Annotated in this window: 29 protein-coding genes and 1 pseudogene (1 of these 30 running past the window's edge); 17 read left to right on the plus strand and 13 right to left on the minus strand. The window is 44.6% G+C overall.

Annotation, left to right across the window (positions count from 1 at the left end):
* Window positions 1–262: 262 nt before the first annotated feature.
* The 6 genes from NBH01_RS18765 to NBH01_RS18790 form a co-directional block, all read right to left on the minus strand.
* Window positions 263–943 carry a hypothetical protein gene (locus NBH01_RS18765; RefSeq protein WP_011107993.1) on the minus strand — a complete coding sequence of 227 codons (681 nt, stop codon included), beginning with the start codon at window positions 941–943 and terminating at the stop codon, window positions 263–265.
* A 92-nt stretch (window positions 944–1,035) separates the two neighbouring features.
* Window positions 1,036–3,093, minus strand: a complete 2,058-nt coding sequence (locus NBH01_RS18770) for a sensor histidine kinase (RefSeq protein ID WP_250700217.1) — start codon at window positions 3,091–3,093, stop codon at window positions 1,036–1,038.
* A gap of 4 nt (window positions 3,094–3,097) precedes the next feature.
* Window positions 3,098–5,059, minus strand: a complete 1,962-nt coding sequence (locus tag NBH01_RS18775) for a tetratricopeptide repeat-containing sensor histidine kinase (RefSeq protein ID WP_225679025.1) — start codon at window positions 5,057–5,059, stop codon at window positions 3,098–3,100.
* On the minus strand, window positions 5,056–6,906 hold the full coding sequence (locus NBH01_RS18780) for a tetratricopeptide repeat-containing sensor histidine kinase (protein ID WP_151209129.1): 1,851 nt from the start codon (window positions 6,904–6,906) through the stop codon (window positions 5,056–5,058). The genes NBH01_RS18775 and NBH01_RS18780 overlap by 4 nt, the downstream gene beginning before the upstream one ends.
* A 243-nt stretch (window positions 6,907–7,149) precedes the next feature.
* Window positions 7,150–9,999 carry a TonB-dependent receptor gene (locus NBH01_RS18785; protein ID WP_055229529.1) on the minus strand — a complete coding sequence of 950 codons (2,850 nt, stop codon included), beginning with the start codon at window positions 9,997–9,999 and terminating at the stop codon, window positions 7,150–7,152.
* A gap of 37 nt (window positions 10,000–10,036) precedes the next feature.
* On the minus strand, window positions 10,037–11,383 hold the full coding sequence (locus tag NBH01_RS18790) for a DUF4925 domain-containing protein (protein WP_195591812.1): 1,347 nt from the start codon (window positions 11,381–11,383) through the stop codon (window positions 10,037–10,039).
* A 250-nt stretch (window positions 11,384–11,633) separates the two neighbouring features.
* On the opposite strand from NBH01_RS18790, the gene NBH01_RS18795 reads away from it, so the two are divergent.
* The 3 genes from NBH01_RS18795 to NBH01_RS18805 all read left to right on the plus strand — a co-directional run bounded on the left by NBH01_RS18795 (window position 11,634) and on the right by NBH01_RS18805 (window position 14,571).
* Complete coding sequence (locus NBH01_RS18795; protein ID WP_061473498.1) at window positions 11,634–12,485, plus strand: helix-turn-helix domain-containing protein; 852 nt, start codon at window positions 11,634–11,636, stop codon at window positions 12,483–12,485.
* 152 nt (window positions 12,486–12,637) lie between these two features.
* Window positions 12,638–13,843 (plus strand): sensor histidine kinase, encoded by a 1,206-nt coding sequence (locus NBH01_RS18800; protein WP_250700218.1) that lies wholly within the window; start codon window positions 12,638–12,640, stop codon window positions 13,841–13,843.
* Window positions 13,843–14,571 carry a LytR/AlgR family response regulator transcription factor gene (locus tag NBH01_RS18805; protein ID WP_225679023.1) on the plus strand — a complete coding sequence of 243 codons (729 nt, stop codon included), beginning with the start codon at window positions 13,843–13,845 and terminating at the stop codon, window positions 14,569–14,571. Before NBH01_RS18800 ends, NBH01_RS18805 begins: the two co-directional genes overlap by 1 nt.
* 102 nt (window positions 14,572–14,673) lie before the next feature.
* On the opposite strand, the gene NBH01_RS18810 is transcribed toward NBH01_RS18805, so the two are convergent.
* From NBH01_RS18810 to NBH01_RS18820, 3 genes are all read right to left on the minus strand, one after another.
* Window positions 14,674–15,858, minus strand: coding sequence for a C1 family peptidase (locus tag NBH01_RS18810; RefSeq protein WP_008767754.1), 1,185 nt, complete (start codon window positions 15,856–15,858; stop codon window positions 14,674–14,676).
* A gap of 179 nt (window positions 15,859–16,037) precedes the next feature.
* Window positions 16,038–16,379, minus strand: a complete 342-nt coding sequence (locus NBH01_RS18815) for a DUF4907 domain-containing protein (protein ID WP_195381121.1) — start codon at window positions 16,377–16,379, stop codon at window positions 16,038–16,040.
* Window positions 16,372–17,460: a Kelch repeat-containing protein gene (locus NBH01_RS18820; RefSeq protein ID WP_225679021.1), complete on the minus strand. Its 1,089-nt coding sequence runs from the start codon at window positions 17,458–17,460 to the stop codon at window positions 16,372–16,374. The genes NBH01_RS18815 and NBH01_RS18820 overlap by 8 nt, the downstream gene beginning before the upstream one ends.
* 197 nt (window positions 17,461–17,657) lie before the next feature.
* Here NBH01_RS18820 and btbamH2 point away from each other — a divergent pair, with 197 nt between their 5' ends.
* Both btbamH2 and btbamG2 read left to right on the plus strand, forming a co-directional pair.
* A complete protein-coding gene (btbamH2, locus tag NBH01_RS18825; protein ID WP_250700219.1) occupies window positions 17,658–18,995 on the plus strand; it encodes a protein BamH2 in 1,338 nt (445 codons plus the stop codon).
* Window positions 18,992–20,198 (plus strand): annotated as a pseudogene (btbamG2, locus tag NBH01_RS18830) (protein BamG2). Before btbamH2 ends, btbamG2 begins: the two are co-directional and overlap by 4 nt.
* A gap of 133 nt (window positions 20,199–20,331) precedes the next feature.
* Here btbamG2 and NBH01_RS18835 read toward each other — a convergent pair.
* Window positions 20,332–20,853, minus strand: coding sequence for a hypothetical protein (locus NBH01_RS18835; protein ID WP_008763266.1), 522 nt, complete (start codon window positions 20,851–20,853; stop codon window positions 20,332–20,334).
* A gap of 186 nt (window positions 20,854–21,039) precedes the next feature.
* On the opposite strand from NBH01_RS18835, the gene NBH01_RS18840 reads away from it, so the two are divergent.
* The 7 genes from NBH01_RS18840 to NBH01_RS18870 all read left to right on the plus strand — a co-directional run bounded on the left by NBH01_RS18840 (window position 21,040) and on the right by NBH01_RS18870 (window position 36,986).
* Window positions 21,040–23,265: a cation:proton antiporter gene (locus NBH01_RS18840; RefSeq protein ID WP_225679018.1), complete on the plus strand. Its 2,226-nt coding sequence runs from the start codon at window positions 21,040–21,042 to the stop codon at window positions 23,263–23,265.
* Window positions 23,243–24,088, plus strand: a complete 846-nt coding sequence (locus NBH01_RS18845; protein ID WP_055221436.1) for a patatin-like phospholipase family protein — start codon at window positions 23,243–23,245, stop codon at window positions 24,086–24,088. The genes NBH01_RS18840 and NBH01_RS18845 overlap by 23 nt, the downstream gene beginning before the upstream one ends.
* Before the next feature lie 1,423 nt (window positions 24,089–25,511).
* Window positions 25,512–26,420, plus strand: coding sequence for a family 43 glycosylhydrolase (locus NBH01_RS26720; protein WP_309569042.1), 909 nt, complete (start codon window positions 25,512–25,514; stop codon window positions 26,418–26,420).
* Window positions 26,421–26,486: 66 nt separating this feature from the next.
* A complete protein-coding gene (locus NBH01_RS18855) occupies window positions 26,487–29,351 on the plus strand; it encodes a glycoside hydrolase family 3 N-terminal domain-containing protein (RefSeq protein WP_250700220.1) in 2,865 nt (954 codons plus the stop codon).
* 30 nt (window positions 29,352–29,381) lie between these two features.
* Window positions 29,382–31,100, plus strand: coding sequence for a sialate O-acetylesterase (locus NBH01_RS18860; protein ID WP_225658461.1), 1,719 nt, complete (start codon window positions 29,382–29,384; stop codon window positions 31,098–31,100).
* A gap of 50 nt (window positions 31,101–31,150) precedes the next feature.
* Window positions 31,151–33,712: a glycoside hydrolase family 3 C-terminal domain-containing protein gene (locus NBH01_RS18865; RefSeq protein ID WP_225658462.1), complete on the plus strand. Its 2,562-nt coding sequence runs from the start codon at window positions 31,151–31,153 to the stop codon at window positions 33,710–33,712.
* 214 nt (window positions 33,713–33,926) lie between these two features.
* The gene (locus NBH01_RS18870) at window positions 33,927–36,986 is read left to right on the plus strand and encodes a glycoside hydrolase family 95 protein (protein ID WP_250700221.1); all 3,060 of its coding nucleotides are present in this window, start codon (window positions 33,927–33,929) and stop codon (window positions 36,984–36,986) included.
* A gap of 632 nt (window positions 36,987–37,618) precedes the next feature.
* Here the strand turns inward: NBH01_RS18870 and NBH01_RS18875 are convergent.
* A complete protein-coding gene (locus NBH01_RS18875) occupies window positions 37,619–41,314 on the minus strand; it encodes a glycoside hydrolase family 2 TIM barrel-domain containing protein (RefSeq protein ID WP_225679017.1) in 3,696 nt (1,231 codons plus the stop codon).
* A 797-nt stretch (window positions 41,315–42,111) separates the two neighbouring features.
* Between NBH01_RS18875 and NBH01_RS18880 the strand changes: the two genes are divergently transcribed.
* From NBH01_RS18880 to NBH01_RS18900, 5 genes are read left to right on the plus strand one after another with little or no spacing between them, the layout of a single operon-like run.
* A complete protein-coding gene (locus tag NBH01_RS18880) occupies window positions 42,112–43,848 on the plus strand; it encodes a DUF5010 domain-containing protein (protein WP_225680744.1) in 1,737 nt (578 codons plus the stop codon).
* A 36-nt stretch (window positions 43,849–43,884) separates the two neighbouring features.
* On the plus strand, window positions 43,885–47,190 hold the full coding sequence (locus NBH01_RS18885; RefSeq protein WP_225680742.1) for a SusC/RagA family TonB-linked outer membrane protein: 3,306 nt from the start codon (window positions 43,885–43,887) through the stop codon (window positions 47,188–47,190).
* Window positions 47,191–47,201: 11 nt separating this feature from the next.
* Entirely contained in the window at window positions 47,202–49,208 is a 2,007-nt protein-coding gene (locus tag NBH01_RS18890) for a SusD/RagB family nutrient-binding outer membrane lipoprotein (protein ID WP_118307528.1), read from the plus strand.
* Window positions 49,209–49,229: 21 nt separating this feature from the next.
* The gene (locus tag NBH01_RS18895; RefSeq protein ID WP_195381102.1) at window positions 49,230–50,510 is read left to right on the plus strand and encodes a glycoside hydrolase family 71/99 protein; all 1,281 of its coding nucleotides are present in this window, start codon (window positions 49,230–49,232) and stop codon (window positions 50,508–50,510) included.
* A 2-nt stretch (window positions 50,511–50,512) separates the two neighbouring features.
* Window positions 50,513–52,660: a BACON domain-containing protein gene (locus tag NBH01_RS18900; protein ID WP_250700222.1), complete on the plus strand. Its 2,148-nt coding sequence runs from the start codon at window positions 50,513–50,515 to the stop codon at window positions 52,658–52,660.
* A 901-nt stretch (window positions 52,661–53,561) separates the two neighbouring features.
* On the opposite strand, the gene NBH01_RS18905 is transcribed toward NBH01_RS18900, so the two are convergent.
* Window positions 53,562–56,129 (minus strand): hypothetical protein, encoded by a 2,568-nt coding sequence (locus tag NBH01_RS18905; protein ID WP_055300302.1) that lies wholly within the window; start codon window positions 56,127–56,129, stop codon window positions 53,562–53,564.
* Window positions 56,130–56,345: 216 nt separating this feature from the next.
* Window positions 56,346–57,671 carry the 3' portion of a GH92 family glycosyl hydrolase gene (locus NBH01_RS18910; protein WP_055300347.1) on the minus strand. It continues 930 nt past the right edge of the window, so 1,326 of the gene's 2,256 nt are visible here — the last part of the coding sequence; its start codon lies off the right edge, out of view; it ends in the stop codon at window positions 56,346–56,348.

The following is a 57,671-nucleotide window of genomic DNA, read 5'->3' on the forward strand; positions in this document are numbered from 1 at the left end:
AAGTAAACCGGAGGCAGGAATAATAAATAATAAAGTAAACAGCTGCCAGGGTTAGTAATATTTCTAGTCAACACATAGCAGCTATTAGAGATAAACAAGTCAACCATTATTAGGGAAGTACAAAACCAATGGTTCCAAAGCCTTGAAACTAATGGTTCCAAGCTGCAGAAACTTTAGTTCCAAGCTGTAGAAACTCTGGTTTCAAGGTGATGAAACTGTAGTTTCAAGCGGTGGAAACTACTGAAAGCTATATATGCTTGGGTTATAAGGTAAGGCCGACTACAAAGTAGACTTGTTCTTCATAAGGATTGGCGATCACTTTTCCGAAGATCGGCAAAGAGAAAGTAGAGGTAATCTTTAGTTCTTTGGTGGCCGAAAGTCCGATGTTGACAACGTTGAATTTATCGGAATACATGCCGTCCCAAGGGGTAAAGCCTGCTTCAAGGGCAAGGTCCACCTTCTTTATACTGAACGGATAACTGAGTTCGCAGTAACTGGACCACGCACGTTTCCCGTTTTCGCGGTAATCATTCCCCGCAAATGTGGTGTACCAGCTGACTGAAAGCGGGAACTTTTCACTAATCATATATCCGGCACCGACTTCAAAAGTATGTCCGGTGGAGTGTGAACTGTAATTGAAGTACTTGAAAGGTTCTTCTTCCGTTTGCGTGAAGTAGTTGTTGGCGTATAAGGTCAGATTCCTGTATTCGTATTCCAATGACAAATCTATTTCATTATTCTTATGGCGAAATTCGGTCGAACCCCAGACGTAGGCGGTCAGTCCTTTCCAGTTGACGCCCAATGACGGTTGTACGCTGGCGTTACCGCTGTCCATACCTCTCCAAATGTAGCTGCTGACAAAATCCGCTGTTACAAAAACATCCTGTGCCTGTGCTAAAACGGAACAAAATAAGAGTGCAATCAGTAAAATTCGTTTTTTCATTTTGATGACTTTGTTGTATTCGGGCGGCAAAGATACGAATTGTTGACGAATCTGAAAGGGCCCGGAAACAGAAAAAGCATTCGGACAGGTGGTTAAACGGGAAGAGTAACCACCATTTTGCAGCCGGAAGTATAGCCGGTATCTATTCTGATCTGCCCTCCGAGCCGTTGTATGATGATGCGGCAGATGTACAGGCCAAGTCCGGTGCCCGGTTTGAAGTCATCTACTTTGGTGAAACGTTCGAACACCCATTCCTGCTTGTCGGCAGGGATGCCGATGCCCGTATCGGTGACGGAGATCACCAGTTGTCCTTTTTCTTTGTCGATGTTGCAGGTCAGTGTGATTGTTCCGCTTTCTGTAAACTTGGCGGAGTTACTTAGTAAATTGCCAATCACACGGGAGAGATAAAAGGCGTTTGTCTGTGCCGTCATTCCGTCTTTATCGCCTGTGATGATACATTCGATATTCGGCTTGGACAGAGTTTCCTTAAGTTTGGCCATTTCTTCAACACATAGTCCGTATACGTCGGTAGACTCCACAGGAAGAGGCAGTTCGGAGCTGACAAGCTGAGACAGCTCCAGCATATTGTCCATCAAAGAAGCTAACGCGGTAGAATTGCTTTGTATCAACTGCCGGAATTCTTGTCTGGTGGCCGTGTCTAAAGATTCATCGAAGATCAGTTCGGAGAATCCGGCGATTGAATTGAGCGGAGTACGTATTTCATGACAGATAGAGTTGAGGAAAGCCGTTTTCATCTTCTCGCTTTCGGTGGCTTTCATGCTTTGTTTTCTGACTTCTTCGTGCGCAGTCATTAGTGCGCAGTGCATTTTCTTCAGCCGTTTTACCATCGTTCGCTGATAGATGCTCCATCCGATTGCTGCCAGTAATAAGATAAAAGTACCGGTCAGTGCGATTTGTTTGTTTTTGTTGGCGAGTTTGCTCTTTTCCAGTTCCAGTTTGTTGACGTCGAAGCGGGTTTGCATTTCGATCATTTGTTGCTCTCTTTTTTGTGATTTATCCGACATCCGGTTCTTATTGCTTTCTTTTAAAGTCAGATATGCGTTTTTATAATCATTCAGTTTATAGTACAGACCGGCTTTCGCAATGAGTATAGGAACGAGGTTGACTGGTTGGAAATGGTCTGTTTGAGTGGCGGAATCAATGTAGGCTATCGCCTTTTTGTATTCGCCTATTGTCTGATAATATCTTGCTGTCGTCTCATAAGTGCTTTTTACAATCTTCTTTTTATTTGCTATCTGGATATATTTCTGATAATAGTCCTTTATCTCTTCTTTCGAAATAAGATCTGCCATGAAAATAATCTGCGAATATTTAGCCATGTAGTAATGTGATTCGTCCAGAAATTTCCGGTCGAAAGTCGTATTCAGATGATTCCATTGCTTGTGTAGCTCGATCATTTTGTTCACTTCGTCTACTGCCTTCTTGTTTTCAACAGTTGTATACAAGTCTGCCAGTTCGTAGTGGCACAATATTTCGAAGTGCACCCTGTCTTGCAAAGGATAAGGGGCTAGTATCTCCAGTGCGCGCTCTACGTAAGGAATGGCTTTGGAAACTTCATTGTATGAATGTGTCAGTACCGCTGAATAATCGAGTGATACTCCGGTCAGATATTCCCATTGAATTTGTTCTTCAGGTGTCATTTGTCCGTGATTTTCCTTTTTCAGCTTGTCCAGTTCCTGTTCGATTGTTTCCAGCGAATTGTTCTTTCGCATTTCCGCCCAGATGTTGTAACAATACAAGTAATACCGGAAAAGGGTGTTGTGTTCTTCCGGCAGATATTGTCGGGCGAAGGTTATATACTTTTCTACCTTCTCTTTGTTTTTGGAAGCATATCGTTGTATCAGATTATCGAGTGCGAGCTTCATCATATATTCGTCTTTGGCTTTTGCGGCCTCGGTGAGGGCTTTGTCCCAATATTGGGAGGAAATGTTGAGGCTGTCTACGTGGATATCCGCCAGATGAATATAGATAATGGCCCGTTGCCTGGCATCCGTGTCGTTTTGCAAGAGATTCTGCAGACTGTCGACGGAAGCCGTAACGGCGGAAGCACGTGCGATAGAGGGCGCTAGCAGGATAGCTCCGATGAGAAATAAGAATTGTATTTTTCGTGTGATCAGATTCTTGGACATATGATTAGATATTATTTGTTTTGGAATAAGGATATGTGAAAGTCAGTACGGGACCTTCCGGAGTATTCGGTTCAATCGTATATGTACCTTTGAAATATTCGATTGTCAGACGGTTGATGCTATGGCGTACTTCTGCTTTTTGTGTTTGCAGGGTCGGATCGGCTAACGGACTGTTGACTACCCGAAAGACAAATAGTTCCCGTTGCGTGTCACGTTCCAGATAGAGAGACACTTTCCTTTTCTCTTCACACGGGTCTGTGTAGATCAGTGTACTGAGAATCAATTGTGTGAATCGGGCGGTGTCTACTTGAAACGGCTGGCTTTCTATTTCCGTATGAAAGTCTGCCTGTATCTTATCTCCGCATCTCATGCGTACCATACCGAGAACGTCCGAGCACAAGGAGATGATTTCGTGCTCCTGTATCTGCCATTTCGTTCTGCCGGCCTCCAGTCTGGAGAGGTCGAGCACGTCGTTCACCAGTTGTATCAGTTCGGCGGAGTTGGTCTGGATAATCTCTGAATATTCTTTCCATTGGTCGGCATCCATGCTTTCCGGATCTGTAGTCATGAGTTGAGAAAACCCTAAGACGTTATTCAACGGGATGCGTATGTTATAGCTCATGTTAACAAGGAAGCGGCTTTTTACTTCGTTCGCTTCTTCCGCAATCTGGCTCATCTTGCGGATTTCCTCTTCTTCTTTCCTCAACTTCTTGCGTACATAATAGATACGTATGGTAGACGGAATCAGGATAAGCAGTGCGATGGCTATCAGAGTCAGTCCGGCATAATGAACCATTGCTTTGTACTGTTCTTTTTCAAGAAGCAGGTTGTCCATGTTGCGCATCTGATAGATTTCATTCGTCTGCGAGATGGATAGTGCCCGATAGAATGAGTCTTTTTTCGCCAGCAAACTTTGGAATAACGGGATTGCTTCATCCGCCTGTCCCGCCTCTGTAAGAATGCTTGCATGTTCTATTTTGTAGTTCAGCCCTTCGTTGTCCGATACTTCGGACAGGAGTTCGATAGCATTTTGAGAGTATGACAGGGCCTTTTCGTATTCTTTGGTAATCCGGTAATAATGGGAATACACATTATAATATAATCCCCGGCAAGGAATGTAAGTGGTAGGAGAGAAGTATTCATCCATCTTTTTCAGATGGGGGCGGGCTTCGTCCAGTGTGCCTTCATTCAGATAATAGTCGGCATAGAGAGACTCCAATAACAGGTAGCTGTATGCTTTGGGCGTCTGCTTTGCTTCTGATAGTGCGTCCAGCACTTTCTTGTATTCCTGCAGGTACTTCAGGAAGTTTTTGTTTCTAGTGGCGGAACAAGATAAGGCTATTTCTTGGAGCACGCTTTTGCGCGATTCCAGGGAGGCGGTGGGTGGCAGAAGGCGGTAGGCTTCGAATCCGGCCTCTTCGCCTTCTTTAAAGCGGGCGGTCATCATATAAGCAGTCATCAGGCATAGTTTGGCCGATGACATTCCTTGGGGATTGTTTAACTTTTGTGCCAGTTTAAACATCTCTTCGGCTTGGGTGATGCTATATTCTATTTTATGCTTTATGATATGTATGGTTATTTCTGCTCTTTTTCCTTCGAAGTATAAGCTGTAGGAGTTGTTTTTTAAAGCAACCGGAGAGAGCTTGTCCATCCAGATGACTGTGTTTTCTTCGTCTTGGTGGTTGAAGTAATAAACGACATGGGCATACAGAGCAAGACACTGATAATACTTGTTGTCCTGTGTGGTAGCTTCCTCCAATAATTTTCCCAGATAGTAGACGCAGGAAGGTGACATCGGGTCCAGATAAGCGAGTGAATAAAGCATCTCCAGCCGGGAAGAATCGGCCGGCAAAGTGTCCAGTATCTGAAGCAGACTGTCTTTGGCAGCTTCGTTATTGCTGGAGAGAGCCTTGCCGGTTCCTCCTGCCAGTACGATCAGTATGAAGAATATCCATAACCGTTTCATGACTGTGCCTCCTTTCCTTCTTTTGTGGGGTTGATGGGATGGGTGAAATAAAATCTGCATCCGGTGGTGTAGGCAGGGTCTATCCATATGCTGCCGCCGATCCGTTCAATGATCAGTTGGCAGATAGAGAGGCCGAGTCCGGTTCCCTGTGCTCCTTCGTTCAGTTTTTCAAAGCGGTTGAAAATGGAACTTTGCTTTTCCAGTGGGATTCCGCAACCGGTGTCGGTGACGGAGAAGAGCGCAAATTCTTCCGATTCCTGACGGACTTCCAGCGTGATACTTCCCTGCGGGGTGAACTTCGTGGCATTGATCAATAGGTTGATCAGTAACTGTTGCAGGCGTGAATCGTCAGTGTATAACTTTAGGGAAGTCAGCGATGTGTTGAAACGGAGCTCGGCTTGTGTCTGCTTTACTTTGTTGACGGTATCGATTACGTTATTGCAGATAGCGATAGCGTCACAATAGGTGAAGTTGAACTTCATGTTTCCGATCTCCAGATTGGAAAGGTCGATTACGTCATTTATTAGTTTTAGCAACAAGTCGGAGTTTTGCTGGATGATGTCGCCGCATTGGCGGCGTGTTTCGGCGTCGAGTGCCTGCTCGGTCAGCAGACTGGAGAAGCCGGAGAGGGCACTCAGCGGAGTCCGTATCTCATGGCTCATGTTGGAGAGGAAAAGACTTTTGGTCTGCATGGCATTCTCGGCGTTGAGTCGTGATTGCTCCATGCGGATTTTAGATTCCGCTATCTTCTTGTTTTGTTTTAATATGTGTATCACGAGGTAAATCATGATGCCCAGCACTATGACTCCTATTAAAATGCCGCCCATGAAAATACGGTTGAACTCGGCTTTATTCTCTACTTTCATCCGGTTTTCCTCATAAGATGCCCGAAGGCTGTTGATGCGGTGTGCATAGCTGGGAGCGACTACCGAATCGGTGACGATACTGATTTCTTCATACAGATGCGCCGCTTCTACTTTACTGCCCATTTCTATCAGTAAATTCGCTTTGGCATAAGCTACTTGCAGGTAGATGATGGAGCGCGTCTTTTGCCGGATGCCGGTCAGAATCTCATTGTAATACTGTAATGCAAGATTGTAGTTCCCTGTTGCTTCGTTATATCGTCCTTGCATATAATTGTAGGTGGTGCGATAATAAGGTTGCCTGTCCGAAAGGTAGATTTGCTCTGCTTGCAGCAGGCAGTTGTTCGCATTGCGCAGATCGTTCTTCTGGATATAGTAAGAAACATCTGTAGCAAGTGTCAGAAATTGCAGTGTCTGATGGGTCTGTATGGATTTTGATTCGGAAAGTATCTTTCTGTATTTCTCTGCTTCCTCTGTCCTTTGAGTCAGAATAAGCACCTGTATAAGTTTCAGGATAGTCATTTCTTTATAATGGTTGTTCTCCGAAGGCGAGGCGGGATAACGGATGGCTTCCTTATAAGAATCGATGGCTTCTTCGGGCATATTGGAGCAGAAATAGGCATCTCCGATAGCTGCGCTCGAAAGGGCTATTCCTAAATCATATCTCATTGTTTCTGCTTTTTCGTACATTTGCCGCGCTTCGTCGATTGCTTTCCCGATGTCTCCGCGCAGGGAGTAGATGTATACCACCAGTTGCCAGATGCTGAAAGACAGTTCCATCTTGTTTTCCTTTTCCAGTATAGGGCTCAGTTGCTGTCCCCAGGCGATAACGCTGTCTACCGGCGCGATGGAATCGTACGCAATGTTGTTTTCTATCAGGCGTTTCAAATTGGACAGTCGTTCGGTATTCAGGTTTACTGAATGTGAGGGGAGAATCCGGATAAACAGACCTATAGTAAATAATATATAGATATTTCTCTTCATTAAAAGTGGTGTTTTGTTGTATGTGTTATACTAGTTGCCAAAAATAAGCAAAAATCACAAAGAAGCGGTAGGTTGGCGGTGAATATTTCTCTCTTTGTGTTAATATACGTTGCTGCTTGTTCGTTTTATTGGTTCTGTTGCCGGCCATCCGGGAGCTGAGGCTTTATTCTGTGTGGATGTATATAAAAAAATCTGTCGGGGAGACTTCCCCGACAGATTTAACCAGTAATCTAAGTGAGTTTTTCAGAATGTGATGTCCATTTTCACTACAAAAGTACGGGGAGCGGCTACTGCCATCGGGCGGTAACTGTATTCTTTATTCAACAGGTTGTTGACCATGAATTGGAAGGCGACTTCTTTGGTCGCTTTTACCCCGAAGCGCAAGTCAACGGTGGCATAGTCTGTATTATGTTTTTTCCAGTAAGTAGCCAGTGTTTCTCCTCTCGATTTTCCGAAGAGGATCGTGCGTACATAGTCCATTAAGTCTTGTTGTTGCTTTTCACGTTCGTCCATCATGAGGTAGTCCACTGCCAGTATCTTGCTCTTCCATGCAAAGTTGGCACCCAGATTGATACGCTTCCATTGAAAATCGACCGTGGCTTTAAAGCTGTGCTTCGGGCGGTATTTCAGATATTTGCCTGTATTCGACTTCTCCTTCATCTGAAGGGCGTCGGTGTATAAATCTTCTATTTCATTACGTTCCTTGTAGTCGGCATCGCGGGGCTCAGTATATACATATCCCAGATTATAGAATAGTTTCGTATTCTTGTTGAAGTCATAAACGCCGTTTGTCGAAATCTCCATACCGTAGATTTGCGCTTTCGATACGTTGTGGAACTGTGCTCCGATACCGAAACCTTTGCCGTCCGTCACCATCTGGATGGCATCGCTGATGCTGTTGATCATGCTGTAGTCTGCGTTATTGAACAGTCCGAACTGAAATTCAACCATGTCTCTGTACTCGGTATAGAATCCGGCTACGTCTACAAATCCTTGGAAGTTGCCGATCTTGTATCCTTGCTTGAATCCCAGTTCGGCATTGTAACCTTTCTCCGGTTTGATGTCGAGGTTCGGATAGATACCTACTCCTCCGATGTCCTTGCGGAGATATTTCTCGTTGATGGACGGGTTGCGGTAACCTTGTCCGGCGCTGGCACGGATAAAGCTGTAATCGGCTAACTGATAGTTCAGTCCGGCACGGAACACGGGGCGGAACGGAACTTTGGCTCCGAATATTTTCGTTTCTGCTTCACGGTGATGGTTGTTCACACGATAATATTCGGCTCGTACCCCTGCCGATACGCTCAGGCGGTCCCAGAAGCGCTGGTCGTACTGGAAGAAGGCGGCTACATTATCGCTTTTGTACACCTGATCCATGATGGAAGAATTGTAGCGGACGTGCTCGTAAGTCATTCCGGTAGTGATCTGTGCGCCGCCGTCCCATTTCTTGTTGAATTGGTAGTCAAGATAATAATTATAGTTCTTGTCCGTTTTTGTCTTAGCGTTGTTTCGGGTCGGATTCATTACGTTGGATAGCCAGGGGATGAGATCACTGGGGACTTGTCCGTTTTGTATGCCGTTCATCAGGTCACTTGGCAGTCCGTTGTCCATCACCCACGAGATGAGGTCACAATAATCGGCGGTGGTGGCGTTGGGGAAGATGTTGCCCAAGGAAGTGAATACCCCGTTCATGGCATCTTCCAGATTATTGTTGATCAGACCGGAACCGATGCCGACCAATGCCGGGTAGAGCGAACTGTAATCGCCGCCTGCTATATTCTGTATAGTCTGGGCGTTCGTTCCCATATTCCCAAGAATATCAGTGATGGATGCTCCCTGACTGGGCTTGACTATGTTGTCGGCACTATGGTAGAAACGTCCTTTGATCTTGTGTGACGTTCCGTTTTCCGGATTTACGTAGTTGATGAACGGGTCGATGTGGAAGTTGTTTTCTTCGCGCCCCATGTTGGTGAAAGGAGAAGGTTTGTAAACTTCTGTTGGTGATCTCCAGATGAAGAAGTCTCCGTACTGATTGGAAAGAAAGTCAACATTTAGACCATAGTTCAATATCTTCATACCCATGTCCGGTTGATGATAAGTCAGGTTGCCGCCCATGCGGAAACGTTTGTTATATCCTTGCTGCCGGTATCCTTCATCGGTAAAGAGGTTAATGCTTCCGCTGACGTCAAAGTTGCCGATACGGCGGGAGTGGGAGAGATCGAATCCCTCATAAATAGGGTTTCGTATGCCGCTGAGAAGGTTTCCGCGCAGGATGGGTTTGACGGAATACTTGTCGTCTTTCCAGAAACTCTTGTCGCTCCATTGGTATTCGTCATTCTCGGCATCGCCATATATACCGATATAGGCGCTGAAGCGGGTTTTCGGTGTCAATCCCGGACGGGCGGTACGGATATTGATAATACCGTTGAGAGCAGACGAACCGTACAAAACGGATGAGGCTCCCTTGATTACTTCTATCTGTTCGATGTTTTCTAGAGGTACGGTGTTCCAGTTGATTTCTCCGGTTTTTGGATTTAGGGTGCTCATTCCGTCTACCAGAATCTGGCTGCGGGCACCTACTCCGTAGGTCCATCCGCTGCCGCCACGCATGGAAGGCTGTTTGTCCACAATGTCCACGCCGGGCAGCGTGCGGAGAGTAGAAGTGATATCTGTCGGTGCCTGACGGGCGATATCGCCCGCTTTCACCAAGTCCATGGATACGGTGACATTACTGAGCTTTTGCTCAAAGCGTCCGGCGCTTACCACTACCTCTTCCAGCAGCTTGGTACTTTCTTTCATGTACACGTCTTTAGTGATTACTTCACGTTTGCCGATAACAATGGGCATCAGAACGTCTTCATAACCGATATAGCTGAACACAAGGTCGACACCTCCCTCCGGAAGTTTGATTTCATACGCTCCGTTTATGTCGGACACGGTTCCTTGATTGCCGTGTAATTTGTACGTTACCGCTGCGCCAACCAAAGGTTCATTGGTATTGGCGTCATATATATGCCCTTTCAACGTTTGGGCAAAACTAGTCCCGAATCCGGCAAGGCAGATGAATAATGTCAGAATATATAGTTTCTTCATTGTTTCTGTAATTTATGTTTTTTTCTGGTGGAAAGTCTCATTCGTTTTTGTCTGTCAGGTCGAGTCCCAAGTCCAGTTGGGTGATGATAGACCAGTTGTCATACAGTGGACCTAAATAGGAATTGTACAACATCGGACCGAAGTTAGGAATACCTTCCATCACTGGCTGAAGATGGGGGATGAAGGCAATGAGAGGACTCAGCGCTTCCCTGTTCAGATAGATATGCGTATGTCCGTTTTCCTTTTCTATCTGCATGGGGATGCCTTCCTTTATCCATGAGAAGAACATCTGAAAACTTTGGTGATCCATATTGGCGATCATAGATAATAAAGAGTTGTCCAATGATTCGCTCACAACTCCCAGTAGAGTCTTCAGTAAGAAAGGATTGGATTTCAGGATAGCATCTGCAATGCCTGCTATCAGATGAGCATCGACCGTCTGTCCCTGCCCTTGCATGACCAGGCTGATAATGCCCGGAAGGTTCAGTTTGACATAGAGAAGGTCATTTTTCAGATACCAGAAAGCCAGTCCCCGGGGAGACTCTGCATAATTGCGTCCCTGGGTTGCGGCAGTAATATCATCGGCAGACAATGTATTGAACATTAACTTCATCATAATGAAATTAATGACTTGTTGCTGGGATGCGGGATTATCCATGTCGATTTCGCTGAACTTCTGTTCCCCCAATTGCAGTTCGTCCGATGTATATTCGGCTGTAATGTTTCCGTCGGATTCCAGAGTGACACTTTTGAGTAATTGCGGCAGGAGGTATCCTCCCATGCCTTTTATAATAACGGATACGGTTGCGTACAAACTTCCCGCCTCCTTTACCATCTCTAAATCCATGTCGGTATAAAGGGCTGCTGTCAGTATCTGATTGTCCGACTCTCCCCATTCATATTCGCCGGTCGTCTGATTGCGTATGACATCTTTTCCTCTGCCGCGTGTCAGTTCGCTCATCTGATAAGTTTTCATCCATTGATTTTGCGGCATCGTTACATTCAAGTCCAGTTTCATTGTTTTCGGAGTAATGGAGCCGGCGTATTTCACGGTTGCTCCCGCACCCGAAACTGTTTCTCCGCTGAACGTATAGTTGTCTTCCTGCTCTGATAAGTTTATCCGGAATGATGTCTCTTTTTCTCCTGGAATGATATCGTTTAATGTCAATGTTCCTTTTTTACTGTCTTCCGTCTGAAAGCTGACGGTTTTTCCGATTAACTTTTCTCCGCTGTAGGTCAGGTCCAGAGTGGATGGTTTGATATACGAGCCATATTCCTGACTGAGTTCGCCTGGCCAGAACAGCTTGTCATTGTAGGTTTCTTCGCAAGATGTAAGGAAGAATGTTGTACAAGCTACATAAAATAGTTTTCGTAATGTTTTCATTCTCTTTTTTGTTTTTATTTCAACGTATTTATTAAAACATTGCAAATGTCGGTTAATATTGTTTCTACATCAAGCTCTATTCTTGGTATTCGATGTTCTATTTTAACTATTTTATATGCACGTGTATTTGAATAGATAACTGTAATGTTCTCTTTTAAATAATAGATGTTCTGTTTTTCATATTTTAATAAAGAACTTGGAGGAAATTCGAATGGAAAAAGATATCTTTGTGGAACTAAATTTCTTAATTATGATTATAGATGATGCTCTTCCTAAGTTTGATCTTCCGGTCGATTTTGTTACAGATGACAGCATAACCGGCGATATTCTGAATCAATACGGTCGTTTTCCCTGCCATATAAAGGCGGGAGTCTTTGTTCTTTGCACGCGGGGAACTGTACGTGCCACTATCAACCTGTCCGAGTATACCATTACCCATAATGACTTTGTGACTGTCCTCCCCGGATCATTCATACAGATTCACGAAGTATCTTCGGATACCCGTGTTTGCTTTGCGGGCTTTTCTTCGGAATTTATCTCCCGTGTGAGTTATGTAGAGACCTATCTGGATTTTCTCCCTATGATTTTGGACAATCCTATTATGGCATTACAGGAAGAGGTAGCGCAATTATACCGAAACGCTTTCAGCCTGCTTATCCGTGCCTATTCTTTACCGAACACCCTGGATAACAAAGAAATATTAATGTCTATTTTTACTATATTCTTTCAGGGGGTGGGTGAGTTGTATAAACGCTGTAAGCCGACTACCAACGAACCTATCAAGCGGGAACATGAACTTTATCGCCAGTTTATCCAGTTGCTGATGACTCACTATACACAGGAACACGAAGTTTCTTTTTATGCGAAGAAGTGCGGAGTAACTCCGGCTCATTTTTCCGGTGCCATCCGTAAAGCCAGCGGGCATAGTCCACTGGCGATTATCACGGGAATTATTATCATGAATGCCAAGGCACAATTGAAGTCAACCCGATTGCCGGTGAAGGAAATTGCTTTTTCATTAGGATTTAATAATCTTTCCTTTTTTAATAAATATTTCCGTAAACATGTGGAAATGACTCCACAGGAATATCGGGAATGCTAATGGATGACGGTGGTTAGACCGATGATGGATGGGGATGCTCCGGAGGATGGTAAAACAGCAGTTTACCGTTGAAATAAGTCCTTTGGTCGATTATTTTTGTGGAGAAGAAGTAACGGTTCTATCTTTGTATCAGTAATTTGGAACAATGAAGCATGGAAAGACTGCGTAAACAACAATTGCTGGAGCAGAGCATTTATGGGGCTATCTGGACTGTTATTTTTCTTCTCCCACTGATAGGCGGATACTTTGCCGTCAGTGGTGGACTCGAAAAAGAAGAAATCCGTGTAATTGTTCATGATTCGTGGTTGAGCATCCTTCCTTTTTTCGTCTTGTTTCTGTTGAATAATTATGGATTAGTTCCGTATTTCCTGTTTAAGAAAAAGTACTGGTATTATATTATTTCTTTGGTTTTTCTAATCTCTACTGCTTGTTGGGTTATTCCTGATCCCTCTATGGAGCGTTTTCCAAAGGAATTCAGATATAGAGATCTTCGCAAGGGTAAAGGAAAAAGTCAGAGAGACCTGATTATTAAGATGAGAGAGAAAGCTCGGCAGGAAGAGTCTGTTCATTGGGAAGCGCCTCAGGCAAACGATCCGGTTTTGGAAAAACCGCAACGACCGGGCGGCTTCTCTAAACCGACTCTTTATCCCATTCCTCCCTTCACCATCCGTTACCTTATTCATTGTATAATTGCTTTTTTGATGATAGGCTTTAATATTGCCGTCAAACTGTTTTTTAAATCCTTTCGTGATGAGGAAATGCTGAAAGAACTGGAGCATCAGCGTTTACAGTCTGAATTGCAATATCTGAAGTATCAGATAAATCCGCATTTCTTTATGAATACATTGAATAATATCCATGCACTAGTGGATATTGATACGGGAAAGGCTAAGAGTACGATTGTAGAACTTTCTAAACTCATGCGCTATGTGCTTTATGAGGCCAGTAATAAAACCATTCTGCTTTCGCGCGAGGTTCAGTTTCTGGAGAATTATGTCACTTTGATGAGTTTGCGCTATCCTGAGAAAGTTTCTATTGAAAAGAATTTCCCTCTCGAAGTGCCCGAAGTTCAAATTCCTCCTTTACTTTTTATTTCTTTTGTGGAGAATGCTTTTAAACATGGAGTGAGCTACAGGAAAGAGTCATTTGTTCATGTTGTGATGCAACTGGAAGAAGGAAACCGCCTTGCTTTCAGATGTACCAATAGCACGGGGACTTCGTCTAACGAGCAACATCACGGCATCGGTCTGGAGAATATACGCAAACGGTTGCGGTTGTTGTTTGGTAATGATTACACCCTCTCCATTACTGAGGAATATGATAAATTTGATGTCTTACTTATTATACCTTTATTATAATGAAATGTATAGCGATTGATGACGAGCCTTTGGCATTGAAGCAATTAACGGATTATATATCCCGTGTTCCTTTTCTATCTTTAGTCAAGTCCTGTCAGGATGCTTTTGAGGCGATGAAGGTGTTGGCAGACGAAGAGATAGACTTGATATTTGTGGATATCAATATGCCCGATTTGAATGGACTGGATTTTATCCGCTCTTTAATCAGCCGTCCGATGGTGATCTTTACTACTGCTTATTCTGAATATGCGGTAGACGGTTTCAAACTGGATGCTGTCGATTATTTATTGAAGCCGTTTGAATTTCAGGATTTGCTGAAAGCAGCGGATAAGGCACGAAAACAGTACGAATACCGAATGTTGGAACAGCAGGGAGAACTGGGAAATAGTTCGCAGATCAAAGGAGATTCCTTGTTTGTAAAGAGTGACTACAAAGTGGTGCGCATTGATGTGAAAAATATCCGGTATATTGAAGGGATGAGCGAATACGTGCGTATCTTTATAGAAGGAGAAGATAAACCGGTCATAACCCTTGCCAGTCTTCAAAAAATGGAGGAACGGCTTCCAACGTATTTTATGCGGGTACATCGTTCTTACATTGTCAATCTGCGTAGGATAACCGAAGTTTCCCGGCTTCGTATCATCTTTGATAAAAATACATATATTCCTGTTGGTGATAATTATAAGGAGAGATTTGCGGAGCATATCAGCAAGCTGAGTTTCTCTTAAGTATTTGGCTGTTTACAGTATAGAAGAGAACATCATTAAACATAAAAGCTCCGGAAGTCATCTTAACTTCCGGAGCTTTTATGTTTAAATAAGAGTGAATCTTTATTTGATACCTAGTTTCTTTGCAATTTCTTTAGGCAGTGCATCTTTGTGTACCAGGATATTCATTGTTTTGTAAGCAACGAATGCTTTGGATGCATACCAGATACCTTTGTACTTACCACTTGTACCCCAAGAGTTCTTTACCATAAAGTATTCTTTTCCATTCTGATCTTTGGCGATACCGTAGATTACCATTCCGTGGTCATCTGTAGTTTCCCAGTTGTCGAAAGCAGTCTGGCGCATTTCCTGAGTGATTTCCATTTCCGGAAGCGGTTTGGAAGTCAGTTCTTTGCGTTTATCGGCAGCAGTCAGACCTGTCCAGCGAGCCATATCCGAGCCGGTAAGTTCTGCCCCTTTGGCAGCATCCGGCATTACGGCAACACCGTCACGGGTGAAACCTTGTTCGCTGACGTCACTACCCCATGCGAATGTATATCCTTGCTTTACAGCGTTGTCCATTACAGCCATGAACTCGTCGAGCGGAAGATTGTAGGACAGACCATTACGCCAGTTGTCCTGAATCTCGATAGCGAATTGAGAATAGAAAGGATGGTGTGTATATGAAGTCAGTGATACATAATCTTCAGCTTTCAGTCCGAGTGATTCAGCGAAAGTCTTCGGAGTATATTCCTTGCCTTTGTAAGTGAAATTCTCCGGGCACGCTCCCAAATAAGTATCGTAGATGGCGCTAAGACCTTTCTTCCATACCGGAGTCAGTTTAGTAAGTTTACCTTTGGCGATTGCATTGATGTATCCTTCTGCAACAGCGTCCAGTTCATTGTGTACCGGCAGTGTATCACCATACATGATACCCGGCATTGCTTCTTGCGGAACCAGTCCGTAATTCTTCATACAATAGATGATGTCATAGAAACTTCCGCCGGGAGAGAAAGAACTGTCGCCATGATAGCGTACATAGTTTGTTCCGCGGTCTTCCATTGTTTTGTGTACAACAAACATTTCCGAAAGGTCGTATTCGCCTTTACCCAAACGTAGTAGTTCTGATTCCAGGAATCCCAAAGCAGAGAAACTCCAGCAAGTACTCGAACGATTCTGGTTTTTGATAGAAGTAATCGGATTTTCTTTCACTGTTGTGAAAACGAAGCCCTCTTCGGGTTTTGCGTCTTGTGCCATTGCGCTTAGGCTGAACAGGCCTAAGGCAGCGATAAGGATACTCTTTTTCATTCTGATGAAATTAATATTAAATTGTTTTGGTTACAAAGATATGGATTCCTTGGAGGAATTCCATATTCTTGCATAGATTTTGCATAAAAAAAGAGTAGAAAATGCTGTATCCCACCTTCTTTACTATATAAAAAGAGGAAAAGGCAATCGTATGTGATCACCTTTTCCTCTTTTTACATTTATTTTATTTTGATCCCGAGACTTTCTAAATCATCTAGAGTAACAGTATAACTCTCTCCGCTTTTCATCCGTTTCATTACTAACTGTCCGACTTGTTCGGCATCCCTTTTCTCCATGAAAGGTTTTTTACCGGAAACACTGGGTATGAAAGGCTGAAAAATCGTTATATGATTATTGTGAGATATTTGATAGCCATATCCTCCGTTTACCTCAATCACTTCCATTGAAAAAGAAGAGGCAGAAGAATCTGTTTTAGAAAAAGATGTTTTGGAAAAAGACAGACAAACGATTACTATCAATATTCCTGTAACAGAGCATCCGAGTATCTTTCTCTTAGTCATTCTCTTCCCATTCATATGGATGTAACTCCCATGTATCGTCATAATAATAGCTGCTGCTGCCTCCGGTAGTGATAATACCTCGTCTGCCGGTAGCGAAACAAACCGCTTTGATGCGTGAACTTCCTTCGAAAGGAGTGTAGTCAAAATCATCTTCCGTTTCACTGCTGCGCCATAAGTCTTTAGCAGGATCGTATATCCAGTAGTTACTTCGGAAGCTACCGGAGGCTGTTTGTCCTAAAGTGATATATGCCTGATCGTCTATAATAAAAGCACAGCCGTAGGTGCGGGTGATTGATTTGTAATCGTCATCATAGTCGTCACTGCTCTGGTCTGTAATGTCACGGAGACGTACCCATTTGTTCTCTTCACTTTTGCTGGGATCGAACTTCCAGAAGTCATCGACATCCTTACCATTGTTTGTTCCTCCGACAATGTAGGCGACATTATCGATAATAAAGGAGAGTCCGCCGGTTCTTTTCTGACCGCCGAATCCGTTGACGATAGTCCATTGGCTGCCGGAAGCGGCTGTCGGATCAAAGCGGTAAAAGTCCTTGGTCTGTTTATCATCTTTAGACTGACCGGTGCCTACATAACCGTAATTACCGATAGCGAAGGCTATGGCGTTGATTCGGGCATCTCCGGGGTAGTCATCCATCTGTTTCCAGGTGTCCGTTGCCGGTTCATATTCCCATGTATCTTTTAAATATGCATATCCTCCGGTATGTAGTGGATCGTCATCTCTGTATACGGTATATTCCGTAGTCACATATCCTTTGGAGTTGATCGCAAATCCGACAGCCCCGTTCCGGGCCGCCGCCTCTTCGGGAAGGTCGGCACATTGCGTCCACCAGTCGTTATCGATATTATATTCCCAACAGTCTCTTTCCCGCTGGTCTTTTCCCCGATATCCACCGCACAAATATCCCCGGTTATCTATCACAAATCCGGCTGCGTCCTCCCTTGCCCTTCCGTCGAAATCAGAACGGCGATACCACACACCTAATGTGTCGTCATCATCATCTGAACATGAGAACATGGATAGCATAGCTATTGATACTAATAACAGTTGTAGTTTTTTCATTATTTCCATTCGTTTTATTACGTTTTAAACTTGGGGCAAATGTAGCTATCAATGCGGTTGAAGAAAAAAGATATCGACAAATAGCCCTATTTTCTCTATCGAACAAAACCGAGTCTATAAATAGCGGGAAATAGTCGATTAATTTTGGGGATGCTTTCCTAAAGGGGTTCCTTTGCAACTCAAAAATAATATTCATTATGAGACTATTAATTACACTTTTTTATTCATTACTCTTATTTTGTACAATATTCTCCTGTAGGGATGAATCTTCTTCCATTGGAAGTAAATGGGTAGAGAGTTCTTTTATAAATGTAGTGACAAATACGTGTATGGTGACTCTGAGCACATTATTAGCCGACTCGCTGGCAACTTCGGGAGATACGATCTGCCAGATCGGGCGATTTAAGGATGCTCTTTACGGAGAAATAAAAACTTCGTTTTATGCAGAATATCAAGTACCTTCTCACTCACTTAATGAGACTACTGACTATCAGTTTGACTCTATCACGTTCAAATGGTATACTTCCGGGGATTATCTGGGGGATACGCTGGTCTATCATCGTATTGACTTATATAGTTTATCGCAAGGACTCTCTCTGGAAGATAACGGTTACCTGTTTAATAAGACCAACGTTAGCTATAATCAGAATAATCATCTTGGTTCTGTTTCTATACGTCCTACACCCGGCTATCGGAACGAGTTACATGAAACGCGCCTGCCTGACGAATGGGGAAAGAAGTGGTTTAATTTAATGCTGGAAGATGATGAATGTATGGAGTCTCAGGATCGTTTCCGGGCTTTCTTCAAAGGAATAGCTTTTATTCCCGATGAAAACGGGACGTGCATTAACGGCTTTCAGGTGAACGATTCGAGTTTTTGTATTACCCTTTATTATCATGAACTGAAAGAGAAGCCTACGGAACAGACCTTAGTGTTCAATGCCAGCACTTCACTGAACTACACCAAGGTGGAACATGACCGTACTAATACTCCTTTGGAGAATCTCAAGGCAGGAACAGATTATGAACTGCCTTCTTCCGAGAGCGAACATCAGGTGTATCTGCAAGGGCTGACCGGTATGTATATCAATATCGAATTTCCCTATCTGAATAATCTGAATCAGACCGGAAGGCTTGTTTCCATTGAAAGTGCAGTACTCAAGCTATATCCTATCAAGGGTACGTATAACGGAAAGTATCCATTACCGAAATCGTTGTCTCTTTATACGGCAGACCAGAATAACGCCACTCAGAGTGTCATTACTGACATCTCGGGAAATACCGTACAAACGGGAAGCCTGGTGGAAGATAATGTCTATTATGAAGATACTCACTATTCGTTTGATATCACCTCGTTTATTCAGAATAATCTGGGGACGGCGGGGGAGAGCCGTGAGAAACTGCAAATATTCCTCTCTGACAATGCTTTTTATAATACCGTTCAGGGAGTGGTGCTGGGAGATAGCAAACACCCTGTGAATGACCATGATAATAATGTATCACTCACTATTTATTATAAGACATATACGAAATGAAAAGAAGAGTTTTATCTATCCTTACTACTAGGTGCGAACTTATTGAATGTAGCTGCCCAAAATATGACGAGTTCTCCGGTTTCCATGTTCGGACTCGGCGAATTGTCTACCGGAGAAGGCGGAATTTATTCAGGCTTGGGGGGAGTTGGTATTGCATTGCGTGGAGAAAATGTGATTAATGATGCCAATCCGGCTTCTTTAACGGGATTATTGCCGCAGTATTTCTTTTTCGATTTGGGTGTCAGCGGGTCTTATCTGAAATATTCACAGTCAGGAACGAGCAATCATTCTCTGAATGGCAATCTTAATAATTTGGCTGTTGGATTCCGTATAGCTCCCCGTTGGTATGGAGCTATTTTTATGGCTCCTGTCAGTAGTGTAGGGTATGCCATATCGCTCGATCAGGATGTGGCGGGTACGGACGGAAGTACGGTGACTTCACTTTTCCAAGGTGAGGGAGGGTTATCCAAAATGGGCATCAGTGTTGCGCACGAACTGTGGAAAGGGTTTTCACTGGGTGCTAACTTTTCTTATGTGGGAGGAAGTATTTCACAAACAGAAACTCAAGGGAGTGCAACAGAAAGTAATAGTTCGCATAAACATACGATTTATGCCGATTTCGGATTACAGTATACCTATAAGTTGGATCATTACCGTTCGGCGGTAGCAGGAGTTGTATATGGATATTCTCAAGACTTGATGCAGGATAATGATCATGTGGTGAGCAGTAGCAGTTCCAGCGGAAGCATTGAAGAAAAAGGAAAAAAGTATCGCACTTGTTTGCCGCAGTTTATCGGATTCGGAGCGTCTTACACTACGTTGCGCTGGATGGCTTCCATCGACTATAAGTTTGTTGACTGGAGTCGGTTGGAGTCTTCGCATTCCAGTATAAGTTTTCGTAATCAACATCGTTTGATGTTGGGAGGCAGCTATACATTGGGGAACCCTTATAGTAAACCGGTACGTTTATTGCTTGGAGCAGGTATGGGAAATTCATATATTTCAGTGCATGATAAGACGACAACGAATTATTATCTGAGTACCGGACTTAATTTTGAGTTTCGTAGCCGCAGTACGCTTTCTTTAGGAGTGAAATATACAGATCAACTGAAGGTGACTTCGGGGAGATTTAAAGAGCAGAAACTTTCTTTTTTTCTGAATCTGACTTTCTCGGAAAAGACTTATAAGGCAAAATTGAAGTAACTGGCGGGGTACTTTCTTTATTTGGCGGATAGGGAGATCATTTATAATATAGAGGTAGGTGTGTCAAAAGTAACTAAACTCTCCTCCTTCGGGAAGGAGGGGAATTTAGTTACTTTTGACACACCTACCTCTATTATTTATTGCCTTTCGGTGTCACTACATAGTCTTCTTTTATAAACTCATCATAAACCCGTTTAGGATGATCGAATGCTGCGGTTCCATTCCTCTGTTCGTTGAAGTTTTCCCGGCGGAATTGTTTCAGCTTCAGGTTGTCTTCGGCATATTCTCTTAACTTCTTATGTTCACGTCCATAAAGTGAACTTTCAGTAACATCAGAATCAAGCAGGCTTTCTTTAGGAGTGATGGTGGGCAGGAGCACTTGTTCCAATAGTCCACGATAGGCACCGTTATATTCACACCAGACAAGATCGTTGGCAACGAATATACGATAGAAGTACTTTGACCATGCGGTTTTGATTTCGATGGATTGAGCGTAAATCTCAATCGTTGCTTCTGAACCATACGCTTGGTCACGGATCACGACGGTCGTCCGACCGCTGATTTCTTCCTTCACGGAAGTTTGCCATTTGTCGGAATGCAGGATTTCCTCAATGAGTTCCGGCAACTTTTCTTTAATTTCAAACTGTATTCTCATGGTGCTTGCCTGCGGGCAGGACTTTTTTTGAATTTCCTACTTAAAACAATTAAGCTAGCCTAAAGTTACATAGATTGAAGCAAAAAAACAAGATTTTGTTTGAATATTTACTATTTTTGCCAAACTATCTGCCTTTTTCGTTTGTTTTTATTATAATTATGCAACAAATAGCAAAAAAACAAGTTTATGCAGAATAAAGCCCGGAAGAATTATATTATTTATGTACTTATGCTCCTTCTGTTTGGAGGGTTGATTTATGTTGCTATTGAAGAGGGCGACAGGTTTTCACATCATGCTGCGAACACGTTAAACACGCTACAAGACGGGCCTTTTGCCATGTTTCTACAATTTATGCAAGATAATCTGCATCATCCGCTGACGACGTTACTTATTCAGATTATTGCCGTATTGTTGATGGTACGTCTTTTCGGTTATTTGTTTAGTCTTATCGGGCAACCGGGAGTGATTGGAGAAATCGTAGCAGGTATTGTCTTGGGGCCTTCTGTTTTGGGACTTTTTTTCCCGGAAGCTTTTCATTTTCTGTTCCCTGTCCATTCGCTGACCAATCTTGAATTGCTGAGTCAGGTCGGGCTGATCCTTTTCATGTTCGTTATCGGTATGGAACTGGACTTTAGTGTGCTGAAAAATAAGATAAATGAAACGCTGGTGATCAGTCATGCCGGTATTTTAGTACCTTTCTTTCTGGGTATCCTGTCTTCTTATTGGATTTACGAAACGTATGCCGCCGATCATACTCCCTTTCTGCCTTTTGCCTTGTTTATAGGCATTTCCATGAGTATTACCGCTTTCCCCGTGCTGGCGCGTATCATTCAGGAACGAAATATGACCAAAACTCCTTTGGGGACTCTTGCGATTGCTTCTGCTGCCAATGATGATGTGACTGCCTGGTGTTTGCTGGCTGTTGTTATTGCTATTTCAAAGGCGGGTAGCTTTGCCAGTGCTCTCTATTCTGTGGGATTGGCTATGGCGTATATTGCAGTCATGTTTTTGGTTGTGCGTCCGTTTCTGAAAAAGGTGGGAGAGGTGTATGCCAATAAGGAGGCGATCAATAAAACGTTTGTGGCATTTATCCTGTTGATTCTGATCATTTCTTCCTGTCTGACAGAGATTATCGGTATTCATGCTTTGTTCGGAGCGTTCATGGCAGGAGTGGTGATGCCGTCGAATCTGGGTTTCCGAAAAGTGATGATGGAAAAGGTGGAAGACATTTCTTTGGTTTTCTTCCTGCCGTTATTCTTTGCTTTCACAGGTTTGCGTACGGAGATAGGTCTGATCAACAGTCCGGAGTTATGGATGGTGTGTTTGTTGCTGGTGACAGTGGCCATAGTCGGTAAGCTCGGTGGCTGTGCCATAGCTGCCCGTCTGGTAGGTGAGTCATGGAAGGATAGTCTGACAGTGGGTACCTTAATGAATACGCGCGGATTGATGGAGTTGGTGGCATTGAATATTGGTTACGAAATGGGAGTTCTTCCCCCGTCTATTTTCGTAATTTTGGTCATTATGGCGCTAGTTACAACCTTTATGACCACTCCGCTGCTACATTTAGTCGAACGTTTCTTTGTACATCGGGAAGAAAAGTTATCTTTGAAGCGCAAACTTATATTTTGTTTTGGTCGCCCGGAGTCCGGGCGCAGTCTGCTTTCCATTTATGATTTGTTATTCGGGAAGCAGTTGAAGAAAGAACATGTGATTGCAGCGCATTATACAGTGGGTACGGATTTGAATCCGTTGGATGCCCAGCATTATGAAAGCGAAAGCTTTGCTTTACTCAACCAAAGAGCTGTCGAACTGAATATTCAGGTGGACAATCACTATCGGGTGACGGATAAGCTGGTACAGGAAATGATTCATTTTATTCGCAAAGAGCATCCTGATATGTTGCTTTTAGGAGCCGGTAGCCATTACCGTCCCGAAATGCCGGGAACTCCGGGAGCTATTTTATGGCTGACGCTCTTCCGTGATAAGATTGATGACATAATGGAACAGGTGAAATGTCCTGTTGCCGTATTTGTGAATCGTAATTATCGGGAAGGAGCACTGGTTAGTTTTGTTTTGGGAGGAATGATTGATGTATTCCTGCTTTCGTATCTGAATATAATGTTGCAAAATGGTCATTCGGTGCGCCTTTTCCTTTTTGAAACGGACGATGAAGAGTTTCATCAGTGCATAGATGACTTGTTGGCTCATTATGCTGATCAGATAGTAGTGGTATGGTTTGCAGGAGTAGAAGAATTAGTAACCAAAGAGAGAGATGGATTGCTGGTAATGAGCCATCTTTCCTATACAAAATTATCCGAGGATGAGCTTGTGATGCGGGAATTGTCATCATTGCTGGTTATCCGTCGGAATAAGAATAAGGGAGAAAAAAATGAAAGACTTGAAATTGGATGAGCATACGGGGTTAGTACTTGAAGGAGGCGGAATGCGGGGAGTATTCACTTGTGGGGTACTTGACTATTTAATGGATCATGATATTCGTTTTCCTTATGCGATCGGGGTATCGGCAGGAGCCTGTAATGGCTTGTCGTATGCATCCCGCCAGCGTGGTCGTGCCAAGTTCAGCAATATTGACCTGCTGGAGAAATACAATTATATCGGCCTGAAACATCTGCTCAGGAAGCGTAACATTCTCGACTTTGATTTACTTTTCAACGAATTTCCCGAACATATTCTTCCTTATGATTATGATACATACTTTGCTTCTCCCGAACGTTTCGTGATGGTAACCACGAATTGTATGACAGGAGAAGCCAACTATTTTGAAGAGAAACGGGATAAAAGCCGTGTGATTGATATTGTCCGGGCATCCAGTAGCCTGCCTTTTGTTTGTCCTGTCACTTATGTGGATGGTGTTCCGATGCTTGATGGGGGCATTGTAGACTCTATTCCCTTGCAGAGAGCTATTGCGGACGGTTACACCCGTAATGTGGTTGTACTTACCCGTAATCGCGGTTACCGGAAAGACACGAAAGATATCCGTATTCCATCCTTTGTCTACCGGAAATATCCGAAGTTGCGTGAGGCATTGAGTCGTCGGTGTGCAGTTTACAATGAACAGCTGGAAATGGTGGAACAGATGGAAGATGAAGGAAAGATCATCGTCATCCGTCCGCAGAAACCGGTGATGGTGGACCGGATTGAACGGGATGTACAGAAACTGACAGAATTTTATGAGGAAGGATACGACTGTGCAAGAAACCTGTTCGAATTTTAAGTAAATAATAAATGACCTGTTTTGTTGATAGTCTGCATGAAGAATGCGGACTATATCTGTGATATTTATATATTTCTGTATAATATTTCTACAAATACTCTTCTTTTTCTTCAATTAATCCGATTTTAAGTCATTATTAATTCGTTTTTGTGGTATTTATTAAGGGATGCCCCTTTACTTTGCTGAAAAATATTTTTTGGCAGACTTAATAACATAACATGAAAAATAAAAGAATAACATGGTAAAAAGGTTTGATTGGTTGTTGGTGTGTTTATTGTTTTCAATAGGGGTGATGGCACAATCCGGCGGGAAACAGTATAATTCTTACAAAGGATTGGTCATGGCAGGTTATCAGGGGTGGTTCAACACCCCTGGTGACGGCTCGGGCCGTGGTTGGCATCATTATAATGGACGTAATGGTTTTCGGCCGGGGTCATGCTCGGTAGACCTTTGGCCGGAAGTGTCGGAGTATAAGAAGCTCTATAAGACTGAGTTTTCCTTTGCTGACGGTAAATCGGCTTATGTTTTTTCTTCTCATGATGAATCTACGGTAGATGTACATTTTAAATGGATGCAGGAGTATGGACTGGACGGAGTATTTATGCAGCGTTTTATCACGGAGATACGGAACGAAAGTGGATTGAAACATTTTAATAAAGTGTTGAATTCAGCAATGAAATCTGCTAATAAATACGAACGGGCTATCTGCGTGATGTACGACCTGAGCGGCATGCAACCGGGAGAAGAGCAGTTATTGCTGAAAGATATAGCAGAAATAGCAGAACGCTATTCTTTAAAAGACCATGCAAAGAACCCCTCTTATCTGTATCACAATGGTAAACCGCTGGTTACGGTTTGGGGAGTCGGATTTAATGATAATCGTCGCTATGGGCTGAAAGAAGCCGCTCATATTATTGACGGCTTGAAGTCACAGGGATTCAGTGTGATGCTTGGAGTACCTACGCAGTGGCGTACACTGAATGGGGACACAGAATCAGATCCCCGCCTGCATGAGCTTATCCGAAAATGTGATATCATGATGCCTTGGTTTGTAGGGCGTTATAATGAAACGACTTATCCCAAGTATCAGAAACTGGTGGAAGAAGATATTCAGTGGGCAAAAAAGAATCAGGTAGATTATGCTCCGCTGGTTTTCCCCGGTTTCTCATGGGGAAATCTGAAGGGGAAAGATCATAATTCGTTTATTCCCCGCAATAAAGGTTCTTTCCTTTGGACGCAATTGATGGGAGCCATTCGGGCGGGTGCTGAAATGATCTACGTGGCTATGTTTGATGAAATAGATGAAGGGACGGCCATCTTTAAATGTGCTAAGAAGGTGCCCGTAGGTAAAAGTACATTTGTACCCCTTGAAGAAGGTGTGGAAAGTGATCATTATTTGAAATTGGTGGGAGAAGCCGCTAAGATTTTAAGAAAGGAAAAAGCTGTGGCATTTAGTACAAAGCTGGATACGAAAAGTCCGAATCCTTTTATCCGGCATATGTATACCGCTGACCCGTCAGCGCATGTCTGGGAAGATGGCAGATTGTATGTGTACGCTTCTCATGACATTGCTCCTCCGCGCGGATGCGACTTGATGGACCGCTATCATGTATTCTCGACCGATGATATGATTCACTGGACGGATCATGGAGAAATCCTGAGTTCCGACCAGGTGCCGTGGGGACGGAAAGAAGGAGGTTTTATGTGGGCTCCGGATTGTGCTTACAGAAACGGCACCTACTATTTCTACTTCCCTCATCCTAGTGAAACAGACTGGAATGATAGCTGGAAGATCGGTGTAGCTACCAGTGACAAGCCTGCGGAAGGATTCAAAGTACAGGGATATATTGAGGGAATGGACCCGATGATCGATCCTTGTGTATTTGTGGACGATGACGGACAGGCCTATATCTACAATGGTGGCGGTGGTACCTGCAAAGGTGGCAAACTGAAAGATAATATGATAGAACTGGATGGCCCCATGCGGACTATGGAGGGACTCTCAGACTTCCACGAAGCGACCTGGATACATAAGTATAACGGAAAATATTACTTGTCTTATTCTGATAATCACGACGACGGAGAAAAACATAACCGAATGTGTTATGCCATCAGTGATTCACCTCTGGGGCCTTGGGAATACAAGGGTATTTATATGGAACCCACTGATAGTTATACCAATCACGGCTCTATTGTCGAATTCAAGGGGCAATGGTATTCTTTCTATCACAACAGTGCATTGTCCGGTCATGATTGGCTGCGCTCTATCTGTGTGGACAAACTGTACTACAATCCGGACGGCACTATAAAAATGGTGAAGCAGACTAAATAACAGATAGATCCATACACAGGCAATTAATAAATAGAATCCTTATAATAGTTGAAAAACGAATATAGCATGAAAAACAAAATGAAATGGATATTGGCAGTAGGATTATTGTCATGTTCGGTAGCAATGGCACAGCAACAGAGTGATATATTATCGGTATCTGCTTCTGCAAATGCAGAAAATGCTGCTTTAGCCTTTGACAGGAATGTAAAAACGATGTGGACAATCCCTTCTCAGGCACTAAAGGCTGAACAATGGCTGATGTTTACCATTCAGCAGCCCGGAGATGTTTGTGAACTGGACCTTCAGATGCAGGGTATCAATAAGAATGAACTGAAAGAAGTACTGGATATCTTTGTCACTTATGACCCCATGAATCTGGGAACTCCCGTGAACTACCGGATCGAAGGGAGCGACAAACAGATGAAAGTCAAATTCACTCCTAAATACGGTGCACACGTCAAGCTGAATTTTAAGCCAGGAAAGCTGGATAAGCCTTTCTCTCTGAAAGAAATTTCAGTTCTTGTGGCAGAAAAGGTATTGACGGACAGTCAGGGAAAAGTAACCGACCGTCGGTATATGGACGCGTCACTGCCGGTAGAAGAACGGGTGGAAAGTTTGTTGGCAGTGATGACTCCGGAGGATAAAATGGAACTGATCCGTGAAGGATGGGGTATTCCCGGTATTCCTCATTTGTACGTGCCTCCTATCACAAAGGTAGAAGCGGTGCATGGTTTCTCTTATGGTAGCGGTGCTACTATCTTCCCCCAGGCTTTGGCGATGGGAGCTACCTGGAACAGGAAGCTGACGGAAGAAGTGGCTATGGTGATCGGAGACGAGACAGTGGCTGCCAATACCAAACAGGCATGGTCGCCGGTGTTGGACGTTGCACAGGATGCACGTTGGGGGCGCTGTGAAGAAACTTTCGGAGAAGACCCTGTATTGGTGTCACAAATAGGAGGTGCATGGATCAAAGGATACCAGTCCAGAGGATTGTTTACTACTCCCAAGCATTTCGGCGGACATGGTGCCCCGTTGGGTGGACGTGACTCACATGATATAGGCTTGTCCGAACGTGAAATGCGCGAGATTCATCTGGTTCCGTTCCGTCATGCGATCCGTAATTATGACTGCCAGTCTTTGATGATGGCCTATTCCGACTATATGGGAGTTCCGGTTGCCAAGAGCAAAGAACTGCTGCAACAGATATTGCGTCAGGAATGGGGATTCAATGGATTCATTGTCAGTGACTGTGGCGCTATCGGAAATCTGACAGCCCGTAAACATTACACGGCAAAAGATAAGATTGAAGCTGCCAATCAGGCATTGGCTGCCGGCATTGCAACCAATTGCGGTGATACTTACAATAATAAAGAAGTGATTCAGGCGGCAAAAGACGGTCGTATCAATATGGAAGATCTAGACAATGTATGCCGTACGATGCTGGGTACGATGTTCCGCAACGAACTCTTTGAAAAGAATCCTTGCAAACCACTGGACTGGAAGAAAATATATCCGGGATGGAACTCGGACAGCCATAAGGAAATGGCACGTCAGGCGGCACGTGAATCAATTGTAATGCTGGAAAACAAAGAGAATCTTCTTCCTTTGTCAAAGACACTGCGTACGATTGCGGGTCTGGGTCCCGGTGCAGATGACCTGCAGCCGGGCGATTACACTCCGAAATTGCTTCCGGGACAACTGAAATCGGTATTGACAGGTATCAAAGGCGCAGTAGGCAAGCAGACCAAAGTTCTTTATGAACAGGGATGTGACTTTACCAATCCGGACGAAACCAATATTCCGAAAGCTGTGAAGGCAGCTTCCCAATCAGATGTCGTGATTATGGTACTGGGTGACTGCTCTACCAGTGAAGCGACCAATGATGTCCGTAAGACATGTGGAGAAAATAACGACTGGGCGACTTTAATCCTTCCGGGCAAACAGCAGGAATTGCTGGAAGCAGTCTGTGCAACCGGAAAGCCGGTGATACTGATTCTTCAGGCAGGCCGTCCTTATGATATTCTGAAAGCATCCGAAATGTGCAAGGCTATCTTGGTAAACTGGTTGCCGGGACAAGAAGGTGGTCCGGCTATGGCAGATGTACTGTTTGGTGATTACAATCCTGCCGGTCGCCTGCCGATGACATTCCCGCGTCACGTAGGACAACTTCCTTTGTATTATAACTTCAAGACTTCAGGACGCCGTTACGAATATGTAGATATGGAATATTATCCGCTTTACCGTTTCGGATTCGGACTCAGCTACACTTCATTCGAATATTCTAATCTGAAGATACAGGAAAAGGCGAATGGCAATGTGGAAGTTCAGGCTACAGTGAAGAACGTAGGAAGCCGTGCGGGTGATGAAGTCGCTCAGCTATATGTGACGGATATGTATGCCAGTGTGAAAACCCGTGTTATGGAATTGAAAGACTTTGCCCGTATTCATTTGCAGCCGGGAGAATCGAAGACTGTTTCGTTTGAAATGACTCCGTATGATATTTCATTGCTTAATGACCGGATGGACAGAGTCGTGGAAAAAGGAGAGTTTAAGATCATGGTAGGCGGAATGAGTCCCGATTACGTAGCTAAAAATGAGATCAAACATAGTGTAGGCTATAGTGATAACAAGAAAGGCGTCACGGGAATGCTTAATTATACACATGAGTTTGGTGCCAATTTCGATCTTGCTGTGTCCAAGGTAGAAGAGAACCTTGTCAAGAATCAGAAGACAGTGTGGGTGAGTGTGAAAAATACAGGTACGTTGATGGATATCGGTAAGGTGGAAATGTTTGTGGATGGTAAGAAAGTGGGAGATGCCGTTCATTATGAACTGGGAGCAGGTGAAGAAAAACTGATTCCGTTCAAGCTGGCAAAAGAGAATAAGCAGCCTGTAGCGTTTACGACCAAATACAAGATGGTGTCTATGTAGTACTAATTTATTCCCCTAACTTTTAATACAATGAAACGACTTCTTTTCATATTATGGATATTCTTGTTGTCCGTAAGCTTTGGGCTGACAAAGATGAAAGCCGATGTACGGATGCCGCTGATCTTCGGTGATCACATGGTGTTGCAGCAAGACACAAAGATTGCCATCTTTGGATGGGCTGATGCCGGAGAAACTGTAGAGGTAGTCTTTGCCGGACAGAAAGTGAAAACGACTGCTGACACTGACGGAACATGGAGAGTGAACCTGAAACCGATAAAAACAAAGAAAGAAGGGCAGACTCTGACGATTGCCGGTAAGAACAAACTTGTCTACTCGGATGTGTTGGTAGGCGATGTATGGGTTGCTTCCGGACAATCGAATATGGAATGGGGGATGAAGGTAAGAAAAGAATATGCTGACGATATAGCCGCTTCGGAAGATCCTTTTCTGCGTTTGTTCTTTGTTCCCAAGAATACGTCGTTAGAGCCATTGACCGATATTGAAGTTCCTCAGGGAACATCTAACCCCGAACGGGCTGCCAGATGGGTGCTTTGTACACCGGAGATGTTGGCTAAGATCAATGGACAGGGCTTTTCGGCAACAGCTTATTACTTTGCACGTGATATGCGTGCTGCAAACGGACGCCCGTTGGGAGTTATCCAGTCCGCATGGGGAGGTACGCGTGCAGAAGCCTGGACCAGCCTTTCCGGATTGAAACAAGAACCGGCTTTGGCTCACTATGTAGCTGCGTATGAGAAGAATGTGAAAGATAATCCGGAAATACTCGCCACTTATCCACAGAAGCAGAAAGAATTTGATGAAGCGGTAAGGGAATGGGATAAAACGGTAGGAAAAGAATGGAATCAGGCACAAAAAGAATGGGCGATAGCTGTGCAGGCAGCACAAGCAGCTGGAAAGCCGGCTCCTCCCAAACCACAGCCCAGAGTTCCCCGTCCGCCCAATCCGCGTAAACCGAATGGGGGAAATAACGGTCCGTCCAATCTGTTTAACGCAATGATTTCTCCTTTAATCCCTTTGAGTATAAAGGGAGTCATCTGGTATCAGGGAGAATTTAACTCCGGCGGCTCTGGAAAAGAATATGCTACCCTGTTCTCCCGGATGATTACGGATTGGAGAGAGAAATGGGGAATCGGTGATTTTCCTTTCGTATATGTGCAGCTTCCCAATTTCGAACCGGTAGATCCCGAGCCGTCTGTCGAAGGAAACGGCTGGCGCTGGGTACGGGAAGGACAGTTGAAGGCCTTGAATCTGCCCAACACGGCAATGGCTGTGACAATCGATGTAGGAGATCCTTTCGATTTGCATCCGGTAGATAAATACGATGTCGGACACCGGCTGGCTCTTGCTGCCCGAAAGCTGGCATACGGAGAGAAAATTGTCGGCATGGGACCTCTTTATAAAAAGATGTCTGTGAAAGGAAATAAGATCATTCTGGAGTTTACTAATCAGGGTAAAAAGTTGGTGATGGGAACTTCTCCGTACATCCCGGCAGGAAAACCGCCTCATCCGAAACCGACGAAGCTGACAGGCTTCGGCATTGCAGGAGCGGACCGTAAGTTTGTATGGGCGGATGCGGTGATTGAAGGAAATAAGGTGATTGTGTCCAGCAGTGAAGTGGCTGTACCTCTTGCCGTACGTTACGGATTTTCCAATAGCCCCCGTTGTAACCTGTATAACGAGAAAGGCTTGCCGGCATCTCCTTTCCGCACGGACAGCTGGGATAAATGATGGGGGAGAGTACGGGGCTTACCATGTTTGTTATTAAATAAGGTAGAAAAATGATCATGATGAAAAGGTATAAAAAGATTTTGTTGACAGGTGTGTTGTCAGCCTTGTCTTGTTCATTCGTTCACGCACAGGAGCTATACAAGAATGAAAATGCGCCTGTGCATGAACGGGTAATGGATTTGATTTCCCGTTTGACGGTGGAAGAGAAGATCAGTTTGCTTCGTGCCACTTCTCCCGGCATTCCCCGTTTGGGTATCGATAAATACTATCATGGCAATGAAGCATTGCATGGAGTAGTACGTCCCGGACGTTTCACCGTATTTCCACAAGCCATTGGACTGGCAGCAACCTGGAATCCGGAGTTGCAGAAAAGGGTAGCTACAGTGATCTCGGATGAGGCGCGTGCCCGTTGGAACGAGCTGGATCAGGGAAGAGAACAGAAAGAACAATTCAGCGATGTGCTGACTTTCTGGTCGCCTACCGTGAACATGGCACGCGACCCGCGTTGGGGACGAACCCCGGAAACGTATGGAGAAGACCCTTTCCTGAGTGGAATAATGGGAACAGCCTTTGTGAACGGACTACAAGGAGATGATCCGCATTACCTGAAAATCGTTTCTACTCCCAAGCATTTTGCCGCCAACAACGAAGAGCATAATCGCTTTGTCTGCAATCCGCAGATATCGGAGAAACAACTGCGTGAATATTACTTTCCTGCTTTCGAAATGTGTGTGAAGGAAGGAAAAGCTGCTTCCATCATGTCCGCCTATAATGCGCTGAATGATGTGCCCTGCACGCTGAATCCGTGGCTGCTGCAAAAGGTGTTGCGTCAGGACTGGGGATTTCAGGGATATGTCGTTTCCGATTGTGGCGGACCTGCCTTGCTGGTCAATGCCCATAAATATGTAAAGACGAAGGAGGCGGCTGCCACTTTATCCATCAAGGCGGGACTCGACCTTGAATGCGGTGACGATGTGTATGACGGCCCCTTATTGAATGCTTACAAACAATATATGGTATCGGATGCCGATATTGACTCCGCCGCCTATCATGTGCTGACGGCCCGCATGAAACTGGGACTTTTTGATAGCGGGGAACGAAATCCGTATACTAAAATCTCTCCGTCAGTGATCGGTTCGAAAGAACATCAGCAGATAGCTCTGGACGCTGCCCGCCAATGTATCGTTTTACTGAAGAATCAGAAAAACAGGCTTCCGCTGAATGCTGACAAACTGAAATCGATCGCAGTAGTCGGCATCAATGCCGGCAAATGTGAATTTGGCGATTACAGCGGCGCTCCGGTAGTAGAACCGGTTTCCATACTGCAAGGTATCAGAAACAGGGTAGGCGATCGGGTGAAAGTCGTCTATGCTCCCTGGAAATCTGCTGCCGATGGGCTGGAACTTATTCAGGGAGAGAACTTCCCGGAAGGACTGCAAGCTGAATATTTTGACAATACCCGCCTCGAAGGCACCCCGAGAGTGCGTAAGGAGAGTTGGATCAACTTTGAACCTGCCAATCAGGCTCCCGATCCGTTCCTGCCCAAATCTCCGCTGTCTGTCCGTTGGACGGGAAAGTTGAAACTGACCGTTTCCGGTCGCTATACTTTCAGCTTTACATCCGATGATGGTTGCCGCCTGAGCATTGATAATCAGATGCTGATTGATGCGTGGCAGGCACATGCCGTATCTACGGATTCCGCTTCCATTTATCTTGAAGCGGGAAAAGAATACCAGTTGAAAGCGGAATATTATGATAACCGGGATTATGCCATTGCAAAGTTGCAATGGAAAGTTCCGCAGATAGGCAAGGCAACTCGTCTCGATTTGTACGGAGAAGCCGGAAAAGCGGTTCGCGAATGTGAAACGGTAGTTGCTGTGATGGGTATCAATAAATCGATAGAGCGTGAAGGACAGGACCGGTATGATATTCAGCTTCCGGCAGATCAGAGAGAGTTTCTGCAGGAAATCTATAAAGTGAATCCCAACATAATTGTTGTTCTGGTAGCAGGCAGTTCATTGGCTATTAACTGGATGGACGAGCATATTCCTGCCATTGTGAATGCCTGGTATCCGGGTGAACAGGGAGGAACCGCCGTGGCCGAAGTATTGTTCGGTGATTATAATCCTGCCGGACGTCTGCCGCTCACCTACTACAAGTCTTTGGATGAACTGCCTCCGTTTGATGATTATGATATAACCAAAGGGCGTACTTATAAATATTTCAAAGGAGATGTCCTTTATCCGTTCGGCTACGGACTGAGTTACTCTTCTTTTACATACAGCGATCTGCAAGTAAAAGACGGGGTCGGTGAAGTCACCGTTTCATTCCGGTTAAAGAATACCGGTAAGAGAAATGGCGATGAGGTTGCTCAGGTTTATGTGCGGATACCGGAGACCGGAGGAATTGTACCTTTGAAAGAATTGAAGGGATTCCGTCGTGTTCCTTTGAAATCGGGAGAAAGCCGTCGGGTAGAGATTAAGTTGAATAAAGAGCAACTTCGCTATTGGGATGTAGAAAAAGGACAGTTTGTAGTACCCAAAGGGGCATTTGACGTTATGGTTGGTGCTTCTTCCAAAGATATTCGTCTGCAAACAGTCATTGATTTATAGACTTTATTTAAATTTGAACCGGAAAGAAGATTAAGATTACATTCACTGAGGTAATGCCTTCTGATTGCACAGTCTGTGCCACCCTATTGGCACAGTTGTGCCACCGCACTGGCACTGTTATGCCAAGCCTTTGGCACAGTTGTGCCAATAGGGTGGCACAAGCGTGACACAGTATGGGGCAATCTTAAGGCATTACTTCTTAAAATTTAGTATTATGAGAAACAAGTATTTGCGTTTTGCAGATGTATTATTTCTACTTAGCTTTGTGGCAGGAACTACGATGACGGCTTGCTCCGAACAGCCTTATCAGCCGACCTTGAAGGCAACTTATAATAAGCCTGCCAAAAACTGGGAAAGTGAAGCTCTGCCTATCGGTAACGGTTATATGGGAGCCATGATTTTTGGTGACGTCTACGTAGATGTCATCCAGACAAACGAACATACCTTGTGGTCGGGAGGCCCCGGTGAAGATCCGTCTTACAATGGAGGACATCTGAGAACTCCGGAAGTGAACAAGGATTATCTCCACAAGGCACGGGTGATGTTGCAACAGAAGATGAACGACTTTACGGCAAACCGTTCTGCATATATAGATGAAAATGGAAAGCTGATTACCCATAACTACGATGGAGACGGTGACGGCACAGAATTGCGGAATCTGATTGATAATCTGGCTGGAACGAAGGAGCATTTCGGTTCTTTCCAGACATTGAGCAATATCATTGTAGAGACTGTCAATCCGGGTATCCCCGTCTTGATAAAAGAAGCAGTGCAGACCAATTATGACAATACAAAGAATCAAAGTCAGTCGATAGGCAGTCTTTTCGATCAGAGCACTACCAGCAAATGGTTTGCCGATAACGACCGGTTCTCTAGCTTTGGAAGCCTGCCATGCGTTATCAAGTGGGCATATACCCATGCTCCCAAGGCTGTTTCCTATAGCCTGACCTCCGCCAATGATATGCCGGGCAGAGATCCGAAATCATGGAAGCTCTATGGTTCGGCAGACGGAAAATCATACGACTTGCTGGATCAGCAGTCCGGTACTTTTTGGGGGGATGATAAGGACGGAAAGGGAAGCCGCAATAAGACCCTGTCTTTTCCTTTGAAGACGGACAAATACACCTTCTTCAAACTCGAAATCACAGAATTAATCGATAATAAACAGAAACCGCAATTGGCGGAACTCTCGATAGATGCCTCTACCGAACTGCCTTATTCCGACTATACCCGTACGCTCGATATAGATAATGCGATTCATACGGTGATGTATAAGGAGAATGGAATCACCTTTAAGCGCGAATACTTTATGAGTTATCCCGATAATGTAATGGTGATGCGTCTCACCTCAAATTCGAAGAAGGGCAAACTTTCACGCATCATTTCTCTTGAATCGCTGCATACCGATAAAACCATTACGGCAGACGGTCATACTATTACCATGACGGGATATCCGACTCCGGTCAGCGGAGACAAGCGGGTAGGGGATGCCTGGAAGAATGGACTGAAATATGCGCAGCAACTGGTCGTGAAGAATAAAGGAGGAAAGATTTCGGTAGTGGACGGAACGAAGCTGAAAGTAGAGGATGCCGATGAAATAATCGTTCTGATGTCTGCCGCCACAAACTATGTACAGTGTATGGACGACTCCTACAATTATTTCTCTCAAGAAGATCCGTTGGAAAAAGTGCAGGCTACGCTGCATAAAGTAGCTGATAAGAAGTACACGGCTCTGTTGGCTACCCACCAGAAAGACTATCATTCGTTATACGACAGAATGCGACTGAATCTCGGTAACTTGCCGGAGGCACCTGTTGCCCCTACGGACAGTTTGCTGAAAGGTATGGACGAGAATACCAACTCGGAACAGGAAAACCAGTATCTTGAAATGCTGTATTTCCAGTTTGGCCGTTATCTTTTGATATCTTCTTCACGAGAAGGTTCTTTGCCCGCCAACTTGCAGGGAGTATGGGGTGAAAGGCTTTCCAATCCGTGGAATGCCGATTACCATACGAATATCAATATACAGATGAATTATTGGCCGACACAGCCTACCAATCTGAGTCCGTGTCATCTGCCTATGGTAGAGTATGTCAGAAGTCTGGTGCCTCGTGGAAAGTATACAGCGCAACAATATTATTGCAAACCCGATGGTGGCAATGTTCGCGGCTGGGTGACGCATCATGAGAATAATATTTGGGGCAATACGGCTCCTGCCAAGAAAAGTACACCCCATCATTTTCCGGCAGGGGCAATATGGATGTGTCAGGATATCTGGGAGTATTATCAGTTTAACCTTGATAAAGACTTCTTGAAAAAGTATTATGATACGATGCTCGATGCTGCTCTTTTCTGGGTAGACAATCTTTGGACAGACGAACGCGACGGTACACTGGTAGCAAACCCGTCCCACTCTCCCGAACATGGTGAGTTCTCACTGGGCTGTTCAACTTCGCAGGCTATGATTTGTGAAATGTTCGACATGATGATCAAAGCCAGCAAAGAACTGGGAAGGGACAAAGACCCTGAAATCATAGAGATAGCAACAGCTATGAGCAAACTCTCCGGACCGAAAATCGGTTTGGGCGGGCAGTTTATGGAATGGAAAGATGAAGTGACGAAGGATGTTACCGGAGATGGCGGACACAGGCATACGAATCATCTTTTCTGGTTGCATCCGGGTTCGCAGATTGTAATCGGAAGAAGCGAACAGGACGATAAATATGCAGATGCCATGAAAGTGACGCTGAATACACGCGGCGATGAAGGAACCGGGTGGAGCAAAGCATGGAAACTGAACTTCTGGGCACGTCTGCATGACGGCAACCGCTCTCATAAACTGTTGAGAAGTGCCATGAAACTGACTGTTCCCGGAAGCCATGTAGGCGGTGTATATACTAATTTGTTTGATGCGCATCCGCCTTTCCAAATCGATGGTAACTTTGGTTGTACGGCCGGTATCGCAGAAATGCTGATGCAAAGTCAGGGCGGATATATCGAATTGCTTCCCGCTTTGCCCGATGCATGGAAAAATGGCTCATTCAAAGGAATGAAAGCGAGAGGAAACTTTGAAGTAGATGCGGCATGGACTGACGGGAAGATAACAGCTATAGAGATTCTTTCTAATTCCAGTGCGGAATGTGTGATTAAATATCCGAATGCAAAGGAGCTGAACGTTTCTGGAGCAAAGGTAAAGGTACTTGCTGATGATCAAATCTCTTTTGCTACTGTGAAGGGTAAAACGTATATTATTAAAAACGTATCTTCTTTATAAAGAGAAAACTAAGTGTATAAGGAGGTAATGTAGTCTGTCCAGGGACAACTATTAACGACTGAAACCAAAAGGCAATTGATTCGCAATGAATCAGTTGCCTTTTGGTTTGAATCTATGTTCAATAGAATAAAGATGTGAATAGTTTGGATAAGGCTTGTTCTTTGGTTTGATTAAAAGTCGAAACTATCTTCATTGAGGTTGACTGAAAAAGCGGTAGTATCTACAATGGAGGTGACTAAAAGTCGGTAGTATCTTAACTCTCTTCGGGAAGGAGGAGTACCCGTAGGGGGAGGTGGTAGGTGAATGCACTCCTATTTCATTTACAATAAAATTAGGAATACACATCATTTTACCTACCACCTCGGTCTTCGACCACTCCTCCTTCCCGAAGGAGGAGAATGTGGATACTACCGACTTTTTAGTCAGTTCTCAATGAAGACACTAAGAATTCTACTGAATTGGGAAGTTTTTATTATTTCTTATCTTTTGTGAATTAACTCAGAGATTGCAGTTGTAAGAACATCTTTGCTAATAACTTCGATTATAATTAAAAACAAAACTGCCCGTCTCCTCTAATGGGAAGACGGGCAGGAAGAATGGAAAAACTCCACTCAATGATATCAATTACATACCTATTTCAATAATTCATTCACCATGTTTACCAGCAGTTTACCTGCTATCGGATCAGTGGTTGCCTTCTCTGTACATAAGGTTGAAACGAGAGACTTTCCTTTATTGTCGGCTATCTGTAGCAGCGTCAGTCCGCGCATAGATTCGATACGTGCGATACGTTCCTCCGGCTTACCACCGTCGATATAAGCATGGATCTTCATTTGGGCGGCGAGTTCCTTCACATTCTCATGGCGGACAGCTTTCAATGTAGCGGTGCAGGCTAGTGGAATTTCACGCTTGTTGTTATTGAAATAGCGTAATTCCAATGCACCGATTCCGTCGAATACAGGGGCATCATCCCGTTCCATCACCACAATGTCTCCCTCGGTGGGAATAATCCATCCGGTGATATATTCGGGATAGACTTTTTGTGCTGCCTCTTTGCTGTTCAGGAAGAGAATCCGACCGCCTTTTGACTGATATTCACGCAGTAATCTTGCTTCTTCATCGGTACATTCTTTCAAGCCCGATATAATGCAGAGATTAGCTTTTTGCTTGGCATTCAGTAGTTCCTTGATAGACGGTACTGTCTGGCAGGCGATGTTCAGGAAGTCAAGGGTAGCTTTCATATGATCCTTATCCAGTAAAAGAATCTTCTTGCTGGCTGTTACTTGACCGATATTCCATTCCTTGCGTGCCAGTAATAATCCGTATTCATTCTGCGATAAAGTGACTCCGCTTTCGGTGAGAGTGAGTTTCAGTTTTACATTAACCTTGTCTGCCGGTAAATTGGAAGGCATATGGATGTTCGGTTCGATGTATTTACGACCATAATATTCCACTGCCGGAAATTGTTCCGTGCCGGAAGCCAGTACCTTATTGGTTTCGTCTACAATGCTCCATGCCAGTGACATAGGCTTCAAGTCACGTCCTTCTTCATTGTCATTCACTACGTAGATACGTGTATGTAACTTCTCACCTGCATAAAGATTGCGTCCCCACAGTTCCGCACTGACAAGTACGGGCTGCATAGCACGTTGCATAGCGTAATAAGTGGGATACGGTTGTATATTCCGGTGATCATAGCATTGGCGGAACCAAGTCATATAGGCAAAGTGCATGATACCCGAAGCCTGTTCGTTGGTACGGCGGAGGGTTTCGGCCAACTCTCCTGTGATGAACGATTGTGTATTCAGGAAACTGGCGGGATTCCCCCAGTCATATGCTTCATATCCGATTAATGAATAGGGATTCTGATGAATCAGCTGATAAGAGCGGGTCGGATGACCGGTTTCAGCATTCGGATAACCCGTACTCATTTCCTGGCTGATCAACGGGCGTCCGGGAGTCTTGAATTGTTTCTGGAATTCTCCGTTGAAGAAGCGGAATACCGAATAGTCATACCAATTATAGTAGGCATGGTTGTCATCAATATCTCCGTCATCAACTGTTTTCAGAAAGTCATCACCAAAGCGTTTGCTAGCTTTGTTGTGGAGATAGTTGGAGTCGAAACATACAGGACGTGTAGGGTCAGTCTTTCTCATATCTTTCACCACATCGGATACGATGCGGAATTTTTGCTTGGCACGTTCCGTGTCGGCATCCAGATCGTAGAACTTCATTTCATTGTTCACAGTCCAGAAGAATATGGAAGGATGATTTCTGTACTTTTTCATCACGCGCAGCCATTCACTGCTCCAAAGATCGAGCACGCCTTTGTCCGGTATCGGGGTGGAGTGTATCATGAGCCACGACCAAGTGCCCTCAAAGCTGATAGCGATACCGTTGCGGTCTGCTGCCGACACCCAAAGTTCGTTCCAGGGGGTGGTATGTGTCCGGGTAGACTGTACATTCCCTTCTTTCATTAGCTTCATGAACTTGTCTGCAAGGAGCGAATCATTGGGACAGAGCGCAAAAGGAATATGGTTACCTCCACGCAGCCAATATTTGCGGCCGTTCAGATAAAGGAATCCATCTTTGCTTTCAAACGTGCGGAAACCCGAAGTTACGGTGATGCAGTCCGTCACTTTGTTTTTTCCTTCCGTCAGGCTCACGCGAAAATTATAAAGATTAGGAGTGGCAGGTTCCCAAAGTTTGGGTTTCAGTCCTTTGATATCACAGGTAAATGTTTCTTGTGCGCTTGTCGCTAATGAGAGTTTGCTACGTACAGGTGCACCGTACAGTGTTTCCCCCGTCTGTTTGTCTATAATATCTACACGGATATCGAAGTTTTTCTTTTTGGGCGCATGATTTTTGATGGTGACATCTATTGATGCACCGTCCAGAGCCGGCTTGATAAAGATATCTTCTACTTTCAGCGGGTTGCTGACAATGAGTTTCACGGGCTGCCATATACCGGCAGGGTTATCACCATAGAATCCATGAGGGATGTCTGTCAATACGGCTTTGTTGGCCTGTTGGTCGTTTTGGTTATCCTCCACTTCCTTGCGTACTGACGAATAGTAGTTTTCCATGGCGTCACTGGTTTGTGCGGCTTTTCCGTTGATGTCACGTGTCACTTTTACTGCGATCAGGTTGCGTCCCGGACGCAGGAATCGGGTGGCGTCTACTTGGAAATCACCGAACATACCGATGTTGGAACCTGCCGATTCGCCATTAATATATACTTCCGCCATTTTGGATACGGCGTCGAATGAAAGAGTCAGCTGTTTTCCCTTCACGTCGGCGGGCAGTTCCAGCCATTGGCGATACCAGGCAGCACCGGTTTTCCGGTAGTTGAACGTATAGTTCTCGCATCGGTCGGTTTCTTGTTGGTAGTAAGTGTCCGATACCCCTTTATGTTGCGGACCGGTGGGCGATGGCATGGTTTCTCCATGCAGCCAGATACGGATAGGGTTCCAGAAAGCGGGAACAGGCATTATATGCCAGTCGTTGTCGTTAGTCTGCATGGAGATGGCCTTCGTCTTATCGTTCAGTTGGTAGTCGGGCATGAACAGCCAGTTTCCGTCCAGCGATAGTTCGGTGCGGTCGGCAGTTAGTTTATCCAGTTTGACCGAGGTGTATTGCGCCCGCTCTTCGCGGCGTATCTTTTCCTTTTCCTGTGTGGTGAGTGCCATACGATACTCCTGAACCTTGACATCTTTGAGAGCGTCTTCTGCCAATGGGGTGACAGTGAGGTCATCAAATTCCGTATCTATCCATCCGCCTCCCAGTGCTACTTCACCGGTAGGAGCCAGGTTGCTGTTTTTGTCCTCCAAATCAATGTGAGGAAGCTTTTCGTCGTTTACAAAAACCCGGATACGGTTACCGCATACTTCCACTTTCACTTTGTACCACTCTCCCGGCACGGGGTGAAAGCCCAGCGGACGGACTCCCATGAATTCGTCTGTACCCATATATCCGGTACGCATCAAGTAGAGATCGTCTTGCAACCCGCCTTTGATACCTACCACATAACGGTCAAAACGGTTATGTGTACGGAAGCCTGCCCATATCTGTACCTGTTCGGCGTCTTTCGGGGCACGTGCCTTGAAGGACAGGGTATAATCTTTCCACTCAGGATTGCCGAAAAGGGCATAAGCGCTGCGCGAATGAAATACTCCGTCGTTCACTCGACAGACACCACGTCCCACCATATTCAGTGGTTGGGAGGCATTGGAGAAATCATTGCTCCATACGGTTTGATCTTGGGCTTGCGTTGTCAGACCGGACAGGCTACAGGCGCAAGCTAAAAATACTTTGCTAATTTGTTTCATGATATGATTTTGTAGTTTTAAAGTTCATTGTATTTAAGTTTATGATTTGGCAAAGACTGTAATTCACGGGTTGATCACGAAAAATGATGTGGCAAATATAGAGACAGATAGTTAAGTGAGAGCTTAATTTTCGCTTAATTGATTATTAAATATCCCTTAAATGTAGAATTTATGCAAATAAGTATGCTGAAGAGGGGATAAAAGTTAGCTGTAGTTATAAATATTCCTGTTATTCCTTATTATATAGGAAACTTATATTATATGAGAAATAGGGAATAGTACAACTTAAAGCTTATATCATGGGGAGCGCTTTGAAAATCTATCAGGAATAACGCCATTGTAATACTAAAAATCCACATCTTATATAATCGGATAAGTCACTAATTGGATATCTCCTAATTTGTGTTATGTTTGTATAGTATTTGCCTTATTTACCTTTTTAGCCTTTCTACTTGAAATATTCTTCTTTTTGCAGGAAGTGAATACTCATTTAGATAAAGAAATAGGGTGTGGACAGCATACTACAGGATATAAAACTTCCCCCTTTTCCTGAAATTAATACCTAAGATTGCGAAAAATTATAAGAAGATAGTATTAGTTTTAAAATTAATTAGAAATTAATCAGAGTTTAATCGTATTTTATAAAAAATCTTAAGCAGGCTCTTGTTACTTTGCATCAGAACTCAAAAATAACCTTAAATATTAAGTTTGTTCAGTCGACGCTTTCTTAAATAATAGATAAAAAGGGTGTTTTCGAGGTGTAACAAATAGCAAATGTATAATATAAAAAAGAGACCGTGAAAAATTATTTGAAAATCACGATGGGGCTTGTATTAGCTTCCATGATTGTTAGCTGTTCTGATGAGGACAATACTATTGTTCCTGATACTAATCCGGACCCGGTTATACCGACAGAAGGGACGTTCATACTTCCTGCTCCTGCGGTAGAGAGTAATATTCCCGAACATAGTTTTTTGATGGGGGCGCTGTTCAGCTATCAGAAGAATCTCCGCAATGGAGAAGATGCTGCCAGTGGCGGGACTAGTTCTACTACCTTTTATAATAAGCCGCTTTTCGAAGTGAAGTCTTTTGGTGCTACGGAAACAGAGTGGTGGGATAACTTGGTAGAAGAGATGGTGTATAGTGGTTTGGATTATGTAGCTCCCAATTGCCGCGGACGCTTGCCGAAGGCGGACACTGATCCTGCTTATGACAGAGATCATGGCGATCCTACCCGTATCAAAGACTTCGTTGCTGCTTTACAGCGTCGGAATGAAGAAAATCTGAAGATCGCCATCTTCGATGACTGTCCGGCTTCCTGGGCGGCTGCCCGCAATTTTGACTTGTATCAGACCTATGCTACATTCATTAGTGCGGAAACTCAGCAAAACAAGGGACTGACCGATGAAGAGGTGATGTATCCGCTGGACAATTTGGACGATATATATAAGTATATATGGGATTACAATATAAAACTGGCCTTCGATAACTTTTATGGCGAGAATAAAGCCAATAACAAGTATCTTCTTCGCATAGACGGCAAACCTGTCCTGTTTTTGTGGAGCATCAACGGTTTCCTTAATGTAGACTATGCTGCATTGGGCAACAAGAAAATTGACTGTAAAGGCAAATTAAAGGCCATTCTGAACAAGATTCATGCTGACTTCAAGTCTGCTTATGGCGAAGATCTCTTTATTTGTGCCGACAGAGCCTTTCAGGACCGTGATAAAGAGGTGGACGAATCAGTCGTAGAATCACTGAACGATTGGTTTATTGCCTCTGAGCAGGCTCCCACCCGTAGTTCCTGGACGGTACGTACCTTCAATGGAAAAACTGTAGGTGTGGCTGTTCCGGCTTTCTATACCAATGATAAATCGGGTACCCGTATGTTTTTTGATGCAGATCACGGCAAACGTTTAACGGATGCTTTGGACGATATGGTTGCGAAGAATGCTGATCTGGTCTTCCTGGAAGGTTTTACCGATATGGCCGAGAATGCCGCCTATTGGAGAAGTACCGATAACATTTACTATGACTTTCCCAACCAGCGTCTGAACATTCTCCGTAAATACAGCAGTAGCCGGGCATGGGCCGAATCATTCCGTGTAGAAATGGAGGCCTGCGATTACTTCTTCGATGTGTCTGCTAAGAATAGCGGTAATCAATACCGTACCGGAAGTCTGGATGTTGCCAAAATAGCCGGTGTGGCTCCGGATAAGAACACCGAATGGTATGTCACCAGCACAGAGGCGGGTGAGTGGATGGAATGGAAAGAACTGCCTTATGCTGCCGGAGATATCACAGTCAAGGTATGTTATGCTGCCAAAGAAGATGCTAAAATCCGTTTTGACTTTGGCGAAGGCACGAAAAGAAGACAAGGTCCTGTCGTAGAACTTCCTGCTACCGGAGGCGAATGGGTTACTGTGGACGCTTTCACCATGAAGAGCGATGTGAATGGCTGGCGCCGTACTGTGCTGAACATTGTGGCGGGCAAACCTGATTTGAACTACTTCACCATCATTGTAGAAAAATGAAAAGAACAAATTTATTAATTATAAACTTAAGCTAATATGGAGAAACTTTATCTGAAAAGAAGCTGGAGGATAGGGACGTGCCTGATGGTATTGCTCACGTTCTTCGCACTTTCACTTTCGGCGCAAAACCGAAAGGTCACTGGAGTCGTTGTTGACGAGTTTGGTGATCCGCTTCCAGGTGCTAATATTACGGTGGTTGGAAACCAAAACTTAGCTACTGCGACAAATATGGAGGGACAATTTACCTTGAACAATGTGCCGAAAGATGCTATTCTGAATGTAAGATTCATAGGCTATGCTGTAAAGACTATCAGACTGGCTACCTTGAAAAACAATGATCTGCTGCGCATCGTTCTAAGTGAGGATGTCAAAGAACTGAACGATGTCGTGGTTACGGCATTGGGTATCAGCCGTGAATCCAAATCGTTGGGATATGCCCGTCAGTCCATTGACACGGAATCTCTGCTGGATACACGTGACCCGAACTTATTGAATAGTCTGAGCGGTAAAGTTTCGGGCGTTAATTTTATTTCGAATGGCGGTCCGTTGTCTTCTACCCGTGTGGAGATTCGTGGTAACAACTCCCTGACCGGAAATAACCAGCCGTTGTACGTAATTGACGGTGTGCCCATCATGAACCCGATGGGAGAAGATGGAGACTTGGACTATGGTAATCCTGCTTCTGCTATCAGCCCGGACGATATTGAATCAATCGAAGTTTTGAAAGGTGCCAATGCGGCTGCCTTGTATGGATCTGATGCTGCCAATGGCGTTATTCTGATCACTACCCGTAAAGCTACCAAGAAATCCGGACTCGGTGTTTCTTATGGCTACAATATGCAGTTTACTTTCTTGCGTGAATTTCCTGCCTATCAGAATGTTTATGGTTCGGCCAGCCTTCCGGCTGCCGGTGTGGGTGACGGATTCAACTATTATGGTTCCAACTCAAAGAACGGGTATGCTTATGACCCCAGCCTGCCTTATGGTATTTTTGTATTTAACTGGGCGAATCCGAACCAACGCTCATGGGGGCTGCCGATGTTAGGCTTTGACCTGGTGGGACGTAATAATCAGATACGTTCTTATGTACCTAATAAGGATGGTATCACGGATATGTACGAAATGGGTGTAGCCATGACTCATAGTGTTTCGGTCAATAAGGTGTTCAATGGAGCAGGTATCCGTTTCAACTATACGGGTATCGACTACGACGGAATGCTGAAGAACTTTGATAACATGAAGCGTCACACATTTGACCTGCGTGTGAATATGGATCTGGCTAAATGGCTGTCCAGTGAAATCTCCGTTAACTATCAGTTGGAAACAGCCGATAACCGTGATTATAAAGGTGACAGTAACCGTAACCCGATGCGTGCCATCATGAATATGCCGCGTGACGTCGTTATGGAGGAATTACTGCCGTGGAAGCGCGAGACAGGTGAAGCCTTCACGCGTGGTAACGGATTCTACAATCCTTACTGGCTGCTGAACGAAATCAGCAATGGTGACGGCCGTAATAACTTCCGTGGTAACCTGACTCTTAATATCAAACCGATTCAGGGAATGAATATCCGTTTGCGTGCCAGTGTAGAAAAGGCAAACAAGAACGGTTGGAAGTTCGACAATTATTATACCATGTGGGATATCGACGGACAGTACGAAACTTTCCGTGAGGCCTCCAACAACTACAACTATGAAGGAGTTATTTCTTATAACCGCAATATCAAGAAGGTCAACCTCAGTGCTAACTTGGGTACTTCTATGCAAAAGAATGACTGGTATAAACTCTGGAATCAGGTTTCTCAACTGGCAGCTCCGGATGTGAAGTCATTGTCCAACAATGCCTCAATATTGAGTGGGACGGAAAGTGTGAACGCGAAAGAGAAGCAGTCCGTATTCGGTATGTTGTCTTTGGGATATCATGGTTTGTTTGTAGACGGAACTTTCCGTAACGACTGGTCAAGTTCTTTGCCGAAAGCCAACAATTCTTACTTCTATGCTTCCGGTAGTGCCAGTGCCGTGTTGACGGAAATCTTCCCCAAGCTGAAGAGCAAGACATTCTCATTCGCCAAGTTGCGCGGATCTATTGCTCGCGTGGGTAACGATGCCGGTTTCGACCGTTTGATTAACAGTTACAGTTACGGAGGATTGTTCCGTAATGACATGGCGTGGTTCCAGGGTGACGCCGTACGCAAGAATCCGAACTTGAAACCGGAAACAACCATCTCAAAAGAAATCGGTGCGGAAGTTCGTTTGCTGGACGGACGCCTGACAGCAGATGTTACTTACTATGACAAATACACTCGTGATCAGATTGTCGAGTCGGAACTTTCTTATTTATCCAATTACCAGCGTGTAATCATCAACTCCGGTAAAATCTCCAACAAGGGTTGGGAAATCTCCGTGAGCGGTGTGCCGGTGAAAGTGAAGAACTTTGAGTGGAAAACCATTTTCAACTGGTCAAAGAACAATTCCATGGTAGAATCATTGCCCGAAGGTATCGACAAGATACAGATTGGTAGCGGTGTGTACAACGTGAAGTCTTATGCGGAAGTAGGCAAGCCTTACGGTGCTATCTATGCGAAGACATTTAAGCGCGATGCCGAAGGATACATCCTTTGTCAGCTCGACGGGTCACCGAAAGAAGGACAGGACTATGAATATTTAGGCTGTGTACAGGCTGACTGGCGAGGTGGCTGGAACAACGTGTTCCGTTTGGGTAATTTCTCCTTCTCTGTTATGTTCGACTTCCAGAAGGGTGGTAAGTTCTTCTCACAGACATCCATCCAAAGTTCTGTAGACGGACAATCCGTCAAGTCATTGGAAGGTCGTGACGCGGATTTCTTCTCCAGAAAAATTTTGGGTGAGTCGGACGAAGAACGATATGGCTTCATGCGTCCTCAGAACGCCAACACACCGACCGCAAACGGGCAGATTTATCCTGACTGGGGACGTCCTAAAGGGGTAGTTCTTCCTAACTGCCGTTATGACGAAGACGTAGAAGGGCTGGCAGGACAACAAGTATTGGGTTATTGTACCCCCGAACGCTATTGGATGCACTATACCTCTCGTGATATTTCCCGTTTCATCTACGATGCTTCTTATGTGAAGTTGCGTGAAATCACTGTCAGCTACGATTTACCGAAAAAATGGCTGAGAAAGACTCCGTTCCAGACATTCCGTGTGGCGGCTGTCGGACGAAACATTGCTACCTTGTTTGCCAATACACCGCACGGGCTTGATCCGCAGGCAACGAGTACAACAGGAAATGCACAAGGTTTCGAACGTGGTTTCAACCTGCCTTCCGCAACCTATGGATTTGATATTAAAGTTTCTTTTTAAATTCGTAAAGCATGAAATTGAAAAACAAAATATTACCGTTACTCCTGCTGGCATCGACTGCCGTGGGGTGTACGGACGGTTTCGAAACCATCAACTCGGACCCGAACAAATTGTATGAGGTAAATCTGCAGAGTATTTTCCCCGGTACGGTTTACAAAACAATGAATGCGATCAGTGAATTGAATAATAACCGTATGTGGAGTTATTCACGTTACATTACTAACGTCGCTTTCCAGACACCGTGGAACGAAAGGGGAGACGGATTCTACCGTAAGTTTTATGTAGAGATTCTGCGCGACCTGGAAGAGTTGGCAAAAGCATACGATGATGGCTCTTTGCCTAACAGTCTGGCTGTTGTAAAGACATGGAAAGCATTCACTTACTACCAGTTACTGTCACTCTATGGTCCGGTCGGACTGAGCCATGCCGGTATGGACGGAGGAACGGACAAACGTATCTTTGACTATGATTCGGAAGCCGATGCTTACTATTCCATTTTGGGTTGGCTGGATCAGGCAGTCGATGAGTTCGACGAATCATCCACTGATAAGATTTTGAAAGACCCTGTTTATAACGGAGATGTACAGAAATGGCGTAAACTGGCTAATACATTACGCCTGGAAATAGCCATGAACATCCAGAACATCAGCGAAGAGAAAGCACGCGAATATGCTGCGAAATCTATGGGACATGAAGAATGGCTGTTCAGCTCTCTGGACGATGCGTTTGCTCCCAAATATGGAACGGTGATCGACAAAGACTGTTCCTGGTATTACACTCGTTTGTATAAAGAAGAAATTCAGACGAAAGCAAACTGGGGGCTGATCCCTTCCATGAACGAATATTTCGCCATTTACCTGTTCTCATACAACGATCCGCGTATGGAGACTTACTTTGACGGCTCCAACGTTTATTGGCCCGAACGCCAGCCTTATCGTATGACGGATGTGCTGACTCGTTCACACGACTGTGATGTGAGCGGTTGTTCTGCCAGCGATCAGCAGGAACACCTGCAATGGATGATAGATGGATATGAAGTGCGTGATTCATTGCGTGTACGTTACTCCATTCCATACGTGCCTACACCGGACAATCCGGGCGCCCGTACACCGTTCGGCTGGAGAAGACCGATCGACCCGACCGACCCGAATGGTACAAGAGAAATCCCTGATCCGTTGTCAATGAACGAAGACAACAGATGCTACATCAACCCGAGATATTATGCAATGGACGCTACGATGCCTTTGCTGCGCTGGGCAGATGCTTGTTTCCTCTGCGCTGAGGCGAAAGTGAAGTTCGACTTGGGATCCAAGGATGCACAGACCTATTATGAAGAAGGCATCCGTGCTTCATTCGAAGAGAACGGCTTGTCTGCTTCTGCTGCTGCCTATATGGCTCAGGAAGGAATCGCCTGGGGAACCAGTCATAAAGGATTCTATGATACCCGTAAACTGATGACTGCCGACATCAACGGAGCAGACGGTAAGGACGGACAACTGGAACAAATCTACAAACAACGCTGGTTTGCCGACTTTCTGGATGGAATGTCTGCCTGGCGTATGGAACGCCGCACACGTGCATTGAACCTTCCGCCTCTGTTCCTGAACGGATCTCAGGCTTATGAAGAAGGCGGAAATATGTACTACGGCTGGCCCGAACGCCTTTACTTCCCGGATGCGGAACGTCAGACAAATGCAGAGGCTTATTACAGAGCTATCGATTTGTTACAGAAGAATAGTCCGAAGCCTAATGCCGCCCGTTGGGGAGACAATATCTTCACGATGCTTCAGTTCGCAAAACCTGTACCTAATCAGGAAGAGATGATAGCCAGCTGGGAGAATATTGATTATGTACAGTTCAACATGGATTTCCAAGCCAAGAAGTATGGACAGACTTATGAAGAGTTCTTGAAGAATGCCCGTGAGCTGACCGGTATCAAGGATGCCGAAGAGGCTTTGGACAAGGCTTATAACTTCTTGATAGAAGCTACACTTTTAGTTTATAAGGTAGAAAAGTAGTAATTAAGTAATGACTGAAAAATGAAAAAGTATAAGATTTTTAATAAGACAGGTCTTGCAATATGCCTGACGTTGGGACTGGTGGCCGGATCGGCATGTTCACCGACAGATGACGGTCCTTCCATCGATGATCATTTCTTGAACTATGAGATTCCGCAAATCAGACCGAGCAGCGATATTCCGGTAGGAGCCATTTATTGGAACTTGGGTAGTACGGGTGTGGATGAAAAGAAGTATGCGCGGTTGATTGGTGAATATAATCAAGGCGGACAGTATCCACAGCTTTGTCCGAATGTGCGTCCGGTGCTGGGACGTTATTCGATGGATATCAATAAAGCCGAAACAGCCGATTTGATTCAGCAGCACCTTATCTGGGCAAATAATGCCGGTATCAATTTCCTTATTTTGCCGAACATCGGTCTGGATACCAGTAAGGGAGATTTGCTGAACGAAGGTAACGTGAATTTCGTGAACTATATGGCGGGACTGAATCCCAACTCGGAAGGTATCGAATGGGGAGGTTTGCGTTATGCGGTTTCTATGGATATGAATAACTTCGCAAACGGACTTAACAACACCGCCATGATAGAAGACGATGCCGATGAAAATGGTGTCTCTGCACGTTGTGAGCAACTTTATAGCTTTTTTGTCAACCTGACAAGCCGTTTCTGTACGAACAACGATCTTTACTATACTGTAGACGGCAAACCGATGATTGTTGTCTGGAATGCTGATAAGTTGTATGCACGCGATTCTGAGAAACTTTATAATACGATCCGTGAAAGAGTACGTGAAAATGTAAAAGACGGCAATGGCAATGGGCTGGAGATCTATATCTTAGCACGTCAGGAACGCTGGACACCTCCCGCACGCTGGCATAACTTCTTCCTGAGCGGAAAAGTGGATGCTGTGTACATGGATAATATGTACAATCAGACCGACTGGTTCCGTCCTACCTGCTATCCGCAGTGTATCGACCAGAACTTTAAGTACAACCGCGAATATGAGTGGGCTAATTACGGAGTAGACTTCGTACCTAGCGTTTCACCTTCGTTCAATCAGTGGATAGATGGTGATGGAACTCAGTTCTATAACTTCCCTGTGGTATTTAAGGATGAAGATATGTTCCGTAAGATGTGTAATGTTGCCAAGATGAACTTGGGAAAGCGTCCGATGGTCATCATCGATTCTTTTAACCGTTGGAATGTGGATCAGGCTATCGAACCGACTGACCCGAATTACGGGAATGGATACGGTATGAAATACCTTAATATTGTAAAAGAAGAATTTAAAGTGAAATAAGCATGAAAGCGATAAATTTTATCAATTGGAAATATATCGGCTTGACCGGATGTTTGGTGGCATCGTTACTGACTGCATGTGGTGACGATGAAACCGGTCCGGAAGTGGTGACGCCGCTAGAGCCTAAATTGGAGATCGTGAACGAAGCGTCCACCTTCAGTTTTTCTTCTGCGGGAAATTCCGCTCAAGTACTGACATTCAATGCCAATCAGGATTGGCATATCGTACTGGATGATTCGGAAGGTGTGGATAATAGCTGGGTAGTGCTGTTTGAACGCGAAGGAACGGCCAGCGAAGGCAACAAAGTATGGGTAGCTGCAGCCGAAAATGTGGAACCGGATGCACGCCGTGCTAATTTTTCTCTCGTGTCCGGTGGCTTTAAGTTTGATTTCGTTATCTATCAGGCACAGAAGGATGCGGTGGTAATCACCGACCCGAAGGCCTACGAAAACCTGGATGCCGGTGAGCATATTATTTCCGTAGAGTTTGGAATTAACACAGGAGAGTATAAAACCAGTTTCCTCTATTCCGGTGACACGGGCTGGATCATGCCGACGGACGAACGCCCCGCAGGTGAACCGGAGACACGTGCGATGGAGAACCATACACTGTACTTTAAGGTGTTGCCGAATCAGAAGTTTGATATTCGTAGAGGTACCATTGAAATCTCTTCGAAAGATAATGATAATGTAAAGGCTACGATGAATATCTTCCAGACCGGTCTGCCCAAACCTGTCATTACGGTCGATAACAAGGAAATGTTCACTAACCTGGCATCGAAAGAAGATTCGATTCTGTTGAAATATAAGGCAACCAATACCAACGGACCAAGGGATTTGACGATTGATATTGATAAGAACGATCAGGATTGGATTTCGTTTAAGCCTGCTATAGACGCCAAGGGCGATTCTACCTTCCTCGTTTCCGTGAAAGAAAATACCGGTGGCGAACGTACGGCAACGATCGCGCTTTGTGCCGCTGCCGATAAGAAGGTGAGAGAAGAGTTTACCGTGACTCAGGCTCAGGCAAGCGATGTGGAACTGGTTATTACCAACAAGAGCGATTTCAGAACAAGTTTGGATAAGCTGGGCAGTGCCGCTACCGTGAAGTATAGCGTACAGTCTACGTTGACCGATCCGAAGAACGAGATTTTGGTGGATATCGTATATCCGGAAGAAAGTGGCTATACGGCAGAGAATGGTTGGCTGCACATGGCAAACAACTCGATGCCCGAACGTGTCATCTTCACGTACGATGTGAATAAGGTACTGAGAGAACGTCAGGCTACCGTTTACATCTATCGCAAGGGTTATGAAAACAAGAAAGACTATATGGTTATCCGTCAGGCTGCGGCCACTCAGATTGAAATTCCGGCTCCGGGAGGTTTGACGAATGTATTGCAGGGTCTTATTGATGACGAAATCTATAAAGATTGGGAATCCATCACTAGCCTGGAATTGAAGGGCAGACTCAACGATACCGATTTGAACTTACTGAAGAACATGATGACAGCGGGTAAGGGCTACAACCTGAAAACTCTGGATATGACGGAAGTGGAGAATGAAACGCTGAAGAATGGTGTATTCAACGGATGTAACCTTCTGGAGAATATTTCATTCCCGACAGGATTGCAATACGTACCGAGAGAAGCTTGTCGTAACTGTACCAAGCTGAGAACGGTAGTGGTGAACGAAGGTCCGACTTATATCGGTCGTCACGCGTTCGGTAACTCAGTAGTAAATGAAGCTTGGTTCCCGAGTACCATGACTTATGTTTACGGATACATCTTTGATAATGTGACGGCACTCAAGACTTTGCACTTAAAGTCATTACCGTTCCAGTGTAAGGAAGTTGCCCGTAGTGATGCCGACGAAGGTGCTACCCAACCGACAACCTGGTGTACTGTCTTTAAGACATGGCCGAGCACGGTATATGTACCGATGGAATATCTGGAATATTACAAGAATCCGGACCCGAAACATGTAGTTTCCATGCACTTCCAAGACCTGTTGAATACATTGACATCCGAATCGGAAGAATGGACGAAGGGACCGAAGGTTCAGCAACCGTACTTGAAGTCCAATTCGGCATTGAAGAGCAACTTTACTTGGGGATCATCTGCCACTACTATCATGGGAGAATCCAATTGATATAGAGTCAAGTAGGTATATACTATAAAAAGAGCGGACTATCAATGGCGGGAATCTTCCCGCCGACTGATAGTCCGCTTTTCTTTTGAGTCAGTAGTAAAGTCATGCATTGTTTCCTTGTCGATTTATTCGTAATGGTACAGTGAGGTTTTTAGTCCTATGACATAAAAAAAGAAAAGAATCATTGTCGCAATAATTCATTTACTTATTTAAAGGATAAAGAACTTTTCAAGGTCAGCATCCATATCTATACGAAAGATATTGACCGATTATGCAGTAACTTCCAATCGTTTATTAATAAATTCCTTCATCGTTTATTATAAACGTCCCCCAAGTTTATTATAAACTTGGACATCGTTATTTTAGTGATAAATATTAATTTAAAGCAACAAAAAGGGCTGCAATTCCCATAAAGAATCGCAACCCTTAGCTTGTATCAGACTATCTGACAAGCATTATCCGAAGTGGAAATGCCTGTAATCTGTTATTATATTATACTTATTATCGCTCATTTTTCGTCTATATTATCAATGTTATCAAATTTTCTTCCGATTTCTACTTACAAATATACAACATAGAAAGCGGTTTGTCAAGTCCTCCATGCTTCTTTCGTACATCTGATTATCCATTCATACAGTTTAGCTCATTCCCGTACGGTTTTGAACTAAATGATAGTCGGTTCTATCTTCAATTCTCCTCCTTCGGGAAGGAGGAGTACCCGTAGGGGGAGGTGGTAGGTGAATACGTAATCCTATCATTTACAAAGAAATAGGTATAAATATTATTTCTCCTACCACCTCGGTCTTCGACCACTCCTCCTTCCCGAAGGAGGAGAGTTGAGTTACTATTGTGTACTACTGTTTAGTTCATTCCTTTGCAGGAAAGAAGTAAAGCTATATAGTTATAAATCGGCGAATGGTGTTTTATAATCTTCTCCCATCGAGTCCCGATACTCCTTGCAGAAACGGTCATACAGATTTCGTGCAATCCCTTTCTTTCCCTGTGCGGAGAACACAGCGCATTTGGCGGCCAATGCTTCTTCATTCAGTGGGTCATGCAGGAACATGATGTCTGCCAGGCGGAGAATCATGTCCGGATGATTACGTTGCTTTTCGATTTCAAACAGATCCTTCAACAAGTCGATGGAGTGGCTGGAGTATGTTTCTTTGAAGTCATCCAACCAATCGAGAATGGTGTTGGGCAACAATGGTCCATACAACAGAAGTTCCAGGATCCGGTTGAGTAACTCGCTGTTTTCTTTCTCCTTGAATTGCTGGATGCGTGCAAGTACTTCGCGATAGTCGCAGAATACGTTCTCGCCCCATTTTATGTGCATGAAGTTGTTTTCCGTCACGACTTCTACATCACCGATACTCTCCAGTAATACCCGCAGTTTGCGTAAATTTACGTTACGGTTGTTGCGGGCAGCCGTCTCTTCCTTATCCGGCCATAGGATTCCCGTTGTTTTGGAGGTCAGGATACCGTTCGGATTCTTTTCCGTATATAATATCAGCAAAATAAGCAAGTGCTTCAGACGGGGAGTGAAATTGGCGGTGATATCATTTCCCTCTTTATCGCGTACATTGAAACAGCCCAGCAATGAGATGGAGGAACGGCTACGGTCGTAGTAGTGGACTATCTCTTTCGATGCGGGCTCGTTTTCTTGTTCCGGCATTGTCGGAGTAACTTTCTCCTGATTCTCTGAGATGACTTTTGGAGCCGTAACCGATTGAAGTGTTTCTTTTGAGATTGCGGACGATTGGATTGGCTGACGTTTGCTTCTTGAACGATAGAACAGCCAGGCACCGCAACCTAATATTGCTAGGACACCGATGACATACAGCAGATTCCACCATTTGCCGGAGCCCATTTCATCCACCGACTGCCGGATATCTATCTCGTTGACTAAAGGCATATTGATGGAATAGATCTTTATATCGTGCGTACGATTGTTCAGTATCTTGTCCAGCACAAGGAACAGTTTCCTGTGAGTCGGCGAATAGTAAAGGTTAAAATCGCAGTCCTGGTAGTCCAGCCTGTTATTGATCGGTTTTGAAACTTCTGTATAAACGGGGCTTTTCATGGAAATCTTCCACAATGTTCCCCCGTTGTCCGTAGATACGGCATAGAAAGAACTGTCTGCCGGTTCGAAGTACATGGAGGAAGCCATGATGGTTTCCTTGTTATCATCTTTTTTCTCCCAGATGGTGCGGGACTGTTTACTTTTTAAATTGATGGCATACAGGCCGAGGTAGTAATGGGTACTCAATTCCTGTTTACCATATTTGTTTCCTTTGCCTCCAAAGATATATAGTTCGTCGCCCACTACTGCCATAGCAGCCGAATAGCGGGGATAAAGAGGATGATCATATTTAATTTGCTCCATAATTTCACTGCCGGACTTCATGCGGAACAGGTCATTACGGTATTTATAGAAGCCATATCCGCCGAAAAAGTAGAATGAGGAGTCGGCGGGATTAAATGCTTTGGCATGGTTATAGTTGTTGGCCTCTTTGGTATTCCGTATTTCGTTGCTCCATTTTCCGTCGTCGAACGAAAAGCGGGAGATGATGTTTTCTGTCAGTGAGTAAGATACCAGTGCATTGCTCAGCGTATCATACAGCAGGTGGTTGGGATATTCTACGGCAGGATATCCTCCGCGTACGGCAGTCTCTTGTTTGAGTCTTCCGTCTTCGTCCAGCACTTTCACCGATTCGGGACTGACTACATAGAATAAGGCGCAACGGGCGTCGAATGCTATGCCTACTCTGCTGGAAGTAGTGATCTTATTGATTGTTTTCCATTCGATATGGTTGTCTATCAGCCAGAGAGGCTGGACAGCACGTGCAACGGCTCCCTCTTTTTCGTCATAACAGAGGTTGTCGTTATGTTTCCATAATTTCCATTCTCTTGTCAGTTTGCCGTCCTGTATGATGTTGATATCCCTTAAGTTGACAGGGGCTACTTCCGCCTGATAGCCTAGCATCTGGCCGAATGTAATCGTTACGCTGTTTGTTTCTTGCAGGGGGAAGGTGGACGACATCTTTTTTTTGTCGTATTCTATTTCGATCACATTGTCTTTCTGACGCAGATTCAGCGAGACATTGATCCATTTTTCCAGTTCTATGGGTTTGTCAATGATGATAATCTCATCATTGAGCATTAAAGCGGGAGCATGGTTTTGCTCGCCTGCAACAAACGAAAAGCGTATTATCTGGCCTTTGTCTGTCTTCAGATGAAGAATGGAGCCATAGTCGGCTTCATTGGCACGTATATATATCTGAAAAGAAATGGTTAAGTCGTTTTTTACGGAGAAAGGTTGGTTGTCATCCAAATATAAGGTAGACCTTTCCGGTGCCGGTACGGCATGAGACTTAAGATAAAGTCCGTAATCATATAAAGGAGACGCATCCAGTCTGCCCGCCAGGCAAAGCAGGATAAAAATCAATAATTGCAGTTGATATTTCATAGTACTTCTACTTGAATCTGTTCCTATGTGGCAAAAGTACGAAAAACAATATGATATTCATAAGAATCGGGGACTTATTTTATATAACCAAAGTGTTGGAATACTCGTATATGATAGCCGACATCCGGGGAATATGACAAGAGGTATTGTCGAAGAATCAGATGTTATTTCGATGATTCTTCGACAACCCTCTTGCGTTTAATCGCTAGAATATAGCTACTTGATTTCTAATGATGGAGGAACATCCTCTGCTCCGCTGGCCCATGCCTTGTTGGGTTTGCTGCCCATTACCAATACTAGCTTGCCACCGTTCATCAGGTCATCATGGCTGAACCATGATTTGTTCCATTCTTTGCCATTCAGTGTGGCGGACTGGATGTATTTGTTGTCATCGGAAGCGTTCTTGGCTTCGATTTCAAATACGGCTCCGTTGCTGAGTGTAATCTTGGCATCTGTGAAAAGCGGACTTCCGATGGTGTAGGCCGGCAATCCCGGAGTGACAGGGTAGAAGCCCAGGGAAGAGAAGACCACAAATGACGTCATACCTCCGCCGTCCTCATCTCCCGGAATACCCATCAGGTCATTGCGGAACCATGTTTTCAGCATTTGACGGATGCGCTTCTGTGTTTTCCACGGCTGTCCGGCATAGTTATAAAGATAAGGGACGTGCAGAGACGGTTCGTTCGCCATCGAGAATTGGCCTACATTACCCGTATGGTCGGGCAGTTTTGCGTAGAATGCATATTTGCTCCGTCCCAGCGGTTCGGTGAAAGTGCGGTCAAGGTTGGCGATGAACTGCTCGTTTCCTCCCATAAGGCTGATGAGGTCGGCTACATTGTGTGGCACGTCCCAGCGGTAAACCCAGCCGTTGTTTTCTCCATAATACTCACGGGCTCCCATGCCTCCGGGGAAACGGTAGTCGAATGGCTCAATCCATTGTCCTTCCTTATCTTTCGGATGGAAGAAAGCGGTTTCTTTATTGTAGAGATTCCGGTAGTTATACGAACATTTCAGATAGTATTCGGCTTCTTCCTTCTTGTTCAGAGCTTGGGCGATACGGGAGAGACACCACTGGTCGTAGCTGGTTCCCAGAGTGACAGCGACAGGCTGGCGCTTCTCGAAAGGATGTACGTTCGGGTCGTTTTCCGGTTCATCTACACGGAGAGCGGGGATATAACCGTTTTCACGGTAGAAATTGTCCAGCCAGCCGGCCGGTGCTCCCGACCACGGGGCGAGCGTCTTTTCTTCAATCCCTTTCCGGCAAGCCTCGTAGGCTTTTGCCGTGTCTACTTTCAACCCTTTGGCCAGTGCGTCGGCTACCGTGGCAACGGCATGATTGGAGTTCATGCGACGTGTGTCACCTGTTACTTCGGGGAAAGTAGGCATCCACATATTGCCCATTTGTTCCGCCATGCGCAGGTAGGATGCGATGATGTCTTCTTCCTTTTGTTGGTCGATCAGTGTGCGGAGAGGATGTGCGGCACGGTAAGTGTCCCAAATCCAGTCGTCGGTGTAGAAAGGAGTACCGTTGTCTTCGTGTAC

Origin of the sequence: Bacteroides sp. B1-V-101, assembly GCF_023656585.1 — a bacterium.
In the GTDB taxonomy this organism is placed as follows: domain Bacteria; phylum Bacteroidota; class Bacteroidia; order Bacteroidales; family Bacteroidaceae; genus Bacteroides; species Bacteroides thetaiotaomicron.

Coding starts and splice junctions, on each gene's coding strand:
- NBH01_RS18870 (WP_250700221.1), top strand. CDS start 33,927: ATGAGAAACAAGTATTTGCGTTTTGCAGATGTATTATTTCTACTTAGC.
- NBH01_RS18810 (WP_008767754.1), bottom strand. CDS start 15,858: ATGAAAAAGAGTATCCTTATCGCTGCCTTAGGCCTGTTCAGCCTAAGC.
- NBH01_RS18885 (WP_225680742.1), top strand. CDS start 43,885: ATGGAGAAACTTTATCTGAAAAGAAGCTGGAGGATAGGGACGTGCCTG.
- NBH01_RS18905 (WP_055300302.1), bottom strand. CDS start 56,129: ATGAAATATCAACTGCAATTATTGATTTTTATCCTGCTTTGCCTGGCG.
- NBH01_RS18840 (WP_225679018.1), top strand. CDS start 21,040: ATGCAGAATAAAGCCCGGAAGAATTATATTATTTATGTACTTATGCTC.
- NBH01_RS18770 (WP_250700217.1), bottom strand. CDS start 3,093: ATGTCCAAGAATCTGATCACACGAAAAATACAATTCTTATTTCTCATC.
- NBH01_RS18765 (WP_011107993.1), bottom strand. CDS start 943: ATGAAAAAACGAATTTTACTGATTGCACTCTTATTTTGTTCCGTTTTA.
- NBH01_RS18860 (WP_225658461.1), top strand. CDS start 29,382: ATGAAACGACTTCTTTTCATATTATGGATATTCTTGTTGTCCGTAAGC.
- NBH01_RS18820 (WP_225679021.1), bottom strand. CDS start 17,460: ATGAAAAAACTACAACTGTTATTAGTATCAATAGCTATGCTATCCATG.
- NBH01_RS18895 (WP_195381102.1), top strand. CDS start 49,230: ATGAAAAAGTATAAGATTTTTAATAAGACAGGTCTTGCAATATGCCTG.
- NBH01_RS18900 (WP_250700222.1), top strand. CDS start 50,513: ATGAAAGCGATAAATTTTATCAATTGGAAATATATCGGCTTGACCGGA.
- NBH01_RS18890 (WP_118307528.1), top strand. CDS start 47,202: ATGAAATTGAAAAACAAAATATTACCGTTACTCCTGCTGGCATCGACT.
- NBH01_RS18875 (WP_225679017.1), bottom strand. CDS start 41,314: ATGAAACAAATTAGCAAAGTATTTTTAGCTTGCGCCTGTAGCCTGTCC.
- NBH01_RS18835 (WP_008763266.1), bottom strand. CDS start 20,853: ATGAGAATACAGTTTGAAATTAAAGAAAAGTTGCCGGAACTCATTGAG.
- NBH01_RS18815 (WP_195381121.1), bottom strand. CDS start 16,379: ATGACTAAGAGAAAGATACTCGGATGCTCTGTTACAGGAATATTGATA.
- NBH01_RS18865 (WP_225658462.1), top strand. CDS start 31,151: ATGATCATGATGAAAAGGTATAAAAAGATTTTGTTGACAGGTGTGTTG.
- NBH01_RS18845 (WP_055221436.1), top strand. CDS start 23,243: ATGAAAGACTTGAAATTGGATGAGCATACGGGGTTAGTACTTGAAGGA.
- NBH01_RS18780 (WP_151209129.1), bottom strand. CDS start 6,906: ATGAAGAGAAATATCTATATATTATTTACTATAGGTCTGTTTATCCGG.
- NBH01_RS18795 (WP_061473498.1), top strand. CDS start 11,634: ATGATTATAGATGATGCTCTTCCTAAGTTTGATCTTCCGGTCGATTTT.
- btbamH2 (WP_250700219.1), top strand. CDS start 17,658: ATGAGACTATTAATTACACTTTTTTATTCATTACTCTTATTTTGTACA.
- NBH01_RS18785 (WP_055229529.1), bottom strand. CDS start 9,999: ATGAAGAAACTATATATTCTGACATTATTCATCTGCCTTGCCGGATTC.
- NBH01_RS18805 (WP_225679023.1), top strand. CDS start 13,843: ATGAAATGTATAGCGATTGATGACGAGCCTTTGGCATTGAAGCAATTA.
- NBH01_RS18800 (WP_250700218.1), top strand. CDS start 12,638: ATGGAAAGACTGCGTAAACAACAATTGCTGGAGCAGAGCATTTATGGG.
- NBH01_RS18775 (WP_225679025.1), bottom strand. CDS start 5,059: ATGAAACGGTTATGGATATTCTTCATACTGATCGTACTGGCAGGAGGA.
- NBH01_RS18855 (WP_250700220.1), top strand. CDS start 26,487: ATGAAAAACAAAATGAAATGGATATTGGCAGTAGGATTATTGTCATGT.
- NBH01_RS18790 (WP_195591812.1), bottom strand. CDS start 11,383: ATGAAAACATTACGAAAACTATTTTATGTAGCTTGTACAACATTCTTC.